Origin of the sequence: Siculibacillus lacustris (assembly GCF_004328075.1) — a bacterium.
Taxonomy (GTDB): domain Bacteria; phylum Pseudomonadota; class Alphaproteobacteria; order Rhizobiales; family Ancalomicrobiaceae; genus Siculibacillus; species Siculibacillus lacustris.
On the sequence record NZ_SJFN01000010.1, the window covers coordinates 170,849 to 225,456 of the forward strand.

Consider the following 54,608-nt stretch of genomic DNA (forward strand, 5'->3'; position numbering starts at 1 on the left):
AAGCCGGCGGCGGCGAGAAGCGCACCGCCGCTCGCCACTGCGAGGCCCCAGCGCAGGGCGCCGCGGGCGGTGCCCGGGGCCTGTTCGACGAACTCGCCCCAGGCGCGCAGGATCAGTGTCTCCTGTCCGAGCACCGCCAGGACGGCGAGGAAGGACACGACGTTGAACACGATCACCAGGAGGCCGAAGGCGGCGACGTCCATGGTGCGCGCGGCCAGCGCGAACATCACCAGAGCGGTGCCCGAGCCGGCGACCTTGACCGCCAGGGCGAGGCCGGCGCCGCGGATCGAGCGGTCGGCGAGGGCACGGGCGAGACGCGACATCACGGTTCGCCTCGCGGGCGGGTCCGCGCCTCGACCACGCGGGCGAGCAGGCGGGAGCGCGGCCGCAGCACCGAGCCGTCGATCACCTCGAGGCGGCCGACCCGGTTGAGGGTGTGGAGGCGACGGCCGGGCCAGCGCCGGCCGGGACGCAGCACGGCGCGGACCTCCTGGCGGAAATCGTCGTCGTCGAGCCGGGTGATCTCGGCCAGCACCAGGGCGCCGCCGTAGCCGTCGCTGCAATCCTGGGCGGGGCGGAACAGCCGGTCGCCGCGGCGGAACACCGCGCCGGCCGGACGCGCCTGGGTGCGATCGACCAGCGGCGCCTCGACCGCGTGCGGCCGCCAGGGGCCGAAGGGTGAGGGGGCGACGTGGATCGACAGGGTGTCGGACCAGCCGCCGCCGCCGTCGCGCGCCGTGCCGAACATCCACCAGCGGCCGGCGTGTTCGAAGATCGTGGCGTCGGACAGGACCAGATCGTCGAGCAGCGTCGCCACCCGTTCCCAGCGGTCGGGGAAGGCGGTGCAGCGGTAGAGCGCGACGTCGCGGGCGCCGGTGCTCTCGGGGATCATCCACAGCGCGCCGTCATGGGCGAAGACGAAGGGGTAGGAGAGGTGCCAGGGCTCTTGGAGCACCGGTCGGGCGGGGCCGCTGGGGCCGCGCGCGTCGAAGGGGATCGCCGAGACGACGCCGCGGCCGAGGCGGTGGTCGAGGTCTTCGACGAACAGCGCGGTGCGGCCCTCCCAGGTGGCGACGAAGGGATCGGCGTAGAAGCGCGGGCCGGGATCGGCGAGGACCTGAAACAGCGGGCCGGAGAGATCGCCGGTCTCGGCGATGCCCGGGCCGTCGTGGAGGCGCCAGCCGACCCGCCAATGGGGGGCGTGGCAGCACAGGCGATAGACGCTGCGCACCAGCGTCGCGGCCAAGGTCTGGGCCAAGGCGCGGCCCGCGGAGCGGGCGAGGCCGCGGGCGGGCGCGAAAATCGCCGGCGGGATCGGGCGGGCGCGGCCGGCGGCGACGGCGCCGACATGGGCGAGGACCAGGGTCGCGACCCGAGCGCCGACCGCTTCGATCCCACCGCGCAGGCCGGCCGCCGCCTCGAGCGAGGGCAGGCCGCGTTCGACCACGGCGCCGGCGGTGTCGACGATCTCGATCAGCGGGGTCGATCCGGCGGTGAGCGCGGCGATCGCCGCATCTTCGCCGGGAAGGCCGTCGGCGTGGAGGACCAGCCGGTTTGCCGGGCCGGGCTCCGGCGGCGCTCTGGTCAGATCGAGGGTCAGGTCGGGGGCGAAGTCGGCGTCGGGCGGCGGCGCGATGGTCGTCGGCGCAACCCGGTCGGCGCCGCTCGGCCGCAGGCGGCCGACCAGCAGGCGCTCGAGCTCGAGCACTTCGGCGAGGAGCGCCGGCGGCGGTGGTGCGGTGACGCCCTCGCAACGCACGAGGTGGCCGCGCGCGATCAGCGACGCGGCGAGGTCGGCCATCCAACGGCGCGGGCGGGCGGTTTCGACGATCAGCAGCAGCTTCATCGCATCCCCCCTCCGGTCACGTCATCGATCAGGCGGGCGTAGGCGTCGACCATCGCATCGAGCGAGAAGCGCCGATCGAGCCCGGCGCCGGCGCGGCGGAGGTCGGCGGCGAGCCCCGGATCGGCGAAGATCCGGTCGACCGCCGCGGCGAAGGCGGCGCCGTCGGTCGGGTCGACGAACAGCGCGGCGGCGGCGCCGTCGCAGGCCAGCACTTCGCGCAGCACCGGCAGGTCGGCGGCGACCACCGGAATGCCGGCCTGGGCGGCTTCGACCCCGGCGAGGCCGAAGGTCTCGGCGGCGGTGGGGAAGACGAAGACGTCGAGGGCGGCGAGGAAATCGCCGACTCGGGTCGGTTGCAGCTCGCCGACGAAATGGACGCGGGCCGCGACGCCGAGCTCGTGGGCGAAGCCGGTCAGGCGGGCGAGGTCGGGGCCCTGGCCGGCCAGCGCGAGATGGCGGTCGGGCATGCGGGCGAGGAGACGCACCGCGGCGTCGAGGCGCTTGGTCGGATGGAGCCGGGCGGCGCAGCCGAGGAGCTCGACGTCCTGCGGCAGATCGAGGCGGCGGCGGGCCTCGGCGCGGTCGAGCGGGCTCTTCTTGCGCTCGAAGCCGTGGGGGATCGCCACGATGCGGGCGCGGTAGGCGGCGGGATGGCCGGCATAGAGCCGCGCCGTCTCGTCGGAATTGACGGTGATCCGGTCGTAGAGGCCGAAGCGGCCGAGCGCGCGGTCGACGATGCGCAAAGGGCCGTTGGTGACCTCGGTCGCCGAGACCTGATTGGCGACGATCGCCGGGACGCCGGCGAGTCGCGACAGGGGGGCGCCGAGGACATTGCCCCAGTGCTGGAAGGTCAGGACCACGTCGGGGGCGATGCGGGCGATGCGGCGGCGGGTCTCGACCAGGAAACGGGCGAAGGCCAGCGGATTGCCGGGCCGTGCGGCGACGCAGACCTCGACGTCGCCGAGATCGGTGGCTCCCCCGGTGCGGCTGTAGAAGAACAGATGGCGCACCGCGTGGCCGCGGCGGGCGAGGCCGGCGCCGACCAGACGGGAGATCTCCTGGGCGCCGGCGTTCTCCGCCTGGGTCTGGATCATCAGCACGGTCCGCGGGCGGGCGGCCGGCGGGCTCGCCGGGGTGTCGGGCGTGTCGGCCATCAGGTCCTCTCGACGGCGAGGGCGGCGGGCGCCGGTTCGGGACGGCGTTCGGCGGATCCGATCACCAGACCGGTGAAGGCCAGGACCAGGCCGAGGGCGAGCGGCGAGAAGAGCGCCTCCTCCTGGAACAGGCCGTTGACCACCACGATCAGCGTGGCGAAGGCGGCGAGGCCCTGGTGGAGGTTGCCGGAGCGGGCGTAGAGACGCCAGGCCCGCGCGGCGATCGCCAGATAATGGGCGAGAACCAGCAGGCCGGCGACCCCCATCTGCCACAACAGCACGCCGATCGCACTCTCCACCGCGCCGTCGAAACTGCCGGCCTCCTGGGCCTTCGACCATTCCGCCATGGTGATGGCGCCGGCGAGGTTGCCGCCCGAGCCGATGCCGTGGCCGAGCGGCAGGGCGACGAAGCCCTTGAGCCCGCCCATCAGACCGATCACGTGGTAGTCGCCGCCGGCGAGCCCGGTGACGATCATCGCCGCGACATAGATCACCAATACCGCCAGCAGCACCGGCAAGGTCCGCGCGGCGCCGATCGCCCGCGAGCCGACCCAGGCGGCGACGACCAGCAGCAAGAGCGCCATCGCGCCCTTGACCGAGGCCAGCACCAGCAGCGGCGCGGAAAGCGCCGCGAACAGCGGCCGGCCGGCGGCGATCAGGTAGAGCGCCAGGAAGGCCAGGGCATAGCCGAAGGCGATGGCGTGGATGTTCGGCCCGTGCAGGCGCATCACTTCGATACCGTCGAAATAGGGGGTGTTGAACAGGTTGATACGGAAATAGTCCTCGATGTCGCGATAGACGAAGCCGGTCTGGGCGAGCACGTCCTCCCAATAGCCCGAGCTGCGCATGCCGGCGGCGTTGAACTCCCAATAGCCGTCGCCGTTGGTCAGCGCCAGCCAGCTGCGCCGCGACAGCATCTCGAGCCAGCCGCAGGCGAAGACCATGCCCGCATAGACCACGATCATCCGGCCGACGTCGAGGCGGGCGCGGGCGGCGGTGAGCAGGCAGATGTGGAACAGCAGCAGCGGCGTGACGATGTTGCGGGTGTAGACGATGGTCGCCGAGCCGTTGGCCGGCAGACCGAGGGCGGCGAAGGCGCCGATCACCGCGAACAGCCCGAGGCCCTGGAAGATCAGGCGGCGGATCGCCGGCGAATGCGCGGCGGGGGCGCGTAGAAAATCGACGATCAACACCGCCCAGACCACCACGGTCTCGAGAAAGGTGTAGCCGCGGATGAAGGTGAAGACGTCGGCATCGGGGATCAGCGGCGACAACAGCGACACGAACAGGTTCTGGAACATCATCGCGAAGATCAGCACCGCCGGCACGAAGCGCCAGAGGTGGTTGGCGAGGAGGAAGGCGAGGATCACGGCGAGCGGCACGCCGATCAGCGGCGACACCAGTTGGGCGAGCATCGGCGCGGCGGTGACGCCGCAGGCCAGGGCCAAGGTCGCCGCGACCGAGCCGAAGGCGACCGGGGCGGTGGCCCTGCCGTCGGCGGGCGGTGCGCCGAGGCGCGGGGCGGCGGCGTCCATCCGGTCCTCCTCGCGAGGGTCGTTGCGCGGGCGGTTGCGTCTCTTTCCTGATACCGCCGAAGTCGTAAGCAAGGGTTAACCAAGATCGCGCTTGATGGAGCGTGGCGCATGCCGGCGACGAGCGACCGGCCGCGCCTCGCGGCGGCACCTCGGGGGCGACGCCGCCGACCCATCGAAGGACTGCCATGGCATCGGCTGGATCGGGGCTGGACTGGGAGGAACCGGGCGGTCGCGCGGCGGCCCCCGTCGTGCGCCTGCCCGGGCTGATCGATCTCACCGGCGTGGCCGCGGCACTCGCCGCCCGCTGGCCGTCGATCCTGATCGCCACGATCCTCGGGGCGGCGGTGGCGGTCGGCGTCTGGACGGTGTGGCCGGCGAAATACACCGCCACCGCCCTGATCATGATCGACCCGCGCACCGCTCGGGCGACATCGACCGACGAGGTTCTGCCCGGGATCGGCGGCGACGGCATGGCGATCGCCAGCCTCGCCGAGATCGCCACCTCGGACGGCGTGCTGATTCCGCTGATCGAGAGCGCCAAGCTCGCGGCGATGCCCGACCTCGCCGGGGCGTCGAGTGCGTCGGCGGATGTCGCCGCCACGCTCCGGCGCGGGCTGAAGGTCGCCCGGCGCGGCCTGACCTATGTGATCGAAGTGTCGATGACCGCCCGCAGCGCCGCCGGCGCGGCGCAGATCGCCAATCTGGTGGCCACCGACATCGTGCGCCGCCAGAGCGCGACGCGGATCGAGGCCTCGACCGGCGTGTCGGGGGCGCTCGGGGCGCGGCTCGCCGATCTGCGCGCCGCGGCGCTGGCCTCTGAACGGGCGGTCGCCGATTATCGCCAGGCCCACGGACTGCTCGATGCCGGGGCGGACGCCAGCGTCGGGCAACGGCGGTTGTCGGCGCTGACCCAGCAGGCGACGGCGCTGCGTGGCCGCCTCGAGGAGGCGCGGGCGCGGTTCGAGGAATTGAAGCGGGCACGGTCCCAGGACGTCGGCGGCTCGGCCTCGCCGCGCTCGGACCTGCTCTCCGGGCTCAGGGCGCAGTTCGCCGAGGAGACGCGGCAGTCGGCGGAGGCGACGCGGGTGTTCGGGCCGCGGCATCCCCGCGTCGAAGCGGCGCAGCAGCGCCTCGCCACGCTCTCCGGCCAGATCCGCGCCGAGACCGATCGGCTGGTCGAACAGGCGCGCACCGAACTCGACACCCTGTCGAAGCAGACGGCGGCGGCGGAACTGGAACTCACCACGCGCACCCGTGACGAATTGGCGCTCGACCAGGACGAGGTCGGACTGCGCGACCTGATCCGCCGCGCCCAGAGCGACCGTCAGATCTACGAGCAGTTCCTCACCCGCCAGAAGGCGACGCAGGAGCAGCCGGCGCTCACCCGTCCCGACACCGAGATCGTCTCGCCGGCGCTGCCGCCGGCCAAGTCCGACAAGCCGAGCCCGATCGTCGTGGCGGTGGTCGGGGCGATGATCGGGCTGCTGGCCGGCGGAGTCCGGGCCGTGGGCCGCGGACCCAAGGCCCCGGTGCCGGCGCGGTTCGCGCCGCTCGGCGTGCTGCGCCGCGTCCGGGTGGCGGATCTGGTGCACCACGAGGAGGCCCCGGCGCTGTCGGTCGCCGCAGCGGCGATCCCCGTGGCCGCGCCCTCCGTGACGCCGGTGGCGATCGCTCCGCCCGCGGTGGTCGCTCCCTCTGCTGTGGTCCCTCCGCCCGCGGTGGTCGCGACGCCCCAGATTCCTGCGGCGGCGGAAGCCCCGATCGTCCTTCCGGTACCGGCCCCGTCCGAACCGATCGCACCAGCGCCGGCCGCACCGGCCGAAATCCCGATCGCTCCGGCCGCGGTGGTCGCCCGGCCGTCGCCGGCGATCGTCGTGCCGCCGCCCGTGCCGTCCCGCCTCGACGCGGCGACGATCTTCGCCACGCTCGGGTTGCCGGTGGTCGCCGACGTGCCGACGCTGGTGGGATCGGCGGAGGACGCCACCGATATCGACGTCGATCTCGACGTGGTCGATGCGCGCGGGGCGATCGCCGGATTCGCCGCGACCTTCCTCGCCCATCTGCCGACCGACGCAGGCACCGCGCTGATCGTCACCGCGGCGACCGGGGCGATCGGCCGCACCACGCTGGCCCTGGCGATCGCCCGTGCGGCGGAAGCTGCGGGGCTGGCCACGCTGATCGTCACCGACCACGACGGCGACGGCGCCCTCGATCCGTCGTTGCGCGACCTCCTCGACGGCGCCGCCGATCTCGACCGCGATCCGCCCGCCGAGACCTACGACCGGGTCAGCGTCGCCGCCTTCGACGGCCGACCCGCCGGCTTCTGGTCGGTGGCCGCGGATCCGGGCTTTCCGGAACTGATCGCCGATCTCTGCCGGATGTGGGATCTGGTGGTGCTCGACTGTCCGGCGCCGGCCACCCTGGCGCAGTCGCTGAGCGTGGCGGCGGTCGATGCGGTGCCCGCGGTGTTGGTGATCGCCGATCCCGCGCGCACCTCGCCCGAGGCCCTGTCGGCGGCGACGCAGGTGTGGCGGCGCGACGACCGGCGGCTGGTGATGGTTGCCCTGAACCGGCCCGGCGGCGATTGACGTCGGTTTGATCGTCGGGAGGCCGGCGGTGGCTGGCTCGGCGCGTGGGATGGCCTATGGTGGTGCGGTGTCGTTCCTCCCGCTTCCCGTCGGCCGACCCGAAAGGACTCTGCGATGACCGGATCTTCGCCCGGTGGCCTGTTCGGCCGCCTGTTCGGAGGGGCGCGGAGCCCCGATGCCACGCCGGAACCCGCCCCGATGATCGCGGTCGCGCCGGCCCCGGCCCCCGCGCCGGCTCCGACGGTTCCGCCCAGCGTGTTTCTCGGCGATCATCGCGTGTTGACCCGGACCCGCCACGGGGTGCGGATGATCCTCGACACCCGCGACATCATCCTGACGCCGATCCTGCTGCTGGAGGGTCTGTGGGAGCCCGAGACCACGCAGTTGCTGGTCGACATCCTGAAGCCGGGCATGAACTTCGTCGACGTCGGCGCCAACGTCGGTTACTTCGCCTGCCTCGCCGGTCGGCTCAATCGCCCGGGCGGCAAGTTGTGGGCGTTCGAGGCCGATCCGGTGACCTTCGAATACCTGACCGACAACGTCAATCTCAACTGGTTCTTCGACGATGTCGAGTTGGTGCACAAGGCGGCCTACGAGACCTCCGGCACCCTGACGCTGCATCAGCGCCAGAAATACAAGGGCAACACCAGCATCGGCCAGACCCGGCAGGCCGATCTCGACACCCTGCGCGATGCCTCGATCGCGATCGAGGTCGCGGCGGTGTCGCTCGACGACCATTTCCGCGCCAACGATGAACGCATCGATCTGGTCAAGATCGACGTCGAGGGCGCCGAGCCCTTCGTGCTGCGCGGCATGCGCGGGCTGATCGAACGCCAGCCGGAGATGCGGATCCTGTTCGAATGGTCGCCGGGCCAGATCCGCGGCGTCGGCGAGGATCCCGCCGGCCTCCTCGCGGTGCTCGACGACTTCGGCTTCGATCTCGAACGGGTCGGCACGACGCTGCAACCGGTCGACGCGGCGGCGCTCGGCGGCATCGGCCACGCCATGGTGCTGGCGACCCGTCGGGCCACGCGGGTCGCGTGACCGCGGCGCGGCGGAGTCAGCCGGCGAGACCGACGCGGCGGCAGACGAAATCGGCGATCGCCTCGACGTCGTCGAGGTCGAGGACCGGCACGCCGACCCCGATCAAGGGCTGGTCGCTGGCCACCGCGACGATGTCGGAGTTCTCGCGCCACATCAGGTCGTGGCCTTCGGACGGGCGATGAATCTCGATGGTCGGGTGGGCGTGGGTGTGGAAACCCTCGATCAGCACCAGATCGACCGGGGCGAGGCGAGCGATCAGCTCTTCGAGCGGCGGTTCGACCCCGTCGCGGATCTCGTGCATCAGGGCCCAACGGTCGCCGGCGACCAGCATCACCTCGCCGGCGCCGGCCTCGCGGTGGCGGAACGAATCCTTGCCGGGCCGGTCGAGATCGAAGCCGTGATGGGCGTGTTTGACCGTCGAGACGGTCAAGCCGCGGCGGATCAGCGCCGGCAGCAGGGCCACCATCAGGGTCGTCTTGCCGGAGCCGGAACGGCCGACCAGTCCGAAGATCTTCATGTGTCGCTCGCTTGTCACGCGGATGGGGGAGAGCGTCGCCGCTCCCCCCCATCGTCGCCGCAGGGGATGGCCGCGGGTGACCCGTACCCGGTCACTCCGCGGCCGGCGCACGGATCATTCCGCGCCCTTCGGTGCCGTGAAGACACCGACGGTGACCGCGGGACCCGCGTATTTCTCGACTTCGCCGACCGCCGAGTGGGCGCAGTTGCCCTGGCCGAGCTTCGACGTGCCGACGTCCATGGTCAGGACGTTGACGTCGCCGTAACGGCAGAGTGACCCGGGCTTACCCGGTTCGATCGGATCGTACCAGCCGCCTTCGTTGACCCGCACCACGCCGGGGCGGATCTTGTCGGTGAGCTTGGCGCCGGCGAGGATCTGACCGCGGTCGTTGAACACGCGGACGACGTCACCGTCCTTGATGCCACGGGCTTCGGCGTCCTTGACGTTGATCAGGCAGGGCTCGTGGCCGGCGATCTGGTAGGTCTCGCGCAGCTTGGTGCCGCAGAGCTGCGAATGCAGGCGGCTCTTGGGGTGGCTGGTGGCGATGGCCAGCTTGTACTTGGTGGTCGGGCCGCCGAGGCGTTCCTTCGGCTCCATCCACATCGGATGGGGGCCGCAGTCGTCGTAGCCCATCTTCTCGATGTTCTTCGAGTAGATCTCGATCTTGCCCGACGGCGTGCCGAGTGGCTCGAGCAGCGGATCCTCGCGGAACTTGGCATAACGGACGAAGGATTTGCCGGTGGTGACCGGGAATTCGACGACGCCGGCGCCGTTCCAGAAGGCGTCGAACTCCGGCATCGGGATCTTCTTGGCCTTGGCCTGGGTCAGGGCCGCGTCATAGAAGGACTTGATCCATTCGAGTTCGGTCTTGCCTTCGGTGAACTCCTTGCCCTTGCCGAGCTTGTCGGCGATCAGCGCGAAGATGTCATAGTCGGTCTTGGACTCGAAGACCGGGTCGATGACCTTCTTCATGGCGAGGATCGCCGAGCCGGCATAGTCGCCGACGCTGTCGATGTCGTTGCGCTCGTAGGAGGTGGTCGCCGGCAGCACGATGTCGGCGAAGCGGGCGGTCGGCGTCCACTGGAAGTCCTGGACGATGAAGGTCTCGAACTTCTTCCAGGCCTCGACCATCCGGTTGCGGTCCTGATGATGGACGAACGGATTGCCGCCGACCCAATAGGCCATCTTGACGTCGGGATACTTGGCCTTGGTGCCGTTGAAGTCGAATTCCTTGCCCGGATTGAGCAGCATGTCGACGACGCGGGCGCAGGGGATGGTCGCCGCGCCGGCTTCGGTCATCCAGGCGGCACCCTCCTTGGCCTTGCCGCCGTCGGTGATGCCGGTCAGGACCGGGGCGTCGGCCGAGGGCGTGCCGCCGTTGGCGTAGTGGTAGGAGAAGCCGAAGCCGCCGCCGGGCAGGCCGATCTGGCCGAGCATCGAGGCGAGGGTGACGAGCATCCAGTGGCGCTGTTCGCCGTATTGCTGGCGCTGCAGCGCGAAGCCGCCGGCGAGCATGGTGCGGTTCTTGGCGAAGCGGCGGGCGAGGTCCTTGATGGTGTCGGCGGGAATCTCGCAGATCGCCGCCGCCCATTCGGCCGACTTCGGGGTCTTGTCGGTCTCGCCCATCAGGTAGGGCAGGAACTTGTCGAAGCCGGTGGTGTAGGTCTTGAGGAACTTCTCGTCGTGCAGCTTCTCGACCACCAGGGTGTGGGCTATGCCGAGCATCAGGGCGACGTCGGTCTGCGGCCGCGGGGCGAGCCATTCGGCGCCGAAGAACTCGGCGGTCTCGGTGCGGACCGGATCGATGCAGATGACCTTGGTGCCCTTGGCCTTGAGCGCCTTCATGCCTTCGTAGCCGCCGTGATCGCCGATCACCCAGCTGATCTGGTTGGTGACCACCGGATCGGCGCCCCAGAACACCATCAGCTCGGTCTTCTCGACGACGACCGGCCACACCGTCTGCTGCTCGTACATCTCGAGCGTGCCGACCACGTGCGGCATGATGATCTGCGCCGCGCCGGTCGAATAGTCGCCCGAGGAGTTCACGAAGTTGCCCTTCAGATTCATCATCCGGCGCAACAGGCTCTGGCAGTTGTGGAGACGGCCCGGGCTCTTCCAGCCGTAGGAGCCGGCGAAGGTGGCGGCCGGTCCGTAGGTCTTCTCGACGCGCTGCAGTTCCTTGGCGACCAGCTCGATCGCCTTGTCCCAGCTGACGCGGACGAAGTCACCGGTGCCGCGGCTCTCGACGTCGGCGCCGGGGCCCTTCTCGAGCCAGGCGCGGCGGACCATCGGATATTTGATGCGGGTCGGCGAATAGACCGAGTCGAGCACGCCGGCGAGCTGATGGCTCGGCGCGGGATCCTTCTCCCAGGGCTTCACCGACACCATGCGGCCGCCTTCGACCTTGGCGCGGAAGGCGCCCCAGTGGCAGCCGGTGAGGATCTCGCCGTCGGGCATGCCGGCGGCGCGGGCGCCGTTCACCAGCAGCGACGGGGCGAGGCCGAGGGCGCCGAGGGCGACGCCGTAGTTCAGAAACGAACGCCGAGACAGTTCGGCGCGGAACTCTTCCTTGGACGCGATCGACATGGGAGTCCTCCTCTAGCCGTGGGCTTCTTGTTGGGTACGGCCGGGTTGCGTTGGGCACTCGCGGGCGACGGCGACGACCAGGATCCGGGCGGCGGCGGCCCAGAAGCCGGTGGTGTCGGCGGCGATGCAGCGAGACGCGAAGGTGGGGATCCAACCGGCGAGGCGAGCGGCCAATACGGCGCGGTCGGGATCGTCGGCGGCGACGAAGCGGGCCATCAGGGCCAGTTCGATCGCCAGATGGTCGGCCGGCTCGGCGACGGTGACCGAGACGGAGAGATCGTGAGCGGCGAGCAGGGCCTCCATTTCGGAGACCGGCGCCTGGAACAGGCGGCCGTCGCCGCGATGGGCGGATTCGTAGGGGGGCACGGTGTTCGGGCCGCCGATCCCCTCGAACAGCCGGCCGTAACCGATGCCGAGCTGCGCGGTCGCGGCATCGTCGTCGCGGGCGGCCGCCAACACGGCGCGCAGTTCGACGACCGCCTCGGCGCAGTCGGGGTCGGCGGCCAACAGGTCGAGCCAGGGGATCGCTGCGCCCCCGCGGTGGTCGGCGACCAGTTCGCGATTCGGCGGGGCGGCGAACAGGGCGGCCAGCCAGCCGAACAGGCGGGCGGAGTCGACGGCGGCGACCTCACTCATGGCGGCCTCCGGTGTCCTGGGCGTGCATCTGAAGGTACTTCTGGAGGAAGCGGTACTGCTCGTCGTCGAGCCCGATGAAGCGCTTCATGGCGTTGAGGTTGCCGATCCACTGGTTGGCGAGGTAGTGGCCGGTCGGCGGCAGCGAGTGGCAGAGGCCGCAACTGGCGTTGTACATTTCGGCGCCGTAGGCATCGAGGCGGGCGCGGTCGGCGACCAGGCCGTCGCTCTTGACCCAGGCGGTGAGCCGGCCCTCGCTCCACACCTGGTCGGTATCGGGGTCGGTCATGGTCTTGGACCGGACCACCTTCTCGACCGCGTCGGGACCGAGGGCGGCGGCGAAGATGCGCTTGCCCTGGAGGGCGTAGAACATCCGCTCGGCGCCTTCCTGCTGCCAGCCGGCGACCGCGATCTGGAGCCAGTCGCCGTCACGGGCGAGGACCGCGACCGGGGTGGCGGCGAGCAGCTTGCCGTCGCTGGTCGCATCGGCATCGGCCGGGCGGGCCAACCAGAACGGCTTGGTGGCGAGGGTATAGAGCGTATCGCCGGTCTTCGGCGCGAGCGATTTGCCGAGCGTCGCGAGCTCCTCGTAGAGCGACTTGTAGCCGGTCGACATGTCGGGGAGCTTGTGGGCGATGCCCTTGTGGCAATCGATGCAGGTCGAGCCGTCGGTGGCCGCCTTCTGCATCTGCTCGGCGGCCTTGGGCCGCTGGTGGGTGAAGTCCATCGCCTGGAAGGAGTGACAGTTACGGCATTCGCGGCTGTCGCTGTCCTTCATCGTCTGCCAGACGTGGCGGGCGAGGCCGAGGCGTTCGGCTTCGAACTTCTCGGGCGTGTCGATGGTGCCGGCGACCTTGTGCCAGAGCTCGTTGGTCGCCTGGATCTTGCGGACGATCTTGTGGGTCCAGTCCTTGGGGACGTGGCAATCGGAGCAGATCGCGCGCACGCCGGCCGGGTTCGAGTAGTGGATCGACTTCTTGTACTCTTCGTAGACGGTGCTGCGCATCTCATGGCAGGAGATGCAGAATTCCAGGCTGTTGGTGGCTTCCATCACCGTATTGAAGCCGCCCCAGCCGATCACGCCGACGACGGCGCCGATCAGGCCGACCGCGGCCAAGGTCCATTTTCGATCGAATCTGGCAAAGATCTTCCACACCGGCGCGAGTCCCTCTGCCGTGACGATGGCCGGAACCATGGCGCAGCGCGGTGAACAGGCTTTCGGCAGGCGGTGAATGCGATGTAGAGAATTGTAAACGGGTGTGAACGGCCGAACTGTCCGCTTGACGGTGCCCCGCCGGTGTCCTTGAACGGGCGCCATGACGAAGAGCCACCACATCCTCGTGGTCGAAGACGACCCGGTCGGGCGCCAGACGCTGGCCGCCTATCTGCGCAAGGAGAACCATCGGGTCTCCGAGGCGGAGAACGGCGCGGCGATGCGGCGGGTGTTCGCGGCCGGCGACGTCGACGTGGTGATGCTCGACATCAACCTGCCCGGCGAGGACGGGTTGTCGCTGCTGCGCGAATTGCGCCGCCAGTCCGAGGTCGGGGTGATCATGGTCACCGGCCGCGACGACGACGTCGACCGGATCGTCGCGCTGGAGCTCGGCGCCGACGACTACGTGACCAAGCCCTACATGATGCGCGAGCTGCTGCCGCGTACCAAGAACCTCGCCCGCCGGGTGGTGGCGGCGCGGGCGATGGCCGCCGACGAGCCGATCAAGACCTTCGACGGCTGGACCCTCGACATTCCCCACTGGACCCTGACCGCGCCGGACGGCGAGGACGTGCGGCTGACCCGCGCGGAATTCGAGCTGCTCGCGACCTTCGTCACCCACCGCGGGCGGGTGATGACCCGCGACGGGCTGATCGACCACGTCAGCCATCGCGAGCGCGACCCGCTCGACCGCACCATCGACGTGCTGGTCGGCCGGCTGCGGCGCAAGATCGAGAAGGATCCGGCGCGGCCGCGCCTGATCGTCACGGTGCACGGCGTCGGCTACGTCTTCGCCGGCTGAGCCTCGCCGAGACGCCGCCAGGTGCGATCGAGAAGGGCGCGGGCGTCGCGACAGGCGCTGGCCAGATCGTTCGCGGGGCCGGTGATCGCGCCGTCGCGAGTCCCGCGGGCGGTGGTCTCGACCGCGGCGGCGCGGGCGGCGAGTGCCGCGAGCCCGACATGGGCGGAGGCGCTCTTCAGGCGATGGGCGATCTCGGCGATCGCCGCGCGGTCGCCGGTCGCCGCGCAGCGTTCGAGATCGGCGGGCAGATCGGCGGTGGTGGCGGCGAAGGCGGCGACGATGCGGCCGGTCGGCGCGGCGCCGAGGACAGCGACATGGCCGGCGAGCACCGTCTCGTCGATGGTGGCGGGTTCGATCCCCGCCGCCGGTTCGGGATCGACGGGCGGGGCCGGCGGCGGGGCGGCGGCGATCACCCGGCGCAGCGTCGCCTCGAGCCGGTCGAGATGGAACGGCTTGCCGAGGAAGTCGTTCATGCCGGCGGCGATACAGGCTTCGATGTCGGCCTTCAGGACCTGGGCGGACAGCGCGACGATCGGGATCGCCGCCTTGGCGGGATCGGCCAGTGCACGGATCCGGCGGGTCACCTCGAGGCCGTCCATGTCGGGCAGGCGCAGGTCCATCAGCACCAGATGATGGCGGCCGGACTCGATGCAGGCGAGGGCGTCGGCACCGGTGGCGGCGATGGTGGCGCGATGGCCGGCGCGCTCCAGGAGGCCGCCGGCGACCATCGAGTTGACCTCGTTGTCCTCGACCACCAGCACGTCGAGCGAGGCCGGCAGCGGCGGCGCATCGGCGTCGCTGCCGGCGCGGCGGGCCGGTTCCAGGCCGAGGCCGCGCTCGAAGGGCACGGTGAACCAGAAACGGCTGCCCTCGCCGAGGCGGCTGTCGACGCCGATCTCGCCGCCGAAGCGCTGGACCAGGCTGCGGCAGATGGCGAGCCCCAGACCGCTGCCGCCGAAGCGGCGGGCGACCGAGCCGTCGGACTGGGTGAAGGGTTCGAAGATCGAGGCGAGCTTGGATTCGGCGATGCCCATGCCGGTGTCGGCGACCACGAAGCGCAGCATCCAGGCGTCGCCGGGCCCCGAGACGTCCTCGATCGCCAGCCAGACGGTGCCGCTCTCGGTGAACTTGACGGCATTGCCGATCAGATTGAGCAGGATCTGGCGCAGTTTGCCGGGATCGCCGACCACCGTCGGCAGGCGCGGCGTCTCGAGGATCAGGCGCAGGTCGGGCTTGCGGCGGGCGAGCGGCTGCATCAGGCCGAAGACGTCGTCGATCACCGCGGCGACCGAGAACTCGATGTGTTCGAGATCGAGCACCCCGGCCTCGATCTTGGAATAGTCGAGGATGTCGGAGACCACCGAGGACAGCATCTCGCCGGAGCGGGCGATCGCCTCGACCTTGTCGTGGTCCTGGTCGTCGAGCGGACGCTCGCGCAGCAACTCGGCGAGCCCGAGGATGCCGTGGATCGGGGTGCGGATCTCGTGGCTCATGGTGGCGAGGAAGGCCGACTTGGCGCGATCGGCGCGTTCGGCGTCTTCGGTGGCGCGGCGATATTCGGTGATGTCGACCAGGATCACCACGGTGCCGAGGTATTTCTCCGAGACGTCGAGCATCCGCTGGGTCTTGATGTCGAACCAGCGCGGCCCGAGGTTGGTCGGCAGCCGGCGCTCGCAGGCGAGATCGGCGCCGCCGACCAGATCGAGACCGAGGATCTCGGCCATCGGCACCCGCGCGTCGCCGTAGTAGCGCGCGCCGGGGGCGTCGCCGGCTCCGAACAGGGCGAAGGCGGCGTGGTTGAGGTTCTCGACCGCCCCGGTCTCGTCGATCAGCACCACCGGATCGTTGAGGCTCTCGAAGATGGTCAGATACTTGTTCTTCTCGTTGGTCATCGCCCGGTTCTGGGCGCGCAGCTGATCGAACTGCTCGTCGGCGGGGCGGCCGGCCCATTCGTCGCAGAAGCCGACTTCGACCCGGTCGAAGAAGTTCTCCACCAGATCGGCGGCGGCGGCGCGCTCCTCCGGCGCGAGGTCGGTCGCGGCGACCAGATCGAGATAGGACCGGCGGTAGCTCTTCATCAGGCCGAGGAACAGCCCGAGAGTGATGCCGCGGGTGCGGTGGCGGCGCGCCGCCTCGATGCCGTAGCGGGCGATCGGATCGCGGGCATAGTCGGGCTCGGCCGACACCGCGGCGATCGTGCGGCCTTCGGCGAGGGCGGCCAGCAGCGGTTCCGACAGACCGCGGATCGAAGCGAGCCAGGCCTGTTCGAGGGTCGAGGTGAAGGGCGTGAAGCCGCGCTGCTTGGCATAGTGGATGATCCGGGCGGTGAGCCACTTCTCGCCCCCGGCGACGATGTCGTGCAGCCGTTCCATGACGTCTCCTCTTCGCCGCGAAGGCTATCGGAAGGCGTGCGCGCCCGCCATCCGGCGAACCATCCAGGGGCGGGGTCGGGGCGGGGGCGCGGAACGGCGGCGATCAGGCGGCTTCGCGGGTCTCGGCGCGCTCGGTGGCGGCGCGGACGATCGCCGGGATCTCGGCGCGCACCCGTTCGGACGAGCGGCGCATGTCGCCGGAGACGCCGACCACGGCTTCGGCGGATGCCGTCGAGCGGTCGACCATGCCGGCGATGTCGATCATCCGGGCGGCGACGTCGTCGACCGCGCCGCTCGCCTCCTGGATGGCGGCGGAGAACGAGCCCATGGCGGTGCGCTGCTCCTCCATCGCCGCGGCGATCGCCCCGGAGACGCCGTCGATCTCGACGATCTCGGCGGCGATGGTGCGGATCGACTCGACGGCGTCGCGCGACGCGGTCTGGATCTCGACGACCTTGCGGCCGATCTCCTCGGTGGAATGGGCGGTCTGGCCGGCCAGCGCCTTGACCTCCTGGGCGACGATGGCGAAGCCACGGCCGGCGGTGCCGGCGCGGGCCGCTTCGATCGTCGCATTGAGGGCGAGCAGATTGGTCCGCCCGGCGATCTGGGTGATGGTCGCGACGATCGCGTCGATGTCGGCGGTGACCCGGGTCAGGCCGTCGATCACCGCATGCGACCGGGTCGCACGGTCGACGGCGTCGCGGGTCAGCTGCGACGAGCGGCCGACCTGATCGGCGATCTCGCCGATCGCCAGGGTGACCTGGGTGGTCATGGCGGCGGCCTGGGCGTTGAGCTCGCGGGTGGTGGCGGCGGAGGACGCGGCGACGGTGGTCGCGGCATGGGCGGCGCGCAGGGTCGCGAGCATGTCGCCGGCGCGGCCTTCGACGGCGCCGGCGCCGTCGACGATCGAGGCCATGCCGCGATCGGTGGCGTCGCCGACCTCGTCGGCCATGCCGGCGAGGATGATGCGGCGCGAGCGGGTGTTGGCCTCCTCGCGGCGGTGCTGTTCGGCCTCCAGCCGTCGGCGTTCGGCGAGCGTGTCGATGAACTGGCGGATGGCGTTGGAGACCCGGCCGATCTCGCTGCGGGCCGGCAGGCGCGGCGGCGGCGCGACGTCGTCGACGCCGGCGTTGATCGCGTCGATCACCCCGGCGGCGCGGCGCATCGGGCCGGCGATCGAGCGGGCGACCAGGAAGCCGAACAGGGCGACCGCGGCGAGGAGGATCGCGCCGGCGGCGGCGTAGAAGACCAACAGGCGGCGCGCGGCGGCCGCGCCCTCGCCGCTGGCCTGGACGATCGCGGCGTCGAGGGCGGTTTCGGCGGTCTTCATGCTGTCGATCCAGGCGGTGGTGGCGGCCCACCAGTCGGCGGTGGTCAGCGTGCCGAGACTGCCGGTCTCGAGCGCACCGACCAAGGTGCGGCGCAGCCGCTCCACCGGCTCGCGGGTCGGGGCCCGGAGAACCGCGGCGAGGAGGTCGTCGTGGACCCCTTCGGCGAGGGCGGCGAAGGCCAACAGGCGATCGCTCTCCTGGGCCGCGGCCTCGACGAAGGCCCGGTAGCGGGTGGGATCGACGGTGCCGCCGGCGATCAGGGCATTGCCGGAGGCGCGTTCGCGGCCGGCGTTCTCCTTGGCTTCCATCAGCGCCTGCAGGGCGATCAGCGACACGGTGGCGCGGCGTTCGCCGACCGATTTGACCACTTCGGCCGAGGTGCGGAGGAAGTCGCGGATGGTCCCCGTGTACCACTCGAAAACCGCCGGCACGCCGTCCTCGAGGGTGTCGACGGCGCGACGGCGGACGTCGAGGGCGGTCAGGCGCTCGTCGGCCCTGGCGAGGATCGCCGCGAAGCGGCCGTCGCGAGGCGCCGTGGCGGCGCGCTCGACGCGTCGGAAGGTGTCGAGGGCGGCATCGGTGCGGCGGCGTTGCTCGGCCAGCAGGGCGCGGGCCTCGGGTTTCTGGCCCTTGGATGCGACGACGCCGACCGAAGCGCCGCGTTCGCGCTGCAGTTCGTGCACCAGGGCGGAGATCGTGCCCGAGGTTTCGGCGAAGGCGAGGACCTGTTCGGAGCGGCCGACCTCGTCGAAGCGCTGGCCGACCAGCACCGCGAACAGCGCGACGAGAATCAGCAGCGGTGGGAGGACCGCGAGGGCGAGACGTTCCGAGACGGTGAAGCTCTGCATCTTCCGACGGTCCCCATGCGGTCGGGTCGAAAGTGTCGAAACATGGTTAAGACTTGGTTTCTTCCGCCGCGGATTCGATGTCTTCGCGCCGCGCGATCAGACGAACGCGCGCATCCGAGCGCCCGCGCCAAATATTACGCTGCGTAAATCTTCGGCTCTATTTCGGCGTCTGCCCGCCCGAGGCCCGCCGACGGCGGAGGTCCCGGCCGGCGCGCCTATCAGAGAGTCGTATCTGCGAGGCCGATGAAACGGTGTTATGAAGTGTCGCCGGCATGAGAATATTCAATGACCGATAATAGTCACGTCAGACCGATCCTGGACGCATTTCCCGGAAACATCGCGGTGTTGAATCCGCGCGGCGTGGTCGTCGAAGTCAATGCCGCCTGGAGAGATTTCGCAAGGCGGAATGGTTTGCGTGACGAACAGGCGTTCGGTATCGGCGCCGACTATCTCGACATCTGTCGTTCCGCTGCGGCTCATGATGACGACGCCTCGAGAGCCTTGGAGGGTCTGTCGGCCATACTGTCTCGATCGACGCCGACGTTCGTCATGGAGTATCCCTGCACGACGGCCGATCGTCTCTGTTGGTTCGAGATGACGGTGTTTCCTTTCGACGTGGTGGAAAGTGGCGGCGCTCTGGTCATTCACCAGGACATCACGCCGCGGAAGAACGCCGAAGAAGCCCTGATCCGCGACGAGGGCCTGCGCATGGTCGGCCAGTTCGCCGGGGTTCTCGCCCATGATTGCGCCAATCTCCTCACCGTGATCTCCGCCAATCTGCAACTCGCCGAGATGTGCCGAGAGTTGGACGAGGCGTTGGTGCACGTCCGGCGCGCCGAGGAGGCGGCCGAGCGGGGCAGTCGTTTCAACCGTCGTCTGCTGGCGCTGTCCCACCGTCGCGATCGGCCGCCGAACCCGATCGACGTCGCGCTGCCGGTCCGGGAGGCGGCACGCTTGGCGGAGCGCGTCCTGGACGCGGCGATCCGGCTCGAGTTGACGATCGACGACGATCCGTGGCCGGTGCGGGTGTCGTCGAGCGAGATCGAGAGCATCGTCCTCAATCTGGTGATGAACGCCCGCGATGCCATGCCGGCGGGCGGGCGACTGGCCATCTTCGTGCGCAATTCGACCGTCGGCGACGTCTTCGACGGCGACGGCGGGGGTGGCGATCAGGTGGTACTGGAAGTGGTCGACACCGGCACGGGGATGACCGCGGACGTGCTGGCGCGGGCGCGGGAGCCGTTCTATTCGACCAAAGGACCCGATTCCGGCACCGGTCTGGGGCTGACCAGCGTCGAGCGGACGGCGCGGGCGGCGGGATCCGCATCGAGAGCGCGCCGGGCGAGGGTACGCGCGTGTCGGTGCACTTGCCGCGCCATCGCGACGGCTGAGACGCGGCGGCGGCCGTGAACGGGGCGCCGGGCGACGCGAGCCGGGCCCCTCGCGGGGCCCGGCCGGGTGGCGGTGTCTCGTGGCGGCGCAGTGCGGTCAGCGCAGCGAAATCGCCATGCCGCTCAAGTCGGCGTTGGCCATCAATCCGATCTGTCGCCCGGTGAGTTCCAGCACGGCGCCCTTGCCGTTGGTCAGCACGATGGCGCGCACGCCGACACCGACCGCCGCACCGGCGCCACCGGCGCCATAGACCCCGGCGATATCGGACGGATCACGGATGCTGCGCACCTTGCCGACGAATTCGGTCTTCGAGGCGCCGAACACCAGACCGGCGCTCAGGCCGCCGATCGACAGCGGGTAGCGCTTGCCGTGAAAGGTCAGCGTGCCGTCGCCGCCGGAGCCGCCGACGAACCAACCGGCCTTGTAGATCGAAATCCGGACCGTTCCGCTGTCGGCCAAGGCCGCCGTCGACAGACTGGCGGCGACGACGGCGACCAGAGCGACGAGACCGGCACGGAAGGAATGGGAAGAGCGCATGGGGAAGTTCTCCTGCGGCCCGAGAGACTCGCGGCAAATTCGATCTCGTAAGTCTGCAATATATGCCGGAAGCCCGTCCATCACGACGAGGCGCGTTGACACAACGCGCCGAAGCGCTTCCGGTTCCATCCGCGTCGCGGTCGCGGTCGCCGGCACCGCGCATCGGCGCCGCCGCGGGCTTCGCCGGGCGGCGGCGGTGCAAACGGCGGCGACCCGCTGATGTCAGCCGGTTGTGGAGCTCTCGGGAGGGGGAAGTGGTGCCTGGGGACGGATTTGAACCGCCGACACGCGGATTTTCAATCCGCTGCTCTACCAACTGAGCTACCCAGGCGACCGGGCGGGAGGCGTGACCGGAAGGTCGGCGTCCCGAAGGTGGGCGCGTTATAGTCGGAGAGATCCGGGCTGTCCAGACCCCTTCGTCACGCGATCGTCGAGACCGGAAAGGTCGGTCGCGCTTCGCCGGCAAAGCCCGGCGGGGGGCGGATTTCGGTCCGGCAGGGGCGGCCTCGGGCCGATGATCGGCGCGGCGGGCGTCGATTGGGGGCGGCTCTTCGGCGCGAGCGCGGCGGTCAGGCCTCGTCGTCGTCGTCCGATTCGACCACCGGAATGGCATAGCGGCCGGTCAGCCAATGGTGGAGGTCGACCTGGCGACAGCGCGGGCTGCAGAAGGGTCGCGCCGCGGCGCTCGCCGGCTTGCCGCAGATCGGGCAGGGACGGGCGGGGGCATCGCCGGGCGGCGGGGTCGCGGAGGCCATGGGGCGGGAGGCCTTCACAGCACCGGAACCAGGGGGGCCGGCCAATTGGCGCGGACGGGGAAGCCGGCGGCCTCGAGCAGGCCGACGGTCTCGGCCAGCGGCAGGCCGACGACGCTCGGCCACGAGCCCTGGAGCGACACCACGAAAGCCCCGGCGAGGCCCTGGACGGCATAGCCGCCGGCCTTGCCGCGCCATTCGTCGGAGGCGATGTAGGCGTCGATCTCGGCGCGCGACAGGCGCTTGAAGCGGATCCGGGTTTCCACCAGCCGCGCCTTGATCGCCCCGGCCGGGGTCACCAGGGCAAGGCCGGTCCACACCCGATGGGAGCGGCCGGACAGGAGATGGAGGCAGGCCTCGGCCTCGTCGACGGTCTCGGCCTTGGGCAGGATGCGGCGGCCGACCGCCACCACCGTGTCGGCGGTGAGGATATAGGCGCCGGTCCAGATTTCGTCGCGCTTCGACCAGGCGAGCGCCGCCTCGGCCTTGACCTTGGCCAGACGCTGGGCGAGCTGGCGCGGCAATTCGGCCGGCAGCGGCGTCTCGTCGACGTCGGTCGGATGCAGATGGTCGGGCTCGAGGCCGATCTGCTGCAACAGTCCCAATCGGCGCGGCGAGGCGGACGCCAGCACGAGCTTGGGAAGGGCGACGGTCATGATCTGCCTCTCGGGGGGATGGAACGGGGCGGAACGCTAGCCGATCGGGGCGGGAAAGGGAACCCGAAGGGCAGGCGCGATCGCGCGGTGCGGCGCATGCGGGGGTCGCGGAACGCGCGGTCTTCCCTTCTCCCCTCGCGGGAGAAGGTGGCCGAAGGCCGGATGAGGGGGCTCGGCCTCACCCTCCGCCGCGATGCCCGGGGGACAGGCCGGTTGCGCGCTGGCGCGCGGCCCCCTCATCCGCCCCTGCGGGGCACCTTCTCCCACGAGGGGAGAAGGGAAAGGGCCGCGGGGCTGTGCTTTTCGTCGCCTCCGAACGATCGCCCCGAGCGTGGGGCGGGCGGGCGGACGGCGCAGGTCGACGCACCGCCGTGATGCCGCTTGAAATCATATAAAGATATCTTTATATCATTTTTCATGTCGCGAGCCCCGTACCCTTCGCCGTTCGAACCCGCCACGGTCTCCGCCGAGTCCCTGGTCGCCGTCCTGCGGGCGAGCGGCGAGCCGACGCGACTCCGGATCCTGGCGCTGCTCGCCGCCGGCGATCTGACCGTCAAGGACCTCACCGCCATCCTCGGTCAGTCGCAGCCGCGCATCTCGCGCCATCTCAAGCTGCTCACCGAGGCCGGGCTGGTCGATCGCTTTCCCGAGGGCTCGTGGGTCTATTACCGGCCGAGCGTCGACGCCACCGTGGCGACGGTGGTCGGCGCGCTGCTGTGTGTGCTCGATTCGCAAGATCCCGCGGTGGTGCGCGACCGCGAGCGCTTCGATGCGGTCAAGGCCGAGCATGCGGCGCGCACCGAGGCCTATTTCTCCGCGCACGCGGCGCAATGGGCGGAACTGCGCTCGCTGCACGTCGCCGAAGATCGGGTCGAAGCGGCGATTCGCGAGGCGGTCGGCGAGCGCCGCATCGAGGCGATGCTCGATCTCGGCACCGGCACCGGGCGGATGCTGACCCTGCTCGCCGATCGCTACGAGCGGGCGGTCGGCATCGACGCCTCGCACGGCATGTTGCAGATCGCCCGCGCCGAGATCGACCGGGCCGGGGTGGCCCAGGCGCGCGTCCAGCAGGGCGACGTCCATGCCCTGCCGGGTCCCCGCGACGCCTTCGATCTGGTGACCATCCATCAGGTGCTGCATTACCTCGACGAGCCGACCCGGGCGCTGCGCGAGGCGGCGCGGGTGCTGCGGCCGGGCGGACGCCTGCTGATCGTCGACTTCGCCCCCCACGATCTCGAATTCCTGCGCGAGGCCCATGCCCATCGCCGGCTCGGCTTCAGTCACGGCGAGATCACCCGGGCGCTGGAACAGGCCGGGCTGGAGCTCGTCTCGGTCACCGATCTCGCCGCCTCGCCGCGGGCCGGTGCGCCGGCCGCCGAACTGACCGTCACCCTGTGGCTCGCCCGCGACCGGCGGGTCGTGCTCGCCGACACCCGAACCTCGGAGTTCGCATGACCTCGCCTTCCCCTCTGCCGCCGCGGCCGCGCCTGTCCTTCGAGTTCTTCCCGCCCAAGACGGAGAAGATGGAAGCCGGATTGTGGACGGCGATCGAGGCGCTGGCGCCGCTGGCGCCGGCCTTCGTGTCGGTCACCTACGGGGCCGGTGGCACCACCCGCGAGCGCACCCACGACACCGTGGCGCGGCTGGTCCGCGAGACCGGGCTGAAGCCGGCGGCGCATCTGACCTGTGTCGGGGCGACGCGCGAGGAGGTCGACGCGGTGGTCCGGGCCTATGCCGGGGTCGGGGTCGGCCACATCGTGGCGCTGCGCGGCGATCCGCCGGCCGGGGTCGGCGCGGCCTACGCGCCGCATCCGGGCGGCTATGCCTATGCCAGCGACCTGGTGGCGGGAATCGCCGCGATCGGCGGGTTCGAGATCTCGGTCGGGGCCTATCCCGAGCGCCATCCCGAGAGCGCCTCGTGGGAGATCGAGATCGACAATCTGAAGCGCAAGGTCGATGCCGGCGCCAGCCGGGCGATCACCCAGTTCTTCTTCGACAACGATCTGTTCGAGGGGTTCCTGGAGCGGGTGACCCGGGCCGGGATCACCATCCCGATCCTGCCGGGGATCATCCCGATCCACAATTTCACCGCGGTCGCCGGCTTCGCGGCCAAGACCGGGGCGTCGATGCCGGCTGCGGTCGCGGCGCGCTTCGCCGGGGTCGGCGAGGAGGCGAGCGCGCGGGCGCGGGCGGCGATCGACTTCGGCCGCGTGCAGGTCGCGGATCTGCGGCGGCGCGGGATCGCAGACTTCCACTTCTACACGATGAACCGCGCCGATCTGGTGGTGGGGATCGTCGAGGCGCTGGGGATAACGGCGGGCGACCGCGTGGGGTGAGCCGGGGGCGGTTCGAGCGCCGTCGTTGCGAGATCCGCGAGGCCCCAGCCCCCCCTCCCTGTCCCTCCCCCTCGAGGGGGGAGGGGACGCTGGGGGAGAGGATCTTCGATACGGCGGGTGCACGTCACGCGTCACGGGACGGCCTTCGGATCTCCGATGGTCGCCGCCACATCGTTCCCTCCCCCCGTGAGGGGGAGGGACAGGGAGGGGGGGGGCTGGGCATGGCCTCGTCCGAAGTCCTTCCCTGCGGTACCTCCGCATACCCCTCTCCCTGTCCCTCCCCCACAAGGGGGGAGGGGACCCTGGGGAGGGGGACTTCGATACGGCGGGCGCTGGTCGCGCGTCGCGGGACGGCCTTCGGATCTCCGATCGCCGTCGCCACATCGTTCTCTCCCCGTCGAGGGGGAGGGACAGGGAGGGGGGCGGGGCCCGTGCGGCTCACGACCCCCGAAGGTCCGCGCGAGCGGATCGCCGTCGAACGCAGACCCGAGAGTGAGATCATGACCGTGCCCTTCACCCATGACGCCGCCACCGCCGTAACGCTCGCGACGACCCTCGCCGAGGCCGCGGCGCGCCGCATTCTGGTGCTCGACGGGGCGATGGGCACGATGATCCAGCGCCATGCGCTCGGCGATGCCGACTATCGCGGTGACCGCTTCGCCGACCATCCGCGCGACCTCAAGGGCAACAACGACCTGTTGTCGATCACCCGGCCGGAGATCATCCGCGGCATCCATGCCGAGTATCTCGCCGCCGGCGCCGACATCGTCGAGACCAACACCTTCTCGGCGACCACCATAGCGCAGGGCGACTACGGCCTCGAATCCCTCGCCTACGAGCTCAACCTCGAAGGTGCCCGGCGGGCCCGCGAGGCGGTCGCCGCGGCGGTCGCCGCCGACCCGAGCCGGCCGCGCTTCGTCGCCGGCGCCATCGGCCCGACCAACCGCACCGCCTCGATCTCGCCGGACGTCAACGACCCCGGCTACCGCGCGGTGAGCTTCGACGATCTGCGCATCGCCTATGGCGAGGCGGCGCGCGGGCTCGTCGACGGCGGCGCCGACATCCTGCTGGTCGAGACGATCTTCGACACGCTCAATGCCAAGGCGGCGATCTACGCCATCGAAGAACTCTTCGCCGAGAAGGGCTTCCGCCTGCCGGTGATGATCTCCGGCACGATCACCGATCTGTCGGGCCGCACCCTGTCGGGTCAGACCCCGACCGCCTTCTGGTACAGCCTGCGCCACGCGCGGCCGTTCTCGATCGGCCTCAACTGCGCCCTCGGTGCCGCCGAGATGCGCGCCCACGTCGACGAGATCGGCCGGGTCGCCGACACGCTGGTGTGCGCCTATCCCAACGCGGGGCTGCCCAACGAATTCGGCCTCTACGACGAGAGCCCGGCGGCGATGGCGAAGCTCGTCGGCGAGTTCGCCGCCTCGGGTCTGGTCAACGTGGTCGGCGGCTGCTGCGGCACCACGCCCGACCACATCGCGGCGATCGCCGCGGCCGTGGCGCCGCACGCCCCCCGGGTCGTGCCGGTGATCGAGCCGCGCATGCGCCTGTCGGGGCTCGAGCCTTTCACCCACTTGCCCGAGATGCGCTTCACCAACGTCGGCGAGCGCACCAACGTCACCGGCTCGGCCAAATTCCGCAAGTTGATCACCGCCGGCGATTATCCGGCGGCGCTGGCGGTCGCCAAGGAGCAGATCGAATCCGGGGCGACGATCATCGACGTCAACATGGACGAGGGTCTGCTCGACAGCGAAGCGGCGATGGTGACCTTCCTCAATCTGGTTGCCGCCGAACCCGACATCGCGCGGGTGCCGGTGATGGTCGATTCGTCCAAGTGGAGCGTGATCGAGGCCGGGCTGAAGTGTCTGCAGGGCAAGGGCATCGTCAATTCGATCTCGCTCAAGGAGGGCGAAGAGGCCTTCGTGCTGCACGCCGAGAAGGTGCGCCGCTACGGCGCCGCGGTGGTGGTGATGGCCTTCGACGAACAGGGCCAGGCCGACACGCTGGCGCGCAAGACCGAGATCACCGAGCGCTGCTACCGCATCCTGGTCGACCGGGTCGGCTTCCCGCCCGAGGACATCATCTTCGATCCCAACGTCTTCGCGGTGGCCACCGGCATCGAGGAGCACGCCAATTACGGCGTCGACTTCATCGATGCGACGCGGTTCATCCGCGAGCACCTGCCGCACGCCCATGTCTCGGGCGGGGTGTCGAACCTGTCCTTCGCCTTCCGCGGCAACGATTCCGTCCGTGAGGCGATGCACTCGGTGTTCCTCTACCACGCCACCCAGGTCGGCATGGACTTCGGCATCGTCAACGCCGGGGCGCTGAAGGTCTATGACGAGCTGACCCCCGATCTGCGCGATCTCGCCGAAGACGTGGTGCTCAACCGGCGACCCGACGCCACCGAGCGGCTGCTCGACGCGGCGCCGCGCTTCAAGGGCGAGGTCGGCAAGACCCGCGAGGTCGATCTGACCTGGCGCACCTGGACGGTCGCCAAGCGGCTGGAACACGCGCTGGTCAACGGCATCACCGATTACATCGGCGCCGACGTCGAAGAGGCGCGGCTCGAAGCCGGGCGACCGCTCGAGGTGATCGAAGGGCCGCTGATGGCCGGCATGAACGTGGTCGGCGACCTGTTCGGCGCGGGCAAGATGTTCCTGCCGCAGGTGGTCAAGTCGGCGCGGGTGATGAAACAGGCGGTGGCGGTGTTGACGCCCTACATGGATGCCGAAAAGGCGGCGGCGGGCGGCGTCGGACGCTCCTCGGCCGGCAAGATCGTCATGGCCACGGTCAAGGGCGACGTCCACGACATCGGCAAGAACATCGTCGGCGTGGTGCTGGCCTGCAACAACTTCGACGTGGTCGATCTCGGGGTGATGGTGCCGGCCGCCAAGATCCTCGAGCGGGCGCGCGAGGAGAAGGCCGACCTGATCGGTCTGTCCGGGCTGATCACCCCGTCGCTCGACGAGATGGTCCATGTCGCCGGCGAGATGGAGCGCCAGGGCTTCACTCTGCCGCTGCTGATCGGTGGCGCGACCACCAGCCGCGTCCACACCGCGGTGAAGATCGATCCGGCCTATCGGGCGGGACAGGCGGTCTATGTGGTCGACGCCAGCCGGGCGGTCGGCGTCGCCTCGTCGCTGATCGGGGCGGACCGGACCCGCGTCGCCGCGGAGATCGCCGCCGATTACGTCAAGATCCGCGAAGGCCACGCCCGCGGCCGTGCCGACAAGGAGCGGGTGACGCTCGCCGATGCTCGCGCCCGCGCCTTCCGGCCGGACTTCGCGGCGCATCCGCCGGTCAAACCGAGCTTCCTCGGGGCCCGCACCATCGACGTGGCGATCGCCGATCTGGTGCCCTACATCGACTGGACGCCGTTCTTCGCCACTTGGGAGCTGATCGGCCGCTACCCGGCGATCCTCACCGACGCCAAGGTCGGGCCGGCGGCGCAGGCGCTCTACGACGACGCCCGCGCGATGCTCGCCAAGCTGATCGCCGAGGGCTCGCTCACCGCCAAGGGCGTGGTCGGCTTCTGGCCGGCCCAGTCGATCGGCGACGACATCGTGCTGTTCTCCGAGGAGAGCCGGCACTACACGCTGACCCGCCTCCATACGCTGCGCCAGCAGATGGGGCGGACCGGCTCGCAGCGCGCCAATCTGGCGCTCGCCGACTTCGTCGCGCCGATCGGCGGGCCGAAGGACTGGATCGGCGCCTTTGCGGTTACCGCCGGCATCGGCGAGGCGGCGATCGCCGAGGCTTACGCCCGCGCCAACGACGACTATTCGAAGATCCTCAGCCAGGCGCTCGCCGATCGCCTCGCCGAAGCCTTCGCCGAATGGCTGCACGAGAAGGTGCGCAAGGAACTGTGGGGCCATGCGGCGGACGAGCGGCTCACCCCGGCCGACCTGATCGCCGAGAAGTACCAGGGCATTCGACCGGCGCCGGGCTATCCGGCCCAGCCCGACCACACCGAGAAGGCGACGCTGTGGAAGCTGCTCGACCCGTCGCATCGCGCCGGCATCGAGATGACCGAGAGCTACGCCATGAGCCCGGCGGCGTCGGTGTCCGGGCTCTATTTCTCGCACCCGGAGGCCCATTATTTCGGGGTCGGCAAGATCGAACGCGATCAGGTCGAGGACTATGCGGCGCGCAAGGGCTGGGATCTCGCCACCGCCGAACGCTGGCTGGCGCCGATCCTCGCCTACGACCCGACCCCGGCCTGAGCGGCCGCGTCGGACGCAGGATTCCGGACACGACAGAGCCGGCGGAGCGATCTCCGCCGGCTCTGTCGTCCCGCGCGTCCCGGCACGGGCAGGCCCGTCAGTAGGCCTGTTTGTCCACGAAGATCTTGAAGGCGGTCAGCACGATGATGCGGACGTCGAGCCACAGCGACCAGTTGTTGATGTACCAGATGTCGTATTCGACGCGGGCGCGCATCTGGTCGACTTCGCGGGTCTCGCCGCGGCAGCCGTTGACCTGAGCCCAGCCGGTGATGCCCGGCTTGACGTGCTGGCGGAAGGCGTAGGAGGCGATCAGCCCGTCGTAGAGATCGTCGTGGGCGACCGCATGGGGGCGCGGACCGACGATCGACATGTCGCCGCGCAGCACGTTGATCAACTGCGGCAGCTCGTCGATCGAGGTGCGGCGGATAACCCGGCCGAGGCGGGTGACGCGGACGTCGTTCTTCGAGGCCTGGGTGACCACCGACCCGTTCTCCTGGACGGTCATCGACCGGAACTTCAGGATCGGAAAGGGGCGGGCGCCGAAACCCTTGCGGTTCTGGCGGAACAGGATCGGGAAGCCGGTCTCGATGGCGATCGCCACGGCGGTCAGCAGCATCAAGGGCGACAGCATCAAGAGCGCGGTGCCGGCGACGGCGACGTCGAGGGCGCGCTTGGCGGCGCGGTCGGTGCGGGTCAGCGGGGCGCGCTGCAGCTCGAAGCCGAGCATGTCGCCGACCTGGACGCGGGGTCGGCGCAGCAGGCGCTCGGTGTCCTGGTCGGCGAAGAGATAGATCGGCACCGGCATCGGCGACAGGGCGGCCTTGAGCTCGTCGATGTGGCGGCGTTCCTTCCACGACAGGAACAGATAGATGCCGTCGATCTGGGTCGAGGCGAGGGCGGTGCGGACGTCGCCGACGGCGCCGCGGCAGGCACCCATGAAGCCGGAACGACCGACGCGGGTCGGCGAGATCGGCGACAGCATCACCACTTCGATGCCCTTGCGGGCGAGGCGGCGGCGGATCCGGTCGAGGCCGGAATCGTCGGCGACCGCCACCACCGCGACCCGGCGCAGCGACATCCGCCCGAGCGCGAAGCGCTTGGCCAGCGACCGGGCGGCGACCACGTGGGTCACCATCAGAAAGGCGAAGCCGAACAGGAAGTGGAGCGAGACAACGCCGCGCGAGAAGCTGGTGGTGACCTGGAACAGGAAGGCGATCCAGGCGAGCACGAAGAAGGTCAGCACCCAGCCTTGGGCGACCAGCACGAACTGGCGGCGGACGGCGCTGAGATGGGCCAGCGAATAGCCGCCGCGCATCATCATGTAACCGACGAACAGGATCGCCGAGAGCAGGCCGACCTTCAGGGTTTCGTCGATGCCGTGCCACGGTGTGGCGAACTCGCCCGACCGGACCGACCAGGCGAGAATCGCTGCACCGACGACGAAGAAGACGTCGGACAGCATTGCGAAGGCCTGGAGAGCCTCGACCGACCAGCGCAGACTCCGGCGATCGGCGACGCCGCCGTGCCACAAGTCGGAATCGATTCGGCTCTGCTCCAATCTCGACATGATGCACCCGAAAATCTAGGACGGAGTAGCGTCGGAAACGAAATATATACCTTTCCAGATCTGAAGAGTGCCTGTCTTCGAAGGTAACCTCTCGTGAAGGTTAATTGAGGCGAAATTCGGCCCCTGCCGTGCTAGCCTCCGCGTCCTGGCGCGATGCCGTGGGTGGAATCTCTCCGCCCGATCGCCGCGTTGCCGGGTCGGGCGGGCCTTCGGCTGCTTCCGATCGCGTTTTCTCCTGCCGTTTTCGAAGGCCCATGATCGACTGGTTTCGTTCTCGCGTGGTCGTTCGGCCCGCCTACCCGGTGTTGCCGAAAGACCACGTCGTCTATGCGTTCGGCGACCTGCACGGCCGCAGCGATCTGCTCGACCGCGCCCTGGCGACGATCGACCGGACCGAAGCGGCCCGCCGTCGCCGAGTCACCGAGGTCTATCTCGGCGACTACGTCGACCGCGGTCCGGACTCCGCCGGGGTGGTCGACCGCCTCATCCTGCGGGCGGAATTTCACGACACGGTGATGCTCAGGGGAAATCACGAACAGTTGTTCCGTGATGCGATGGACGGCGAGATCGGGCTCGACGACTGGCGGCGGGTCGGCGGACTGGCGACGCTGGCCTCCTACGGCGGCGATCTGCCCTATCTCGCGGGCCTGGCGGACCGGCCGTTCGCGGCGGCGCTCGAGGCGATGGTCCCGCCCGCGCACCGGGCGTTCCTGGAGAGGCTGGTCGATCGCCACCGGATCGGTGGCTATTTCTTCGCCCACGCCGGCATCCGCCCGGGGGTGGCGCTGGACGCCCAGAGCCGCGAGGATCTGCACTGGATCCGCGAGCCGTTCCTCGGCGACGACCGCGACTTCGGCGCGGTGGTGGTGCACGGCCATACGCCGATCCTGGCGCCGGAGTTCCGCGCCAACCGCATCTGCATCGACACCGGCGCCTATGCCACCGACCGCCTGACCTGCCTGCGCATCGACGATCGGGGGGTCGACGTCGTGGCGGTGTGATGCGTGCCGCCGCCGGGCGGTCGAGCGCGTCGTCCTCCGGTCGCCCGGTCTGCCCGCGACGGCTCGGAGGCTCGGGCCGGATCGCACCGGGGCGCTCGACCGCACCCGGCGGCGCCTCATGGCGGCGGCCACCGGTCGTTCCTCCGGATGCAGAAGTTTCCGTCAGGTAATCATCGATATACAGGTGCCGATCTGACCTGCCATCGCGTAGGTGCGACAATTTTGCATCCGAAACTTTACGTATACGACAGTTAATTATTTGTAATCGATTGGGGCCGACATTCGCGGCCAACACAAATTCCAGCGGTGGAGCCCAGGCAATGCAAGTTTCAGACATTCCGATCGTGACGAAGATCGTCTCAGGTTTGTTGATCATTTCCTCGGTAACAGTCGGAAGTGTTGTATTCGGATCGACCATCACTCATCGGGTCAGTGCCCAAGCGCAGAGCGTCATCGAGCACGAACAGGAAGCGGCGCTCTTTCTCTCGCGCGCCAGCCAGAGGGTCTTCCGCTCCGGTGACATCGCCTATCGCGCCCTCTCGCGCACCGACGTGTCGGAGATCAAGGGCATCGTCGACCGCTATGACGGGCTCATGGTCGAATTCCACGAGAAGATGGACATCGCCAAGACGTCGCTGCCGCGCGGCGTCGGCGAGTTCAATCACTACATCGCGGATTTCGAATCGGTCGTCGGCGTCGCTCGCAAGGCCGCCGCTCTCGCCGAGAAGGGGCAGCGACAGGAGGCTCTGGTCCTGCTCGAAAACCAGTTCGACAAGCCGCTGGACACGCTCAAGGCCGACATGGGCAAGATGGTCGACACCTTGACCGTGGAAGCCAAGCGCGCCGCGATGGTTGCCGAGGCCGATGCCGGCCGTGAGATCCTGCTCCAGGAAATCGTCGTCGGATCTGCGACGATCGGTGTCCTCGGTGCGATGATCTGGCTGACCGTCGCCGGCATCGCACGCCCCCTCGGGCGGCTCGCGGCGCGCATGGTCGGTCTGGCGAAGGGGGATCTCGACGACGAGGTGATCGGCATCCAACGGGGAGACGAAATCGGCACGATGGCCCGCTCGGTCGGCGTGTTCCGCAGCAATGCCGTCGAGATGCGCCGCCTCGAAGCCGAACAGGCGAAGAACGCCGACCGTATCGAGGCCGAGAAGAAGAAGGCCATCCGCGAATTGGCCGATCGGTTCGAGCAGGCCGTGGGCGGGGTCGTGGAACTCGTGTCCGCCGCCGCGACCGAACTCCAGGCGACGGCCGCGACCCTGACCTCGTCCGCCGAAGAGACCTCGTCGCAATCGATGGCCGTCTCGTCCGCCTCGGAAGAGGCCTCGACCAACGTCCAGACGGTGGCGGCTTCGGCCGAGCAACTGTCGTCGTCGGTCGGTGAGATCGCTCGTCAGATGGAACAGTCGTCGAAGATCGCGGCGCGGGCGGCCCTCGAGGCCGAGCAGACCAATGTCGACGTCTCGAGCCTCACCGGGGCCGTCGAGAAGATCGGTTCGATCGTCGGCCTGATCAACGACATCGCGGCGCAGACCAATCTGCTCGCCCTCAACGCGACCATCGAAGCGGCGCGCGCCGGCGAATCGGGGCGTGGCTTCGCGGTGGTCGCGGCCGAGGTGAAGGGGCTCGCCGAGCAGACGGCCAAGGCGACGGCCGACATCGGTCTGCAGATCGGCGGCATTCAATCGGCCACTCGGCAAGCCGCCATCAAGATCCGCGACATCGGCAACACCATCCAGGAGGTCAACAACATCTCCGCCTCGATCTCGAGCGCGGTCGAAGAGCAGAGCGCGGCGACCCGGGAGATCGCTCGCAACGTCCAGCAGGCCCATCGCGGCACGCAGGAGGTCTCCAGCAACATCGTCGGCGTGACCCGCGCCGCCGAGGAATCGAGCGCCGCGGCGTCGCAGGTGCTGATCTCGGCCGACGAACTGTCACGCCAATCGGAACGCCTGCGCCACGAGGTCGGTACCTTCCTCGCCAACGTCCGCGCCGCCTGATCGCCCCGTCGATCGGCCCGAGGACGGCTGATTTCGGGAGACGGACGAGCGGTCGAGCTCGTCCGTCTCCCGTCTCGATCGATCCCCTCCGTTCCCGACGGCGCGGGACTCGGGGGGAGCCGAACGCGAGCACCCGCACGCCGGACGATCGCCGCATTACGCGGCGAGAGTTCGCAAGGTATCGATATTCGGACGCGGGCGTTTCCCGTCCTCCTCGTCGGTTCCTGCCCAGACACGCACAGAGCGTACGGAGCGCGCGAAGCGACGCGGATGCGCCGGGCTCGCACGGCGCCGTCTCGCGGACGGCAAATTGCGGGCATCCGCGCAGGAGCTCGGGCGGTGGTCATCGGATCGCCGCCGTCGCTGCGGCGCGAAAGTCCGACCGACAAAAGGCCGGAGGGTTCGCTTCAGGGACGAGCCATCAGAAGCACCATGTGTACCGTTTCCGTGTCCGAGCTGGAACGGCCGAACGCCTCATGGCGCAATATCTTCTGAAGAATCAATGGGAAAGAATGGTGCTGCCAGAGAGGATTGAACTCTCGACCTCTCCCTTACCAAGGGAGTGCTCTACCACTGAGCTACGGCAGCCTTCGCCGAATGCCGGGGACCGGATCCGCGAGACGCCCGGCGACCGCGCGATGCGGCGATGCTGGACGACGCTCGACCTCGGTCGGTGGACCGGGGGTGTCGCGCGGCCCGCTATGTGCCACAGGCGGCCGGTCGGCGCAAGCCTCGTTCGACCGCGATGTGGACAACCGGCTCAGGAGTTCCGCGCCGCCGCCCGATGGGCGCCGGGCAAGGCGCTCCCGCGGAGAGGCGGCGCGGTCGGATCAGGGGGCGGGCGGAGGAGCGTGGCGAGGCGAGGGCGTCGGTCGACCCGTCGACGAGCGCCGGCGACCACGGCCTCGACGAGGGCGTCGTCGACGGCGGTGCGGGCGTCGTCCATCGGGCCCACGGCCGTGGGATCGCCGGCGATCGTGGACGGAGCGCGTCCGGATGCGCGCGATACGGCGGGCGACGTCGCTCGCCGGGGCCCCGTCGCAGGGACTGGCGCCGGACGCGCGGGCGTGGTTTGTTCGCCCGGTCGCGGGATCACCGCCGCGTGCCGCCCGCATCGGCGGTACCGGACCCTGCGGCCTCTCCTCGAACGCGTCCGTCGATCGCCATGACCGTATCTTCCGATCCTCCGTCCCGCCCGCCTCCCGTGCGGCGCGCGCGCGCCGCCGGTGCGCCGCCGGTGCGGGCCTCGGAAGTCGCGCGCGCCGAACGTCAGGCGGCGGCGCTGCGCGAGAATTTGCGCCGACGCAAGGATCAGGCCCGTCGCCGCAGCAGCGATTCGCCGGCCGACCCGAGCGTCGACGAATCGGAGGCGTGACGCGCGACGAAGGTGGAGCGCCGCCGGTCCGGGGGCGCGCGGCGATGATCGCCCCGGCCCGAGCGCCACGATCCCGGGATCCGTGTCGTCGATCGGCCCTCGCAGAGTATCCGGCCGCCGGCGGAAACTTCGGGTGAGGGGGAGGGCGGGCCCGTGCCGACCGATCCGCCGAAGCGCGTGCGCGATCCGCCGATGCATCCGAAGCGGACGATCGCGGCGGCATCCGAGTCCGGTGCCCTCCCGGTTCGGCGGTCCCGTGAACCGGGGGCCGCATCGGCGCGACCGTCCGTCGCTCGCGGCGGCGCAGCCCCGCCACGCTTCCGCCCGCTTCGCCTGTTGGGAAAGGGGACCGCGACGGCGCCGTGGCTTGCTCCCGTCCCGGCGACGTTCTATGGGAGCGCGGAGCGCGGCGGCCCGAGTGGGTCGGATCGCGCCGCGTGGGCGCGGGCCGATCGACGCGAGCGGCGACCGGCCGCGGGGCGGTGGCCTCGCGTGGCCGGCGAACCGAGCCACGAGACATCTCGAGAAGGCGGAATCGATGGACAAGATTCGCATCGTCGGCGGGAATACCCTGAACGGCGTGATCCCGATCTCCGGCGCCAAGAACGCGGCGCTGCCGCTGATCATCGCCTCGCTGCTCACCGACGAGACGCTGACCCTCGAGAACGTGCCGCGGCTGCGCGACGTCGCGATGCTGACGCGGATCCTGTCGAACCACGGCGTCGACTATTCGCTGAACGGCAAGCGCCCGGGCGAGGACCACCTCACCGGCCAGACCATCCATCTCACCGCCCGCGAAATCGTCGATACCCGCGCGCCCTACGAGATGGTCAGCCAGATGCGCGCCTCGTTCTGGGTGATCGGGCCGTTGCTGGCGCGGGCTCATCAGGCGCGGGTGTCGCTGCCCGGCGGCTGCGCCATCGGCACGCGGCCGGTCGACCTGTTCATCTCCGGTCTCGAGGCGCTCGGCGCCCAGATCGAGATCGAGGCGGGCTACGTGGTGACCCGGGCGCCCGGCGGGCTGGTCGGTGCGCGCTATCGCTTCCCCAAGGTGTCGGTCGGTGCCACCCATACGCTGATGATGGCGGCGACCCTGGCGCGCGGCGAGACCGTGCTCGAAGGCGCGGCGCGGGAGCCGGAAGTCGTCGACCTCGCCAAGTGCCTGGTGGCGATGGGCGCCAAGATCGAGGGCGCCGGCACCTCGACCATCCGCATCCAGGGCGTCGATCGCCTGTCGGGCACCACCCACCGGGTGCTGCCGGATCGGATCGAGACCGGCACCTATGCCATGGCGGTGGCGATGACCGGCGGCGACGTGACGCTGACCCACACCTCGGCCGATCTGCTGCGCTCCGCCCTCGAGGTGCTCGCGGCGACCGGCACCGAGATCACCGAGACCTCCGACGGCATCCGGGTGCGGCGCGGACCCGGCCCGATCCTGCCGGTCGACGTGACCACCGAGCCCTTCCCGGCCTTCCCGACCGATCTCCAGGCCCAGTTCATGGCGCTGATGACCCGGGCGTCGGGCACTTCGTCGATCACCGAGACGATCTTCGAGAACCGCTTCATGCACGTCGCCGAACTCGCCCGCCTCGGGGCGCGGATCGCCATCGACGGCCGCACCGCGCGGGTCGAGGGCGTCGAGCGGTTGGCCGGCGCGCCGGTGATGGCCACCGACCTGCGCGCCTCGGTGTCGCTGGTGATCGCCGGTCTGGTCGCCGAGGGCGAGACCATGGTCTCGCGGGTCTATCATCTCGACCGCGGCTTCGAGCGGCTCGAGGAGAAGCTGTCGCGCTGCGGCGCGATCATCGAGCGGATCTCCGGCGAGGGAATGCGCTGAGCGCGGTTTTTTCCCCGAAGATGACGGTCGGGTCTTCTTCCTGCGCGGTTCGTGCCTAGATGAAGGGCGAGGACGCCGCCCCATCCGCGGGCGGCGCCGCACCCGGAGGCCTCCGCATGCGCCACCCCTTGCTCGTCGCCCTGATCGCCCTGGCCCTGCCGGCGCTGGTGTCCACGACCGCCGCCGACGCGCAGACGACGCGGCGCGTCACCGGGGTGGTCGAAGCCTTCGACGGCTCGGTGCTGCGGCTCGCCGCGCGGAGCGGCGAGACGGTGGCGGTGACGATCCCTGCGGACTTGGCGATCGGCGCGGTCGCCGACCGGACGCTGTCCGACATCCACGCCGGCGACTACGTCGGATCGGCGGCGATGAAGGGGGTCGACGGCCAACTCCACGCCCAGGAAGTCCACATCTTCACCGCGGCCCAGCGCGGCCTCGGCGAAGGCCATCGGCCGATGGACCTGCCCGACCAGACCATGACCAACGCCACCGTGGCGGAAGTCGCCGCGGCGAGCACCGCCGGCGTGCTGCGGCTGAAGTACAAGGACGGCGAACAGACCATCCTGGTCGGTCCGGAAGCGCGGGTGGTGGCCTTCGTCGCCGGCGACCGGTCGCTGCTCGTCCCCGGCGCGACGGTGCGGGTGATCGGCCTGCCGCAAGGCGACGGCCGGCTCACCGCCCGCTCGGTGCAGGCCGAGAAGGACGGCGTCAAACCGCTCGATTGAACTCATCCCCGCGCGCGGCCCCCCGGTCGCCCCGAACGCCACGAGATGCCCCGACATGTCCGACCTGAAACTGCTCGCACTCGACGCCGAAGATCTCGACATCCTGTCGGCCCATCTCCAGGACGCGGTGATGAAGGTCGGCGACGTGCACTGGCTGGCCGGCGAGCGCCGGTTGGTGCTGACCCTCAACCGCTTCGTCTGGGAGACCGCCGACGGCCGGCGGTCGCGCAGTTTCGAACGGCGCCGCGCCGCACTGAGCTTCGCCCGGGTGACGCGGGTGCAGTCCCATCGCCTCAACCGCGACGCCGCCGACACGGTGCTCGAACTGCTCGCCGTCCGCTTTACCGTCGGCGATGCGCCGAGCGGGGTGGTCGAGATGATCTTCGCCGGCGGCGGCGAGCTGCGGGTCGAGGTCGAGTGCCTGGAAGCGGCGCTCGGCGACCTCGGCACCGCGTGGGCGACCGGGCGCTGTCCGGCCCACGAGGTGTGATCGACGCGGCCGATCGGCGGCGGCCGGCGTTGCCGCCGCCCGGCCGATCGGCTACCAGTCTCGGCCGAGACCCGCGGCGGCGACCGGCCCCGTGTCGACCGCGGCGCCTCTCCCGTCCCGTCGCAATCGAGGTCCGCCGCCTTGCCCATCCGCCTCACCAGCCGTGACGCCGACTTCGCCCAGCGTTTCGCCGCGCTGCTCGAGACCAAGCGCGAAGTCTCCGAGGACGTCGATCGGGCGGTCGCCGAGATCATCGCCGACGTCCGGGCGCGCGGTGACGCGGCGCTCTACGACCTGACCCTGCGCTTCGACCGGGTCGACCTCACCGGCGTCGGGCTGCAGGTCTCGGCGAGCGAGATCGCCGCGGCGCGCGGGGAGATCGATGCGCCGACGCTGGCCGCGCTGGAGCTCGCCGCCGAGCGGATCCGCAGCCACCACGCTCGCCAGATGCCCAAGGACGACGTCTATACCGACGCGCTCGGGGTGACGCTCGGCTCGCGCTGGTCGGCGATCGAGGCGGTCGGGCTCTACGTGCCGGGCGGCACGGCGAGCTATCCGTCGTCGGTGTTGATGAACGCCGTGCCGGCCAAGGTCGCCGGCGTCGACCGGGTGGTGATGGTGGTGCCGACCCCGGACGGCAGGCTCAATCCGCTGGTGCTCGCCGCCGCCGACCTCGCCGGGGTCGACGAGGTGTGGCGGATCGGCGGGGCGCAGGCGGTGGCGGCGCTGGCCTATGGCACCGAGTCGATCGCCCCGGTGGCCAAGATCGTCGGGCCCGGCAACGCCTATGTCGCGGCGGCCAAGCGGCGGGTGTTCGGCAAGGTCGGCATCGACATGATCGCCGGCCCTTCGGAGGTGCTGATCGTCGCCGACGGCAACAACGATCCCGAGTGGCTCGCCGCCGATCTCCTCGCCCAGGCCGAACACGACGCCGCGGCGCAGTCGATCCTGATCACCGATTCGCCGGAACTCGCCGACCGCGTCGCGGCGGCGGTCGAGGCGCAGATCCCGATGTTGGGCCGCGCCGCCACCGCGCGGGCGAGCTGGCAGGACTACGGGGCGATCATCGTGGTCGACCGGCTCGAGCAGGCGGTGCCGCTCGCCGACCGGATCGCCGCGGAACATCTCGAAGTGGCGCTCGACGACCCCGAGCCCTTCGCGGCGCAGATCCGCAATGCCGGAGCGATCTTCCTCGGTCATCACACCCCGGAAGCGATCGGCGACTACGTCGGCGGTTCCAACCACGTGCTGCCGACGGCGCGCTCGGCGCGGTTCTCCTCGGGCCTGTCGGTGCTCGACTTCGTCAAGCGCACCTCGATCCTGCGGCTCGACGCCGACGGCTTGCGCGCGCTCGGTCCCGCGGCGATGCTGCTGGCGGACGCGGAAGGACTGGACGCCCACCGTCGCTCGGTGGGCATCCGGTTGAACCGATGATCGAGACCGCCGGGCGGGAAGGGGCGACCGAAGCCATGGAGCACGACGTCGCCGCCGACCCGGACGCCAAGCCGCCGGCCCGCCTCGTCGCCGTCGAGCTCGACGAGGCGTCGATCGCCCGCGGCAGTGCCGACGTCGAACACGAGCGCGCCACGGCGATCTGGGACCTGGTCGAGGACAACCGCTTCGCCCCGGTCGGCCACGACGGCGGCCCCTACCGGCTGAAGCTCGGGCTGGTCGACAATCGGCTGGCCTTCGCGATCACCACCGAGACGGGGGAAGCGGTGGCCGTGCATCTCCTGTCGCTGACGCCTTTCCGGCGGATCGTGAAGGACTATTTCTTCGTCTGCGACAGCTATTTCGCGGCGATCCGCACGGCCTCGCCGTCGAAGATCGAGGCCATCGACATGGGGCGGCGCGGTCTCCACAACGACGGATCCCAGGTGCTGGTCGATCGTCTCGCCGGCAAGATCGACATCGATTTCGACACGGCGCGACGGCTGTTCACCCTGATCTGTGCGCTGCGCTGGAAGGGCTGAGCCGCGATGACCGGGGCGCGTCCGACCTCCGTGCTGTTCGTCTGCGGCCTCAACGCGGTGCGTTCGCCGATGGCCGAAGCCTTGGCGCGTCGGCTCTACGGCCGGGCGATCTACATCCAGTCGGCCGGCGTGCGCACCGGCGAGCTCGACCCGTTCTCCGTCAAGGTGATGGAAGAGGTCGGTCTCGACATCTCCAAACACCGCCCGCACACCATCGAGGACATCGAGGACGGCAATTTCGATCTGGTCATCACCCTGGCGCCGGAGGCCCACCACAAGGCCTTGGAGATGACCCGGACCTCGGCGATGGACGTCGAATATTGGCCGACGCCCGATCCGCAGATCGCCACCGGCTCGCGCGATCAGATCATGGAGAGCTACCGCAGCGTCCGCGACGGGCTGGAGATGCGCATCAAGAAGCGCCTCGACGGGGGCTCGTCGGGCGGCTGAGGGTGCCCTCAGGCGCTCGGTGGCTCCGCGACGACGAGGTGCGGGGCGCCGGCGTCGGCGATCGTCACCGCGCAGCGGGCGCCGGAAAAGCTGCCGAGCAGGTCGACGAGATCGGCGAGCGCCGCCTCGAGGTCGCCTTCGCCCAACGACTGCACCGTGACCACCGCGCGACGGGTCTCCGGCAGGACCAGCGAGCGGGCGTCCTGACGCCAGTTCCAGCGGCGGCACAGCACCTTCTCGGCGTCGGCATAGACCACTTCGCCGGGCTTCGGCGGATCTTCGACCGGGCCGTCGCCGGCCTCGCCGCCCGACATGTCGACGAAGCCGTCGCCGTCGCGAGCGAAGCGGAAGGCGAGGTCGCCGGTCAGGCGGTCGAGATCGTCGGCGCCGACGGGGAAGACATGGGCCAGCGACACCGCATTGTAGGCGTCGACGAAGCTGTTGATGCCGACCAGATCGCGCTCGGCGAGGGTGTTCTTGACCAGCCGTTCGACCGAACAGCGGTAGCGCGTCGACTTGATGCCGAAGGCCTTGTAGGCGAGGCGCCACGCGGCGATGCCGGGGATCTCGGCGAGTTCGCGACCGCCCCAGCGCGCCCGGATCGCCGTCTGGCGCGCCCGGATCTCGGCGTCGAGGGCGGGGGGGCGCGTCGGCGCCACGGCGAGGTCGTCGGCGACGACGACGCCGACCCGGAAGGCCGGGAAGGTCGGGACCAGTTCACGGATGTCGATGTGCATGGGGCTCTCGGCGACGGGATCGGACGGGACGATCCGCCGACACTAACCGTCGTCGCGGCGCGCGCAAACCGCCGATCGTGCGAGGCCCGCGCGGCGGCGCTCAGCTCGGCCGCGGCCCGGCGGCGATCCAGGCGTCGAGGCGCCGGCGGGCTTCCTGGGTCGGCAGGGCATGGAAGGCGGCTTCGGCGGCGGCCCGGGCGCGGGCGTCGAGGCGATGCAGCCACGGGCCGGTGGCCAGCAGCTCGCCGACCGTCTCGACCTTGAGGCCGATGGCGCGGGCGGCGACCACGAAGGGCTCGGTGTCGAGGCCGACCATGACGTGTTTCATCGTGTCGAGGGGCAGGCCGGTCGCCGCGGCGAGGACGTGGACGATCTCGGGAAAGCGTTCGGTCTGGGCGAGCTTGCGCACGAAACTGTCGAGGTGGTGGCGCAACTCGTCGAGGCGCGACAACACGCCGGCGGCCTGGACGAAGTCGTAGGGGTCGAGCCAGCCGTCCTCGGTGGCGCGGATCGACAGGGCGCTGTAGCCGAGGCGGTCGCCGTCGAGGGCATGGCGCGCGCGCTTGGCCAGTTCGCTGCGCGCCTCGGGCGAGCCGCGTTCGATCAGGAAATGGACGATCATGTCGGGCAGATCGTCGCGGCGGACCAGACGGGTCTCGACCACGTGATCGTTGCAGGCCTGCAGCCCCAGGCGGGTGAAGCCCTTGTCGGAGAGGCGCGCGCCGCCGTTGCCGGCGACCACCCGCCGCACCGCGTCGTCGCCGCGCAGCACCAGCACGTCGGTGACGCGGATCGACAGGTCGCGGCGTTCGGCGATCACCTCCATGTGGGCGGCGCCGCGGCTGCGGGCGATCTCGACGAGGTCCGCGTCGGTGAGGGCGGGGGAATTCTCCAGCACCGGTCGGGCGACCTCGACGACGTCGCGGGCCAGGACCAACAGGATGCCGCGCGGCGGTTCGACCACTGCGGCGAGACGATCGGACAGGAACAGACGGGTGTCGACGCTGGCCTCGGGGGTGATGCGCACCAGGATGCGGTCGAAGGAGGCGCGGTCGTCGTCGCTGCACAGCGCGCCGGCATGGCCCCAGAGCTGGGCCACCGATCGCGTCAGGCGCTCGCACAAGTCGGCGTCGAGTCCGCGGATGTGTTCGACCCGCTCGACGACGCGGGCCAAGTCTTCGGAAATCGGTGGAATGACGATCTGCTGCATGTCGTGGTCCGAACCCAACCTGTGCCCCAAACGATAAAACCGCCGGTTTCCGGGGGAAATCAAGTTGTTCGGGTCGAGAGGGTTTGTGAACCGTGAATTCCGTGTCCCAGTGTTTCACGGTCGCCGGGGTGACGTCGCGTCCGCCGCGAGAATCGACTACGCAGTCCTCCCAAGGGAGCTCCGGTCGACGGAAACCGTTCGCCCTCGCCCTGCCGCATTCTCCCCGTTGATGGGGCGCGACGGCGACGTCCCCTTGTCGGCGCGTCGCTCTCGCGACGGTGCATCGTCGCCGCTCCCCCCTGCCGGTCGCCCGTGCCGGCCACCTCCGAGATCTCGTCGCCATGACCGTGTCGTCCGTCGCCCGTCCCCTCGCCGCCCTGGCCTTCGCCGTCGGGCTCCTCGGCGGGTGCGCCTCGATCGACAATGCGCCGATCAACCGGCCGTCGTCGCTGCCGCGCCTGACCCAGGCCAACACCATGGCCGGCGACGACACGCTGCGCACGACGATCCTCGGGCTCGCCTTCTCCGGCGGCGGCACCCGCGCCGCGGCCTTCTCCTTCGGCGTGCTGAAGGGGCTCGACGAGGTCGAGACCGAAGGCGGCGGCCGCCTGCTCGATCAGGTGCGGCTGGTCTCGGGCGTCTCGGGCGGCTCCGTGACCGCGGCCTATTTCGGGCTCAAGGGCCGCGCGGCGCTCGGCGACTTCGAGAGCCGCTTCCTCTACCGCAACGCCGAGGAGGCGCTGCGCACCCAGGTCTATTCGGTCGGCAACATGATGCGGGCGCTCGACGGCGGCGTGAACGATCGCTCCGGCCTGCCGACCTGGCTGCAGGCCAACCTGTTCGGCGGCGCCACCCTCAAGGACCTCAACCGTCCCGGCCATCCGGTGGTGTGGATCAACGCCTCCGACATCTATGCCAAGACCCCCTTCGTGTTCGAGCCGATCACCTTCGCGGCGATCTGTTCGGACTACGAGAGCTATCCGCTGTCGGAAGCCGTGGCGGCCTCCGCCGCGGTGCCGATCGTGTTCGCGCCGGTGGTGATCCAGAACTATGCCGACAAATGCGGCTTCAAGCTGCCGGCCTATCTCGAGCATCAGGGCCAGAGCCGCGACACCTCGCCGATCGTGCGGTCCTACATCAACACCCTGCTCGCCTACCGCGATCCGGCCAAGATCAAGTACATCAAGCTGCTCGACGGCGGATTGACCGACAACTGGGGCCTCGCCGGGCTCAACGTCCAGCTCGCCTCCGCGCCCGAGCCCTATCGGCCGCTGACCCGCACCGACGCGATCACCGTCGAGAACTTCCTGCTGGTGGTGGTCGATGCCGGCCGCACCTCGAGCGGCGACTGGGTCAAGACGCTCGAGGGCCCCAATGCCCAGGAACTGGTCGACGCGGTCGCCGACACCGCGGTCGACAGCGCGGTGAAGAGTTCCTTCGAGGTGATGCGGCTGCAGATGCGGCTGTGGGAACAGAAGCTGAAGTCGTGGCGCTGTTCGCTCGACAAGGCCGACATCGCCCAGGTGCGCGGCTCGGCCGAGGGCTGGGACTGCAACAAGGTGTCGATCCGGGTCGAGCACGTGGCCTTCGACGATCTCGATCCGGCGCTCGCCGCCGAGCTCGGGCGCGTGCCGACCCGCTTCAAATTGGAGCCGGGACAGGTCAAGATGACCATCGACGCGGGCCGCGCGGTGGTGCGGCAGTTCATCGCCCCGAGCTTCGGCAAGTGAGCGGGGCGGAGCGGGGAGGGACGGGGATGGGCGACGACCGACGAATCGATCACGGGCACGATCACCCCGAACCGCACGCCCACGACCACGCCCACCGCCATTCGCACGAACACAGTCACAGCCACGACCATCCCCATCGCCACGGCGACGTGGTGCATTCGCACCCCCACACCCACGTCCATGCCCACGAGCACGGCCACGTCCACGTCCACACCCACGACGGCCGTCACGACCACGACGACGTCCACGACGGCCCGGCGACCCCGCACGACCACGGTCACGACGATCCGGTGCACGGCAGCCACGGCCACGGCCACCGCTGAGACGGTCGCGCGCGACGCACGCTGCGCATCCGCAGATCTCCCGAGCGTCGCCTCCTCTTGACGCGGCGCGTCGCTTCCCCGCCAATCGCGCCGAGGCATCGTTTCGAGGAGATCGGGCATGGTCGCGAAGAATCCCTGGCTGGTGGAAGCCAATCTGATCGGCGGCGCGTGGGTCGGAGCCGACGACGGCGCCACCCTGGCGGTGGTCAATCCGGCGACGGGAGAGGGGATCGGCACGGTTCCGTCGGTCGGCCGCGCGGAAGTGGCCCGCGCGGTCGCCGCCGCGGACGCCGCATTCCCGGCCTGGGCGGCCAAGACGGCGGCCGAGCGCGCCGCTCTGATGCTCAAGGCGGTCGAGGTGATCCGCGCCAATGCCGAAGACCTGGCGGCGCTGCTCACCCTCGAACAGGGCAAGCCGCTGGCGGAGGCGCGCGGCGAGATCGCGGGATCGGCGGCCTATCTGCAGTGGTTCGCCGAAGAGGCGCGGCGGGTCTACGGCGACACCATCCCCTCGCCTTGGGCCGATCGCCGCATCCTGGTGATCAAGGAGCCGGTCGGGGTGGTCGGGGCGATCACCCCCTGGAACTTCCCGTCGTCGATGATCGCCCGCAAGATCGGCGCGGCGCTCGCCGCCGGCTGCACGGCGGTGGTCAAGCCGGCGGAACTGACCCCCTATTCGGGCCTCGCCTGGGGCCTCGTCTTTGAAAGGGCCGGGATCCCGGCCGGCGTCGTCAACATCGTCACCGGTAAGCCGGCGCCGATCGGCGACGAATTCATCGAGAACCCGGCGGTGCGCAAGGTGACCTTCACCGGCTCGACGGCGGTCGGCCGCCAGCTCGCCGGCCGCGCCACCACGGCGCTGAAGCGCATCTCGATGGAACTCGGCGGCAATGCGCCGTTCATCGTCTTCGACGACGCCGATCTCGACCGGGCGGTGGCCGGGGCGATCGCCTCGAAGTTCCGCAACTCCGGCCAGACCTGCGTCTGCACCAACCGCTTCTTCGTCCAGGCCGGCATCTACGACGCCTTCGCCGCGGCCTTCGCGGCGGCGGTGGCGGCGCTGAAGGTCGGCGACGGCTTCGAGGCCGGGGTGGTCCAGGGGCCGCTGATCGACGGCCGGGCGCTGGCCAAGGTCGAGGGCTTCGTGGCCGACGCCACCGCCAAGGGCGGCCGGGTGCTGACCGGCGGCGCGCGCCATGCCCTCGGGCAGACCTTCTTCCAGCCGACGGTGATCGCCGATGCGACCGCCGAGATGGCCTTCGCGCGCGACGAGATCTTCGGACCGGTGGCGCCGCTGTTCCGCTTCGAGACCGAAGACGAGGCGGTGGCGGCGGCCAATTCCTCCGAATACGGGCTCGCCGGCTATTTCTACACCCGCGATCTGGCGCGGGCGTTCCGCGTCGCCGAGCGGCTGAAGTTCGGCCAGATCGGCGTCAACGAAGGGGTGATCACCACCGAAGTGGCGCCGTTCGGCGGGGTCAAGTCTTCGGGCTTCGGCCGGGAGGGCTCCAAATACGGTCTCGACGACTATCTCGACGTCAAATACGTCTGCATCGGCGGGGTGTGACGGCGGCGCCGGTGTCCGGGCTCCGGACAGCGGCGATCTGCGGCGATCGGGCCGGTCGGGGCGCCTCTCGCGGGGTGGCCCGGCCGCCGGCGCCGTGGGGGGCTCGCATGAGCGAACCGCGGGTGGCGTGACGGCCCATCGGAAGTTTCCCACCGGCCCGCTTTTCCGGCTTGCCAGGGCGGATCGGCCCGGCTATATCGAGCCCCTGTCCGGCGGCACAACCGCCCTCCGCTCCCATCGTCTAGCGGTCAGGACGTCGCCCTCTCACGGCGAAAACAGGGGTTCGATTCCCCTTGGGAGCGCCATACACCAACAAAATCAAAGCGTTATGTAGTGGTTAGCCAGGATGGTTAGCCAGGGTTTGCCATTGGCTACTTCTGGCCTTTGACGAGCTGCGGTCGCTTGGCCCTGCCGAGCTTGGCCATGCCGTTCCTGGCCATCAGCTTTTGTTCCGCTTCCCGGCTGTAGAGTTCGGCATGGGCGATGTCGTCATGGCCGAGGACATCCATCAGTTCGCGCGTCGTCGCGCCCGATTCCGCCAGAAGTTTCCCGAGGGTCTTGCGCAGTCCGTGCAGCGTGGCGCCGGCACCGATGCCGGCCGCCTTGGTCCAGTCCTGCATTCTCATGCCCAGCGCCTTGTCGGAAAATGGCTGGCCATATTGCGTGACCAGGATCGTTTCTCCGGAACGTGGCGCAGCCTGCAGCACGGTCGCGAGGTCGGGATGGATGGTCAGACAGAGAGCCTTGCCGGTCTTGTGCTGCACCAGCGTGATTTCATCGCGATTGATGTCGGCCCACCGTAGGGCGACCAGATCTCCGCGGCGCTGGCCCGAGTAGAGAGCCAGGGCATAGACGAGTCGTGGCGTCGATCCGATCGGCCAGCGCGCCTCGTAGGCGATCCGCTCTTCTGCCGTCCATGCGCGCCAGCCTTCATATTCGGGGCGGTAGCGCAGGCGGTGGGTCGGATCGACGGAGATCCATTCTTCGTCGAGCGCGATCGTCACCAACTTGCGGATCAGCCGGAGGATATGGGCGGCGGCGTGGGGCGTCGCTGCCCATCGGGCCAGGATGGCCTTGACGTGGCGGCGCTCCAACTCGTCGATCCCCATGTCGCCATAGACCTCTTTCGCGCCTTCGTAGATGGGCGTCGTGAAGAACCGTTCGGCGATCGCGGTCTGGTTGGCCTTCGACACGGCGCCGAGGCTCTTCCACTCGATCGTGCCAGTGGTGAGAATCCGCCATGCGGCGCGCAGAGACCGCGGCGGCGCGGCGGCCGGCAGGCGTCGGACCTCGGCCTTCTCGATCTTCCTGCCCTCGATCGCGGCGCGATAGGCGACTTCGAAAGCGGCTTCGCCAGGCGCGCCGACCATGGAAATCGTCTTTCCGGCGCGCCGAAATCTCCACCGTTCACGGCCATGGCGATCTCGGAACGACGAGATGAACGGGTAGTCTGGGTGGGTGGCCATGGTGCCTCCGGGCGCTTGCGCGATCATATGCGCGCTGCGCGACCCGGCAAGGTCTTGTCCCACTTGTTGAGCGAACCTTCGTCCGGAAGGTCATGAAACGCTGCCTCGAGAGCGAGGCGGTTCCAGATCACACGACTGTCGACGCGCTTTGGTTTCGGCATCCGTCCATCGAACACCATCTCGTCGAACTTGGTCGCGCCGACGCCGACATAGCGAGCGGCCTGATCACGCGAGAGTCCGAGCGGGGCATAGGCGACCGGATCAGGGCGAGCTTCGGGCTTGGCCATGGTCACACCCTCATCGGCATGATGACGATGGTCCGGCGCAGGCCGGCGGGATCGTCGGTGGGGGTGAGGAGGATCGGTGAGCCGGCGTCGGCGAAGGCGACGCGGACGGCATCGCCGCCGATGCTCGCCAACGCATCGACCAAGTAGCGGCCGTTGACGCCGACCACGACGGGTGTGTCGCCCACGGTGTCGCCGAGCGAGACGGTCTCGGTCGCGGTCCCGGCGTCGGGGTTGGCGACATCCAGGATCATCTCGGGGCGGCCGGGGTCGACGTCGCAGCGGATGGCGCGCCCTCGCTCGGACGAGATGGTGAGGACGCGGTCGGCCGCAGCGGAAAACGCCGATCGGTCGATCTCGACCGCGGACGGATAGTCCCGTGGGATGACGCGGCCATAGTCGGGGAAGGTGCCGTCGATCAGCTTCGACACCAGGACGGTGTCGCCCAAGGTGACCTGGATCTTGGAGTCGGACAGGGCGATCGCCACCCGGTTCGGGTTGCCCTTGGCGAGGCGGGCGATCTCGGCGACGGTCTTGCGCGGCACGATGACGCCGGGCATCCCGTCGCACCCCTCGGGCGCCTCGGTGGTCCATTTGGACAGCCGATGACCATCGGTCGACACGAAGACCAACCGGCCCTCGGCGGCGTGGACGTAGACGCCGTTGAGGTAGTAGCGCGTCTCTTCGGTCGAGATGGCGAAGGTGCAGGCCTCGAAGGCCGCAGCCAGCAGATCGCCGGCGAGGCCGAAATGGTGGGGCAATTCGCCGGTCGTGAGGTCGGGGAAATCGGCGATCGGCAGCGTGGCGAGGCTGAACTTCGACCGCGCCGCGCTGATCTTCAGCAGGCCGGCGCTCTCGTCGGACTCGATCCGGATGGGGCCGTCGCCGAGCTTGCCGACGATGTCTTTGAACCGTGCCGCCGATATCGTGAGCGCGCCAGGGCTGTCGATCGACGCCTCGATGCGCGCCCGCGCCTCGATGTCGAGGTCGGTGCCGTGGATGGTCAGGCGTTCGCCGGTCGCCTCCAGCGCGACGTTGGAGAGGATCGGGACGGTGTTGCGCGCCTCGACGATGCGAGACACGGCGGCGAGTGCTGGGTGCAGGTCGCGTCGCGCGACGGTGAGCTTCATGGGCGTGTCCTCGGGTCGAGAAAGGCCGCCCCGGTCGCGAGACCGCGCCCGGGGCGGAGGTGAGGGGCGGCGGGAGGTTGCCGCCCCCGGGAGGTCACGCGGCCTCGGGGGTGCCCTCGAAGATCGGCAGGGCGGTCGCCTCGGCGACATGGGTGATGTCCTCGCGCAGGCGCGCGGTGATGTACTGGTCGGGCCGATAGATCTGGTAGAACCAGACCAGTTTGCCGCCCTGGGCGCGGTAGCGCAGGCGGACCGGCAAACGGATGCGGTCGCCCGAGGCGAAGGGGGCGATCTGCAGGAGGAACAGGCCGGGCACCGTCAGCGGCTTGCCGTCGGAATCCTGGTGGGTCTCCTCGAAGGCGATCTGAGCGGCGCCGGTCTGCAACGAGACGACGTTCTTGATCTTCGATTCGACATTGACCTGCAGGCCGCGCGACAGCCGGATGAGTTCGTTCGGCGTCGCCATCTTGGTCTCGAACACCTGCTCGAGCTCGGTCCGCTCCGCGTCGCTCGGTGCCGCCAGATCGGCGATCCGATCCTCGATGAACGCGGCGAAGTCGCCCTGTGCGACCGCCTTGCCGTCGCCCTCGACCCAGATCTTCCAATCGTCGGAGATCGGATAGCCGTACTCGATGCGATGACGCAGCCAACCGGGGGTGCCGATGGTGCTCTCGTCGTTGGGCGCGTGATAGTCGATGACGGTCAGGAGCGCGGGGCGGCGCCAGTCGGTCGAGGCGAAGATGGCCGACGATTCGGTCATGTGGCGGCGCGTGAGGTCGACGAAGCTGGCGAGGGTGAGTGCCTTGGCGGCGCCGCGCTTGGCCTTCGGGTGCTCGCGGTAGCTCTCGAAGAACGTCTCGAGCCCGACGATCTCCGGGCGCTCGCCGGTCTTGATGCCGACGGCGATCTTCTCGGGTACGCCGACGGTGCCGGCGACGTTGGAGATCTCGATGATCTCGATCTTCCGGGACTTGTCGGCGAGGGCGGTGACCTCGCGGATCGCCTCTGCGGTGATGGTCTGGGGTTCCATGGGCGTGGCCTCGTGAGTTGGGACGGGGGGGTCAGACGGCGACGACGGCGGCGCCGGACTTGGCGTTGCCGGCGAAGTCCATGCGCGTCTGCGACGGGTGCTCGGTGGAGAGCGAGCCGTCGTCGCGCAGCCAGAAGAAGCCGTTGGCGCGGGCCGGCTTGGGCTCCTTGACGGCGATGTCCGGCGAGATCGTCACCGTGCCGTCTTCGACGACGAAGCCGAGCGTGAGGGTGATCGAGCCCTTGGCCTTCGCCTTGCGTCGGCCCTGGGTCTGGGCGAGCAGGGCGGCGTTGAGAGCGACCATCTTGCCGTCGAGTTCGGCAATCAGTTCGCCGTCGCCGATCAGGCCGAGCATGGTCGTGGTGGATCGGATCTTGGTGGACACTTCGGGCCTCCTCAGGCGGCGACCGCCGCACCGTTGCGGCGGCGGGGATTGGAATCGTTCGGGGTGGGCGCGACCGCGGTCCGGATGCGCCAGGCGTCCCAGCGGCGCAGCCATTCGGCGGCTGCTCGTTTCGCCGGCCACGGTGTCAGGGCGCCACGGATGCGCACGGGACGGGCGGCGATCACGCTCGGAGGCCAGATCGTCGGATCGTCGCAGTCGCCGAGGATCTGACGGCGCTCGAGATCGAGCATCCGCAGGTCCATTTCCTTGACGATGCGCCGCATCGCCTCCGGCAGGACCTCGGGGAGGCCGGCAAGCCGATGGATATGGCGGTCGATCTGGGCCTTGAGGCCGCCGAGCGCTGCGGCCACCAGATCCGTGCCGAGGGCGGCGCGGACGGTGTGGGTCGCCTCGATCCCGAAGACGTGGCGCAGCGCCCACCCGACGTGGGCTTCGATCGCCTGCGCGGCCGGCGTGGTGATGTCGCCGATGAGGGCTTCGTGCGCGTCATGGGTCAGGAAGGCGAGCGCCGAGGCGACCGAGCGTGTCTCGACGAGGACGGCATCGGCACCGACCACACAGTGCTGGGCAACCGACCAGATCGGCCTACAGCCGGCGGTATTGTCGGCCATGTGGCCGTTGAACCGCGCCAGGCGCGACAACGGCCCGGCGATGTCGGCTGCGACGTCGAGCCGCACCAAGCTCGGCTTTGTGAGGTCGACGGCACATCCGGTCGACGTCTGCATCCAGGCGGTCATGCGGCGCGTTCCCTCTGTTCGGGCTGTCGGGTGCCTATCGCGGCGCGGGCGGCGGTGCGGCCCGCCTCGGTGAGGACGTAGACGCGTCCCGCACGGGCGGCGCGGGCGATGAGGCCGCGCGCATCCATGCCCGACACCGTCGCCTGTGCGATCGGCGGCGAGCCCCACCGGGGCACGAAGGCCGTGCCGTCGGTGGTGACGACCAGGGGCGCGTCACGCGTGAACATGGCGACGGCGATCGCGGTCTGGCGGTCGGTGGGTTTGCGGCTCATGAGGGCCACCCTCCGAGCCGGGTGAGGACGGGGGCGAGGAAACCGCCGAAGGTGAGGGCCGCGAGACCGAAGGCGGTCGCCAGCGCGGCGAGCGTCATCGCCACGACGGGCGGCCAGATCGCGGGCAGGGCCGGCGCGTCGCCGGGGCACTCCTCCGGTTCGTCGGACCACCGGCGACCGCAGGTGCGGCAGTGGGCGATTTCGATCGGGCCGGAGCCGTCGTCGACGAATTCGCGGATGATGTCGCAGGACTCGTGCATGGCGGGCCTCACGGACCGACGGGGGCGAGGGCGGCGAGGCGCCAGAGGCTCGCCGCAATGGTGAGGGCCATGGCCAGACAGGCGAGCGCCCCGGCGGCGTTCCGCGTCGAGAAGGGCGCGAGGTGATCGAGCAAATCGGGGCGGCGGCTCATGCGGCGCTCCCCAGGTCATCGACCATCTGCGTCATGTCACCGGTGACCGGGCTCGGACGGCCGCCGATGGTGTGTGTCCGCTCGCCGGCACCGACGCACATGAGGCCGACATGCCGCGAGGCCGCGTGGGCGGCGGTGGCGTGGCGCATGACCTGCGCGCCGCTCCAGCCGAAGCCGGTCAGGTCGACGAGTCCGTGAACGCCTTCACGGCGGGCCGCGACGATGTCGCGGGCCATGCGGTCGACGATTGCGGCGGGGTCGGTCAGGTCGCGCCGGGCGATGGTCTCGCCGGCGCGGGGGACGAGGCGTTGGGTGCCGATCATCTCAGACCCTCCTGTTCGAAATAGACTCGTGGTTGCTGCTATGGATCGGATGCGCGAATGTCCGCCTTTGAGCATCTCGGGGGGGCTCGGTTCATGTGGCCGGATTTCAGCGGATGGCAGCGGGCGGATGTCATTTCCGCGCTCTCTCTCGGCGTGTCGCTCGCCGCATTCGCGGTTTCGCTGGCCGCCGCGTTCGCGTCTTTCATTCAGGCGCGATCCGCATGGTTGTCCCATCGGCTTGCTGCTCGTGCGAACGACCCGATTGCGATCGATGCGGCGGCGTCCCGCATCGCGCAGTGGGATGGTTACCTGTTGGTGAGTTTCACGATCCGCAATCGCTTCGACCACGTGATCACGCTCTCTTCCATTTCGGCCAGTTCCATCGGTTATCGCCTCACGTATCGGGCCGCGATCTACGTTCCACAGGCCGATGTGAACGAGCGCCGGATACTTCTGCCGAATCCGCCGCCGATCCCCTTCAAGGTGCTGAAACCGCACCAATCCATCGAACCCGGTCGGACGATGGAGGTCCCTCTTTTCGTTGCCCCGGCTCCGGGCTTCATTGCCTCGATTGTCCGGCTCCTGCGCGCTCGCCGTTACCTGCGCATCAAAATTCTGACCACGAGTTCCACTGCAAGCATGACGAGCAACGTCGTCATCGTGACGATTCCGCAGCCCAGGGTGGCGACGCCCCAATAGACGAGGTGCTCGAAGACCTGTTCCGACATCGGGGATCTCCTCGCTCGGGCCGGTGCGGATCGCGGTGGAGTCGGTCATCAGGCCATTCCCCACGACCGGGTGACGGGGGTCGCGACCCGCGACCACGCCTTGCCGCGCGGCAGGTGGGTGCAGACGGTCAAGTCGACGATCACCGCCGGCAGGATGCGCTTGCCGTCGCGGGCGTAGCGCTTGGGGCGCATCACCTTGGTGCGACGCGCCACGACGGCGAGGCGAGGTCGCTTCGGCGCCCGTGGTCCGGGGAACCCGGTCAGCGAGGCCATGCCGCCGAGGGTGTGAGCGTTGATGACGAGGCTGGCGAAGAGACTGCCGAGCTTCGGGAGGAATCCGCGCATGGGGGAGGTCACCATCGGGGACGAAATGTGCCGATGGAAGGGAGGGTACTGGTATCAAATGATCCAGTCAACAAAAAATGGGATTATTTGATACCGTGCGACCCACGCGGTACCCCGCTATGATCCCCGAACCAGGGGTATAGGGGGCTATCATGAAGCGGGTCTATGCTGTCGCAATTGCAGTATTCATTGCGATCTGTCCGGCCCTTGCGAAAGAAACAAAAAAAACAGTTGGTGGGTGGACTATTGTGAAATCTGAAGATGCCTTTTCTGATAGCGAAAAAGTTATGTTAATGAAGTCGGCTGAACGCATTATTATCATGGTTCGTTGCTTCAGCGGTGTGCCAAATCTCGCGATGGTGACACCAGAACGATTTGAAGCAGGCGGCAGCTTTTCATTGAAACTGAGGCTGGACCGCGGTCCTATCGTTGAGGCCGGAGCAACTGCGCTGTCTTCTCAGGTTTTAGAGACAAATGACATAGAAGATTATTTTTACCGCGATATGAGGACTGCCAAGGTTTTGGCAATCCGCGTTTCGGGAGAATCAGTGTCGACTGACTATAAAATCTCTCTTGGTGGCATCGATCAGGCGTTTTCTGAGTTTGCTGAACCGTGCAAAATTCCGCAACAATGATGGAAATCAGAAGGCAGTTATCTTTCCTCTAATGCGACCTAAGATCTTTATCTCTTCAAATGTCTTGCGTTTCGTAGAGTATGCTGGGTTTCTCGATATCATTACTAATTGGGGTGGGTTGATAGAATCGTCGACATCGAGCCATTTCACCGCGACACCGATCCCATCGAATAGTGCGAAGGGCCCAGGCGGGCTGGGGGTTACATCGTCCGTATCAACAAAGACCTTATCGCCAGGGAACAGGGATCCCGGTAAGTCGGGCCGTCCTGGATCGTAGCCGCTATCACCGTCAACGGGAAGTATTCGCAAGGCGCGACGGTGGACCCTTAGTAGGCCTATGAAGGAGTCAGGGATCCCCCACTCCGCCGCGATCAGATCTTCTGAAATTGTAATGCCGTTCGATGTGGTTGCCGACAAGAAGGCGGCGGCGCCGCCGCTACCAAGGCGCCCTAAGGCGGCCATCTCAGGAMCCCCATTCTTGCCAAGATTGTAGGCCCCGCCATATTCTGGCATGCCCCTGCGATCGGTATCGTCGCTCCCATTACTTTCTGCTTCTTCGATAGAAATTAATACTCTTTCTCCGTCGCTTAACATTTTGGGCGGGCGCCCAAATGCGAGCCACGTTGCATGTACCTGCAGGGCGCTCGCAAGCAGATTGACGGTCCGCATTGACGGTAGAGCGTCTTCGCGGCCGCGAATGTTTTTGATGGCCGCCTCAGACAATCGTGCCTCTCGAAGCAAATGGCGCTCTGACCATCCGAGCTCATTTCTCCGCTCTAGAACGCGGGCGAGAAAGGCATCCCGCTGTATGGTGTCGTGTGGGTTCATGGTGCGATCTTTCTATCCTGTCGTGCGGCCGGCGTCGCGGGATCAAAAGATCGTTGACATGGGATAATTTGATCCCATACTGAGCGTATGAGCTCATTCACCGATCACCTGCTCTCCACTGCCCAGATCTACGCGGACCACCGCCGCCTCTCGCTGTCGCGCGTGTCCACGCTCGTTTTCGGTGATGGCCGTAAGCTCCGCATGCTTCGCGAGGGCGGGGACCTCACAACCTGCCGCTTCGAGGTGGCGATGGTTTGGCTCGCCGCCCACTGGCCCGCAGACGTGCCGTGGCCGACCGATGTCCCCCGTCCCGATCCGTCTCACGAAGGTGATCCGACATGACGTTCGTTCCTTGTTTCGACGAGGGCGGAGGCCGCTCGTCCCCTGCATCCTCGGTCGTGTCCCATGAAGTGGTGTAGCTGACGAGAACGGTGGTCATCGGCGGTGCGGCGGTATGGTCGGAGTTGCGAGAACCAACCCGACCGAGGAGCCACCGATGACCGACATGATGATGAGCCTACGGACGCTCGTGGAGAAGAGCGCCGACGCCGATGTTTTGCGCGAGATGATCGGCTTCGCCGCGGAGCGCCTGATGGAGCTGGAGATCGGCGCCCACACCGGTGCCGAATGGGGCGAGAAGA

The 54,608-nt window shown here is 69.4% G+C and carries 48 protein-coding genes, 3 tRNA genes and 1 pseudogene (1 of these 52 cut by a window edge); 22 read left to right on the top strand and 30 right to left on the bottom strand.

Annotated elements, in window-relative coordinates; genetic code table 11:
- The 4 genes in view from EYW49_RS08725 to EYW49_RS08740 are tightly spaced (each overlapping or abutting the next) and all read right to left on the bottom strand, a layout consistent with a single transcriptional unit that may run on beyond the window.
- Nucleotides 1–323, bottom strand: the 5' end (the start) of a protein-coding gene (locus EYW49_RS08725) for a lipopolysaccharide biosynthesis protein (protein ID WP_131308331.1). Its footprint begins 1,003 nt before the window's first position; the window shows 323 of its 1,326 coding nt (coding positions 1–323); it begins with the start codon at nt 321–323; its stop codon lies off the left edge, out of view.
- A complete protein-coding gene (locus tag EYW49_RS08730) occupies nt 323–1,846 on the bottom strand; it encodes a glucosamine inositolphosphorylceramide transferase family protein (protein ID WP_131308334.1) in 1,524 nt (507 codons plus the stop codon). The genes EYW49_RS08725 and EYW49_RS08730 overlap by 1 nt, the downstream gene beginning before the upstream one ends.
- Entirely contained in the window at nt 1,843–3,000 is a 1,158-nt protein-coding gene (locus EYW49_RS08735; RefSeq protein WP_131308337.1) for a glycosyltransferase family 4 protein, read from the bottom strand. The genes EYW49_RS08730 and EYW49_RS08735 overlap by 4 nt, the downstream gene beginning before the upstream one ends.
- Nucleotides 3,000–4,535, bottom strand: coding sequence for a hypothetical protein (locus EYW49_RS08740; RefSeq protein WP_131308340.1), 1,536 nt, complete (start codon nt 4,533–4,535; stop codon nt 3,000–3,002). Before EYW49_RS08740 ends, EYW49_RS08735 begins: the two co-directional genes overlap by 1 nt.
- A gap of 185 nt (nt 4,536–4,720) precedes the next feature.
- Here EYW49_RS08740 and EYW49_RS08745 point away from each other — a divergent pair, with 185 nt between their 5' ends.
- Together EYW49_RS08745 and EYW49_RS08750 are read left to right on the top strand one after the other, a co-directional pair.
- On the top strand, nt 4,721–7,123 hold the full coding sequence (locus EYW49_RS08745; RefSeq protein WP_131308343.1) for a GumC family protein: 2,403 nt from the start codon (nt 4,721–4,723) through the stop codon (nt 7,121–7,123).
- Nucleotides 7,124–7,237: 114 nt separating this feature from the next.
- On the top strand, nt 7,238–8,167 hold the full coding sequence (locus EYW49_RS08750; RefSeq protein WP_131308346.1) for an FkbM family methyltransferase: 930 nt from the start codon (nt 7,238–7,240) through the stop codon (nt 8,165–8,167).
- A gap of 16 nt (nt 8,168–8,183) precedes the next feature.
- Here the strand turns inward: EYW49_RS08750 and mobB are convergent, their stop codons facing one another.
- The 4 genes from mobB to torC all read right to left on the bottom strand — a co-directional run bounded on the left by mobB (nt 8,184) and on the right by torC (nt 13,020).
- Nucleotides 8,184–8,684 carry a molybdopterin-guanine dinucleotide biosynthesis protein B gene (gene mobB / locus EYW49_RS08755; protein WP_131308349.1) on the bottom strand — a complete coding sequence of 167 codons (501 nt, stop codon included), beginning with the start codon at nt 8,682–8,684 and terminating at the stop codon, nt 8,184–8,186.
- A gap of 114 nt (nt 8,685–8,798) precedes the next feature.
- Nucleotides 8,799–11,270, bottom strand: coding sequence for a trimethylamine-N-oxide reductase TorA (torA, locus tag EYW49_RS08760; protein ID WP_131308352.1), 2,472 nt, complete (start codon nt 11,268–11,270; stop codon nt 8,799–8,801).
- Nucleotides 11,271–11,282: 12 nt separating this feature from the next.
- Nucleotides 11,283–11,906, bottom strand: a complete 624-nt coding sequence (locus tag EYW49_RS08765) for a TorD/DmsD family molecular chaperone (protein ID WP_131308355.1) — start codon at nt 11,904–11,906, stop codon at nt 11,283–11,285.
- Nucleotides 11,899–13,020, bottom strand: a complete 1,122-nt coding sequence (gene torC / locus EYW49_RS08770; protein WP_265937390.1) for a pentaheme c-type cytochrome TorC — start codon at nt 13,018–13,020, stop codon at nt 11,899–11,901. The genes EYW49_RS08765 and torC overlap by 8 nt, the downstream gene beginning before the upstream one ends.
- A gap of 199 nt (nt 13,021–13,219) precedes the next feature.
- Between torC and dorR the strand changes: the two genes are divergently transcribed.
- Nucleotides 13,220–13,918 (top strand): two-component system response regulator DorR, encoded by a 699-nt coding sequence (gene dorR, locus EYW49_RS08775; RefSeq protein ID WP_131308361.1) that lies wholly within the window; start codon nt 13,220–13,222, stop codon nt 13,916–13,918.
- Here dorR and EYW49_RS08780 read toward each other — a convergent pair.
- A complete protein-coding gene (locus EYW49_RS08780; RefSeq protein ID WP_131308364.1) occupies nt 13,900–16,290 on the bottom strand; it encodes a hybrid sensor histidine kinase/response regulator in 2,391 nt (796 codons plus the stop codon). The two genes, dorR and EYW49_RS08780, sit on opposite strands and share 19 nt — an antisense overlap.
- A gap of 103 nt (nt 16,291–16,393) precedes the next feature.
- Nucleotides 16,394–18,469: a methyl-accepting chemotaxis protein gene (locus EYW49_RS08785; protein WP_131308367.1), complete on the bottom strand. Its 2,076-nt coding sequence runs from the start codon at nt 18,467–18,469 to the stop codon at nt 16,394–16,396.
- A gap of 285 nt (nt 18,470–18,754) precedes the next feature.
- On the opposite strand from EYW49_RS08785, the gene EYW49_RS08790 reads away from it, so the two are divergent.
- Nucleotides 18,755–19,879 (top strand): two-component system sensor histidine kinase NtrB, encoded by a 1,125-nt coding sequence (locus tag EYW49_RS08790; RefSeq protein ID WP_131308370.1) that lies wholly within the window; start codon nt 18,755–18,757, stop codon nt 19,877–19,879.
- 78 nt (nt 19,880–19,957) lie between these two features.
- On the opposite strand, the gene EYW49_RS08795 is transcribed toward EYW49_RS08790, so the two are convergent.
- The 4 genes from EYW49_RS08795 to EYW49_RS08810 all read right to left on the bottom strand — a co-directional run bounded on the left by EYW49_RS08795 (nt 19,958) and on the right by EYW49_RS08810 (nt 21,806).
- Entirely contained in the window at nt 19,958–20,398 is a 441-nt protein-coding gene (locus EYW49_RS08795; protein WP_131308373.1) for a lipid-binding SYLF domain-containing protein, read from the bottom strand.
- A gap of 255 nt (nt 20,399–20,653) precedes the next feature.
- Nucleotides 20,654–20,729 (bottom strand) — tRNA-Phe (locus tag EYW49_RS08800).
- A 238-nt stretch (nt 20,730–20,967) separates the two neighbouring features.
- Nucleotides 20,968–21,153 (bottom strand): DNA gyrase inhibitor YacG, encoded by a 186-nt coding sequence (gene yacG / locus EYW49_RS08805; RefSeq protein WP_131308376.1) that lies wholly within the window; start codon nt 21,151–21,153, stop codon nt 20,968–20,970.
- A 14-nt stretch (nt 21,154–21,167) separates the two neighbouring features.
- Nucleotides 21,168–21,806, bottom strand: coding sequence for a Maf-like protein (locus EYW49_RS08810; protein ID WP_131308379.1), 639 nt, complete (start codon nt 21,804–21,806; stop codon nt 21,168–21,170).
- Between the two features lie 417 nt (nt 21,807–22,223).
- Between EYW49_RS08810 and EYW49_RS08815 the strand changes: the two genes are divergently transcribed.
- The 3 genes from EYW49_RS08815 (at nt 22,224) to metH (ending at nt 28,377) form a co-directional block, all read left to right on the top strand.
- Nucleotides 22,224–23,261, top strand: coding sequence for an ArsR/SmtB family transcription factor (locus tag EYW49_RS08815; RefSeq protein ID WP_131308382.1), 1,038 nt, complete (start codon nt 22,224–22,226; stop codon nt 23,259–23,261).
- Nucleotides 23,258–24,142 carry a methylenetetrahydrofolate reductase [NAD(P)H] gene (gene metF, locus EYW49_RS08820; protein ID WP_131308385.1) on the top strand — a complete coding sequence of 295 codons (885 nt, stop codon included), beginning with the start codon at nt 23,258–23,260 and terminating at the stop codon, nt 24,140–24,142. The genes EYW49_RS08815 and metF overlap by 4 nt, the downstream gene beginning before the upstream one ends.
- 500 nt (nt 24,143–24,642) lie before the next feature.
- Nucleotides 24,643–28,377, top strand: a complete 3,735-nt coding sequence (gene metH / locus EYW49_RS08825; protein WP_131308387.1) for a methionine synthase — start codon at nt 24,643–24,645, stop codon at nt 28,375–28,377.
- A gap of 97 nt (nt 28,378–28,474) precedes the next feature.
- On the opposite strand, the gene EYW49_RS08830 is transcribed toward metH, so the two are convergent.
- Complete coding sequence (locus EYW49_RS08830) at nt 28,475–29,944, bottom strand: undecaprenyl-phosphate glucose phosphotransferase (protein ID WP_131308390.1); 1,470 nt, start codon at nt 29,942–29,944, stop codon at nt 28,475–28,477.
- A gap of 254 nt (nt 29,945–30,198) precedes the next feature.
- Here EYW49_RS08830 and EYW49_RS08835 point away from each other — a divergent pair, with 254 nt between their 5' ends.
- Nucleotides 30,199–30,945: a metallophosphoesterase gene (locus tag EYW49_RS08835; protein WP_131308393.1), complete on the top strand. Its 747-nt coding sequence runs from the start codon at nt 30,199–30,201 to the stop codon at nt 30,943–30,945.
- A 365-nt stretch (nt 30,946–31,310) separates the two neighbouring features.
- On the top strand, nt 31,311–32,951 hold the full coding sequence (locus EYW49_RS08840) for a methyl-accepting chemotaxis protein (RefSeq protein WP_165498189.1): 1,641 nt from the start codon (nt 31,311–31,313) through the stop codon (nt 32,949–32,951).
- Nucleotides 32,952–33,464: 513 nt separating this feature from the next.
- Here EYW49_RS08840 and EYW49_RS08845 read toward each other — a convergent pair.
- Nucleotides 33,465–33,539 (bottom strand) — tRNA-Thr (locus EYW49_RS08845).
- A gap of 1,325 nt (nt 33,540–34,864) precedes the next feature.
- On the opposite strand from EYW49_RS08845, the gene murA reads away from it, so the two are divergent.
- The 6 genes from murA to EYW49_RS08880 all read left to right on the top strand — a co-directional run bounded on the left by murA (nt 34,865) and on the right by EYW49_RS08880 (nt 39,804).
- Nucleotides 34,865–36,166, top strand: coding sequence for a UDP-N-acetylglucosamine 1-carboxyvinyltransferase (murA, locus tag EYW49_RS08855; protein ID WP_131308403.1), 1,302 nt, complete (start codon nt 34,865–34,867; stop codon nt 36,164–36,166).
- Between the two features lie 116 nt (nt 36,167–36,282).
- Nucleotides 36,283–36,891: a hypothetical protein gene (locus EYW49_RS08860; protein WP_131308406.1), complete on the top strand. Its 609-nt coding sequence runs from the start codon at nt 36,283–36,285 to the stop codon at nt 36,889–36,891.
- A 55-nt stretch (nt 36,892–36,946) separates the two neighbouring features.
- A complete protein-coding gene (locus EYW49_RS08865; protein ID WP_131308409.1) occupies nt 36,947–37,381 on the top strand; it encodes a DUF2948 family protein in 435 nt (144 codons plus the stop codon).
- A gap of 141 nt (nt 37,382–37,522) precedes the next feature.
- On the top strand, nt 37,523–38,815 hold the full coding sequence (gene hisD, locus EYW49_RS08870) for a histidinol dehydrogenase (protein ID WP_131308412.1): 1,293 nt from the start codon (nt 37,523–37,525) through the stop codon (nt 38,813–38,815).
- Nucleotides 38,816–38,850: 35 nt separating this feature from the next.
- Entirely contained in the window at nt 38,851–39,354 is a 504-nt protein-coding gene (locus tag EYW49_RS08875) for a UPF0262 family protein (RefSeq protein ID WP_131308498.1), read from the top strand.
- Between the two features lie 6 nt (nt 39,355–39,360).
- Nucleotides 39,361–39,804 carry an arsenate-mycothiol transferase ArsC gene (locus EYW49_RS08880; RefSeq protein WP_131308415.1) on the top strand — a complete coding sequence of 148 codons (444 nt, stop codon included), beginning with the start codon at nt 39,361–39,363 and terminating at the stop codon, nt 39,802–39,804.
- 8 nt (nt 39,805–39,812) lie between these two features.
- Here the strand turns inward: EYW49_RS08880 and EYW49_RS08885 are convergent, their stop codons facing one another.
- Together EYW49_RS08885 and EYW49_RS08890 are read right to left on the bottom strand one after the other, a co-directional pair.
- Nucleotides 39,813–40,541, bottom strand: a complete 729-nt coding sequence (locus tag EYW49_RS08885) for a B3/B4 domain-containing protein (protein ID WP_131308418.1) — start codon at nt 40,539–40,541, stop codon at nt 39,813–39,815.
- A 100-nt stretch (nt 40,542–40,641) separates the two neighbouring features.
- Entirely contained in the window at nt 40,642–41,751 is a 1,110-nt protein-coding gene (locus EYW49_RS08890) for a DUF2336 domain-containing protein (RefSeq protein WP_131308421.1), read from the bottom strand.
- Nucleotides 41,752–42,092: 341 nt separating this feature from the next.
- Between EYW49_RS08890 and EYW49_RS08895 the strand changes: the two genes are divergently transcribed.
- The 4 genes from EYW49_RS08895 (at nt 42,093) to EYW49_RS08910 (ending at nt 45,676) form a co-directional block, all read left to right on the top strand.
- Complete coding sequence (locus EYW49_RS08895; RefSeq protein ID WP_131308423.1) at nt 42,093–43,481, top strand: patatin-like phospholipase family protein; 1,389 nt, start codon at nt 42,093–42,095, stop codon at nt 43,479–43,481.
- 26 nt (nt 43,482–43,507) lie between these two features.
- Nucleotides 43,508–43,804, top strand: coding sequence for a hypothetical protein (locus tag EYW49_RS08900; protein ID WP_131308425.1), 297 nt, complete (start codon nt 43,508–43,510; stop codon nt 43,802–43,804).
- 118 nt (nt 43,805–43,922) lie between these two features.
- Complete coding sequence (locus EYW49_RS08905) at nt 43,923–45,371, top strand: NAD-dependent succinate-semialdehyde dehydrogenase (RefSeq protein WP_131308428.1); 1,449 nt, start codon at nt 43,923–43,925, stop codon at nt 45,369–45,371.
- Nucleotides 45,372–45,601: 230 nt separating this feature from the next.
- A tRNA-Glu gene (locus EYW49_RS08910) sits at nt 45,602–45,676 on the top strand.
- 66 nt (nt 45,677–45,742) lie between these two features.
- Here the strand turns inward: EYW49_RS08910 and EYW49_RS08915 are convergent.
- From EYW49_RS08915 to EYW49_RS08955, 10 genes are all read right to left on the bottom strand, one after another.
- The gene (locus EYW49_RS08915) at nt 45,743–46,837 is read right to left on the bottom strand and encodes a tyrosine-type recombinase/integrase (protein ID WP_131308431.1); all 1,095 of its coding nucleotides are present in this window, start codon (nt 46,835–46,837) and stop codon (nt 45,743–45,745) included.
- Between the two features lie 23 nt (nt 46,838–46,860).
- Nucleotides 46,861–47,124 (bottom strand): hypothetical protein, encoded by a 264-nt coding sequence (locus EYW49_RS08920; RefSeq protein WP_131308434.1) that lies wholly within the window; start codon nt 47,122–47,124, stop codon nt 46,861–46,863.
- A gap of 2 nt (nt 47,125–47,126) precedes the next feature.
- Nucleotides 47,127–48,251, bottom strand: a complete 1,125-nt coding sequence (dnaN, locus tag EYW49_RS08925; protein WP_131308438.1) for a DNA polymerase III subunit beta — start codon at nt 48,249–48,251, stop codon at nt 47,127–47,129.
- A 94-nt stretch (nt 48,252–48,345) separates the two neighbouring features.
- Nucleotides 48,346–49,281, bottom strand: a complete 936-nt coding sequence (locus EYW49_RS08930; protein ID WP_131308441.1) for a DUF2303 family protein — start codon at nt 49,279–49,281, stop codon at nt 48,346–48,348.
- A 31-nt stretch (nt 49,282–49,312) separates the two neighbouring features.
- Nucleotides 49,313–49,666, bottom strand: coding sequence for a hypothetical protein (locus tag EYW49_RS08935; protein WP_131308444.1), 354 nt, complete (start codon nt 49,664–49,666; stop codon nt 49,313–49,315).
- Between the two features lie 11 nt (nt 49,667–49,677).
- On the bottom strand, nt 49,678–50,424 hold the full coding sequence (locus EYW49_RS08940; RefSeq protein ID WP_131308447.1) for a hypothetical protein: 747 nt from the start codon (nt 50,422–50,424) through the stop codon (nt 49,678–49,680).
- A complete protein-coding gene (locus tag EYW49_RS08945) occupies nt 50,421–50,696 on the bottom strand; it encodes a hypothetical protein (RefSeq protein ID WP_131308450.1) in 276 nt (91 codons plus the stop codon). The genes EYW49_RS08940 and EYW49_RS08945 overlap by 4 nt, the downstream gene beginning before the upstream one ends.
- Nucleotides 50,693–50,956, bottom strand: coding sequence for a hypothetical protein (locus EYW49_RS08950; protein WP_131308453.1), 264 nt, complete (start codon nt 50,954–50,956; stop codon nt 50,693–50,695). The genes EYW49_RS08945 and EYW49_RS08950 overlap by 4 nt, the downstream gene beginning before the upstream one ends.
- Before the next feature lie 8 nt (nt 50,957–50,964).
- Complete coding sequence (locus EYW49_RS22980; protein ID WP_165498190.1) at nt 50,965–51,108, bottom strand: hypothetical protein; 144 nt, start codon at nt 51,106–51,108, stop codon at nt 50,965–50,967.
- Complete coding sequence (locus tag EYW49_RS08955) at nt 51,105–51,431, bottom strand: hypothetical protein (RefSeq protein ID WP_131308455.1); 327 nt, start codon at nt 51,429–51,431, stop codon at nt 51,105–51,107. The genes EYW49_RS22980 and EYW49_RS08955 overlap by 4 nt, the downstream gene beginning before the upstream one ends.
- Before the next feature lie 57 nt (nt 51,432–51,488).
- Here EYW49_RS08955 and EYW49_RS08960 point away from each other — a divergent pair, with 57 nt between their 5' ends.
- Nucleotides 51,489–52,130, top strand: a complete 642-nt coding sequence (locus tag EYW49_RS08960; protein ID WP_131308458.1) for a hypothetical protein — start codon at nt 51,489–51,491, stop codon at nt 52,128–52,130.
- 77 nt (nt 52,131–52,207) lie between these two features.
- Here the strand turns inward: EYW49_RS08960 and EYW49_RS08965 are convergent, their stop codons facing one another.
- On the bottom strand, nt 52,208–52,504 hold the full coding sequence (locus EYW49_RS08965; RefSeq protein ID WP_131308461.1) for a hypothetical protein: 297 nt from the start codon (nt 52,502–52,504) through the stop codon (nt 52,208–52,210).
- Nucleotides 52,505–52,656: 152 nt separating this feature from the next.
- Here EYW49_RS08965 and EYW49_RS08970 point away from each other — a divergent pair, with 152 nt between their 5' ends.
- Nucleotides 52,657–53,139: a hypothetical protein gene (locus EYW49_RS08970; RefSeq protein WP_131308463.1), complete on the top strand. Its 483-nt coding sequence runs from the start codon at nt 52,657–52,659 to the stop codon at nt 53,137–53,139.
- A 6-nt stretch (nt 53,140–53,145) separates the two neighbouring features.
- Here EYW49_RS08970 and EYW49_RS08975 read toward each other — a convergent pair whose 3' ends face one another.
- Complete coding sequence (locus tag EYW49_RS08975; protein ID WP_131308466.1) at nt 53,146–53,967, bottom strand: hypothetical protein; 822 nt, start codon at nt 53,965–53,967, stop codon at nt 53,146–53,148.
- Between the two features lie 496 nt (nt 53,968–54,463).
- Between EYW49_RS08975 and EYW49_RS08980 the strand changes: the two are divergent.
- Nucleotides 54,464–54,608, top strand: a pseudogene (locus EYW49_RS08980) (IS256 family transposase); the annotation flags it as partial.

Bases quoted from the DNA above. Each gene is read 5' to 3' on its own strand.
- dorR (WP_131308361.1), top strand. From the start codon at position 13,220: ATGACGAAGAGCCACCACATCCTCGTGGTCGAAGACGACCCGGTCGGG.
- EYW49_RS08895 (WP_131308423.1), top strand. From the start codon at position 42,093: ATGACCGTGTCGTCCGTCGCCCGTCCCCTCGCCGCCCTGGCCTTCGCC.
- EYW49_RS08890 (WP_131308421.1), bottom strand. From the start codon at position 41,751: ATGCAGCAGATCGTCATTCCACCGATTTCCGAAGACTTGGCCCGCGTC.
- EYW49_RS08810 (WP_131308379.1), bottom strand. From the start codon at position 21,806: ATGACCGTCGCCCTTCCCAAGCTCGTGCTGGCGTCCGCCTCGCCGCGC.
- EYW49_RS08940 (WP_131308447.1), bottom strand. From the start codon at position 50,424: ATGACCGCCTGGATGCAGACGTCGACCGGATGTGCCGTCGACCTCACA.
- dnaN (WP_131308438.1), bottom strand. From the start codon at position 48,251: ATGAAGCTCACCGTCGCGCGACGCGACCTGCACCCAGCACTCGCCGCC.
- torA (WP_131308352.1), bottom strand. From the start codon at position 11,270: ATGTCGATCGCGTCCAAGGAAGAGTTCCGCGCCGAACTGTCTCGGCGT.
- EYW49_RS08875 (WP_131308498.1), top strand. From the start codon at position 38,851: ATGGAGCACGACGTCGCCGCCGACCCGGACGCCAAGCCGCCGGCCCGC.
- EYW49_RS08965 (WP_131308461.1), bottom strand. From the start codon at position 52,504: ATGCGCGGATTCCTCCCGAAGCTCGGCAGTCTCTTCGCCAGCCTCGTC.
- EYW49_RS08785 (WP_131308367.1), bottom strand. From the start codon at position 18,469: ATGCAGAGCTTCACCGTCTCGGAACGTCTCGCCCTCGCGGTCCTCCCA.
- EYW49_RS08830 (WP_131308390.1), bottom strand. From the start codon at position 29,944: ATGTCGAGATTGGAGCAGAGCCGAATCGATTCCGACTTGTGGCACGGC.
- EYW49_RS08730 (WP_131308334.1), bottom strand. From the start codon at position 1,846: ATGAAGCTGCTGCTGATCGTCGAAACCGCCCGCCCGCGCCGTTGGATG.
- EYW49_RS08815 (WP_131308382.1), top strand. From the start codon at position 22,224: ATGTCGCGAGCCCCGTACCCTTCGCCGTTCGAACCCGCCACGGTCTCC.
- EYW49_RS08865 (WP_131308409.1), top strand. From the start codon at position 36,947: ATGTCCGACCTGAAACTGCTCGCACTCGACGCCGAAGATCTCGACATC.
- EYW49_RS08745 (WP_131308343.1), top strand. From the start codon at position 4,721: ATGGCATCGGCTGGATCGGGGCTGGACTGGGAGGAACCGGGCGGTCGC.
- EYW49_RS08765 (WP_131308355.1), bottom strand. From the start codon at position 11,906: ATGAGTGAGGTCGCCGCCGTCGACTCCGCCCGCCTGTTCGGCTGGCTG.
- EYW49_RS08780 (WP_131308364.1), bottom strand. From the start codon at position 16,290: ATGGAACGGCTGCACGACATCGTCGCCGGGGGCGAGAAGTGGCTCACC.
- EYW49_RS08885 (WP_131308418.1), bottom strand. From the start codon at position 40,541: ATGCACATCGACATCCGTGAACTGGTCCCGACCTTCCCGGCCTTCCGG.
- EYW49_RS08915 (WP_131308431.1), bottom strand. From the start codon at position 46,837: ATGGCCACCCACCCAGACTACCCGTTCATCTCGTCGTTCCGAGATCGC.
- EYW49_RS08735 (WP_131308337.1), bottom strand. From the start codon at position 3,000: ATGGCCGACACGCCCGACACCCCGGCGAGCCCGCCGGCCGCCCGCCCG.
- mobB (WP_131308349.1), bottom strand. From the start codon at position 8,684: ATGAAGATCTTCGGACTGGTCGGCCGTTCCGGCTCCGGCAAGACGACC.
- EYW49_RS08905 (WP_131308428.1), top strand. From the start codon at position 43,923: ATGGTCGCGAAGAATCCCTGGCTGGTGGAAGCCAATCTGATCGGCGGC.
- EYW49_RS08900 (WP_131308425.1), top strand. From the start codon at position 43,508: ATGGGCGACGACCGACGAATCGATCACGGGCACGATCACCCCGAACCG.
- EYW49_RS08955 (WP_131308455.1), bottom strand. From the start codon at position 51,431: ATGATCGGCACCCAACGCCTCGTCCCCCGCGCCGGCGAGACCATCGCC.
- EYW49_RS08950 (WP_131308453.1), bottom strand. From the start codon at position 50,956: ATGCACGAGTCCTGCGACATCATCCGCGAATTCGTCGACGACGGCTCC.
- EYW49_RS08790 (WP_131308370.1), top strand. From the start codon at position 18,755: ATGACCGATAATAGTCACGTCAGACCGATCCTGGACGCATTTCCCGGA.
- EYW49_RS08970 (WP_131308463.1), top strand. From the start codon at position 52,657: ATGAAGCGGGTCTATGCTGTCGCAATTGCAGTATTCATTGCGATCTGT.
- EYW49_RS08750 (WP_131308346.1), top strand. From the start codon at position 7,238: ATGACCGGATCTTCGCCCGGTGGCCTGTTCGGCCGCCTGTTCGGAGGG.
- EYW49_RS08835 (WP_131308393.1), top strand. From the start codon at position 30,199: ATGATCGACTGGTTTCGTTCTCGCGTGGTCGTTCGGCCCGCCTACCCG.
- EYW49_RS08930 (WP_131308441.1), bottom strand. From the start codon at position 49,281: ATGGAACCCCAGACCATCACCGCAGAGGCGATCCGCGAGGTCACCGCC.
- EYW49_RS08795 (WP_131308373.1), bottom strand. From the start codon at position 20,398: ATGCGCTCTTCCCATTCCTTCCGTGCCGGTCTCGTCGCTCTGGTCGCC.
- EYW49_RS22980 (WP_165498190.1), bottom strand. From the start codon at position 51,108: ATGAGCCGCCGCCCCGATTTGCTCGATCACCTCGCGCCCTTCTCGACG.
- EYW49_RS08740 (WP_131308340.1), bottom strand. From the start codon at position 4,535: ATGGACGCCGCCGCCCCGCGCCTCGGCGCACCGCCCGCCGACGGCAGG.
- EYW49_RS08920 (WP_131308434.1), bottom strand. From the start codon at position 47,124: ATGGCCAAGCCCGAAGCTCGCCCTGATCCGGTCGCCTATGCCCCGCTC.
- yacG (WP_131308376.1), bottom strand. From the start codon at position 21,153: ATGGCCTCCGCGACCCCGCCGCCCGGCGATGCCCCCGCCCGTCCCTGC.
- EYW49_RS08960 (WP_131308458.1), top strand. From the start codon at position 51,489: ATGTCCGCCTTTGAGCATCTCGGGGGGGCTCGGTTCATGTGGCCGGAT.
- EYW49_RS08945 (WP_131308450.1), bottom strand. From the start codon at position 50,696: ATGAGCCGCAAACCCACCGACCGCCAGACCGCGATCGCCGTCGCCATG.
- EYW49_RS08880 (WP_131308415.1), top strand. From the start codon at position 39,361: ATGACCGGGGCGCGTCCGACCTCCGTGCTGTTCGTCTGCGGCCTCAAC.
- EYW49_RS08860 (WP_131308406.1), top strand. From the start codon at position 36,283: ATGCGCCACCCCTTGCTCGTCGCCCTGATCGCCCTGGCCCTGCCGGCG.
- murA (WP_131308403.1), top strand. From the start codon at position 34,865: ATGGACAAGATTCGCATCGTCGGCGGGAATACCCTGAACGGCGTGATC.
- metF (WP_131308385.1), top strand. From the start codon at position 23,258: ATGACCTCGCCTTCCCCTCTGCCGCCGCGGCCGCGCCTGTCCTTCGAG.
- metH (WP_131308387.1), top strand. From the start codon at position 24,643: ATGACCGTGCCCTTCACCCATGACGCCGCCACCGCCGTAACGCTCGCG.